Source organism: Neobacillus sp. FW104-15D2 (assembly GCF_058790155.1).
In genome coordinates, this window is record NZ_JBYTCJ010000020.1 from 55724 (window position 1) to 105828 (window position 50105).

General features: G+C 39.5%; 56 protein-coding genes (1 of these 56 cut by a window edge). 52 read left to right on the forward strand and 4 right to left on the reverse strand.

The window, feature by feature from the left end:
- The 5 genes from AC3WR0_RS16140 to AC3WR0_RS16160 all read left to right on the forward strand — a co-directional run.
- Nucleotides 1-923, forward strand: the 3' portion of a protein-coding gene (locus tag AC3WR0_RS16140) for a YpbB family protein (protein ID WP_492553267.1). 133 nt of this gene lie to the left of the window's left edge; 923 of the gene's 1056 nt are visible here — the last part of the coding sequence; its start codon lies off the left edge, out of view; the stop codon is at nucleotides 921-923.
- Nucleotides 923-2437 carry a RecQ family ATP-dependent DNA helicase gene (locus tag AC3WR0_RS16145; RefSeq protein WP_492553268.1) on the forward strand — a complete coding sequence of 505 codons (1515 nt, stop codon included), beginning with the start codon at nucleotides 923-925 and terminating at the stop codon, nucleotides 2435-2437. The genes AC3WR0_RS16140 and AC3WR0_RS16145 overlap by 1 nt, the downstream gene beginning before the upstream one ends.
- Complete coding sequence (locus tag AC3WR0_RS16150) at nucleotides 2434-3042, forward strand: CPBP family intramembrane glutamic endopeptidase (RefSeq protein ID WP_492553269.1); 609 nt, start codon at nucleotides 2434-2436, stop codon at nucleotides 3040-3042. The genes AC3WR0_RS16145 and AC3WR0_RS16150 overlap by 4 nt, the downstream gene beginning before the upstream one ends.
- Nucleotides 3035-3757, forward strand: coding sequence for a LysM peptidoglycan-binding domain-containing protein (locus AC3WR0_RS16155; RefSeq protein WP_492553270.1), 723 nt, complete (start codon nucleotides 3035-3037; stop codon nucleotides 3755-3757). Before AC3WR0_RS16150 ends, AC3WR0_RS16155 begins: the two co-directional genes overlap by 8 nt.
- A gap of 131 nt (nucleotides 3758-3888) precedes the next feature.
- Nucleotides 3889-4347, forward strand: coding sequence for a YpbF family protein (locus tag AC3WR0_RS16160; protein WP_492553271.1), 459 nt, complete (start codon nucleotides 3889-3891; stop codon nucleotides 4345-4347).
- A gap of 36 nt (nucleotides 4348-4383) precedes the next feature.
- Here the strand turns inward: AC3WR0_RS16160 and AC3WR0_RS16165 are convergent, their stop codons facing one another.
- The 3 genes from AC3WR0_RS16165 to AC3WR0_RS16175 are packed head-to-tail and all read right to left on the reverse strand — an operon-like array spanning nucleotide 4384 to nucleotide 5464.
- Nucleotides 4384-4953: a manganese catalase family protein gene (locus AC3WR0_RS16165; RefSeq protein WP_492553272.1), complete on the reverse strand. Its 570-nt coding sequence runs from the start codon at nucleotides 4951-4953 to the stop codon at nucleotides 4384-4386.
- A 23-nt stretch (nucleotides 4954-4976) separates the two neighbouring features.
- Complete coding sequence (locus AC3WR0_RS16170) at nucleotides 4977-5237, reverse strand: spore coat protein CotJB (RefSeq protein ID WP_492553273.1); 261 nt, start codon at nucleotides 5235-5237, stop codon at nucleotides 4977-4979.
- A complete protein-coding gene (locus AC3WR0_RS16175; RefSeq protein ID WP_027323791.1) occupies nucleotides 5234-5464 on the reverse strand; it encodes a spore coat associated protein CotJA in 231 nt (76 codons plus the stop codon). The genes AC3WR0_RS16170 and AC3WR0_RS16175 overlap by 4 nt, the downstream gene beginning before the upstream one ends.
- 149 nt (nucleotides 5465-5613) lie before the next feature.
- Here AC3WR0_RS16175 and AC3WR0_RS16180 point away from each other — a divergent pair, with 149 nt between their 5' ends.
- From AC3WR0_RS16180 to fni, 17 genes are all read left to right on the forward strand, one after another.
- Nucleotides 5614-6246, forward strand: a complete 633-nt coding sequence (locus tag AC3WR0_RS16180; RefSeq protein WP_492553274.1) for a CBS domain-containing protein — start codon at nucleotides 5614-5616, stop codon at nucleotides 6244-6246.
- Nucleotides 6247-6298: 52 nt separating this feature from the next.
- Entirely contained in the window at nucleotides 6299-6664 is a 366-nt protein-coding gene (locus tag AC3WR0_RS16185) for a hypothetical protein (RefSeq protein ID WP_492553275.1), read from the forward strand.
- A gap of 28 nt (nucleotides 6665-6692) precedes the next feature.
- Nucleotides 6693-7463: a metallophosphoesterase gene (locus tag AC3WR0_RS16190; RefSeq protein ID WP_492553276.1), complete on the forward strand. Its 771-nt coding sequence runs from the start codon at nucleotides 6693-6695 to the stop codon at nucleotides 7461-7463.
- A 492-nt stretch (nucleotides 7464-7955) separates the two neighbouring features.
- A complete protein-coding gene (locus AC3WR0_RS16195) occupies nucleotides 7956-8861 on the forward strand; it encodes a MerR family transcriptional regulator (RefSeq protein ID WP_492553277.1) in 906 nt (301 codons plus the stop codon).
- 68 nt (nucleotides 8862-8929) lie between these two features.
- Entirely contained in the window at nucleotides 8930-9508 is a 579-nt protein-coding gene (locus tag AC3WR0_RS16200; protein WP_492553278.1) for a genetic competence negative regulator, read from the forward strand.
- Nucleotides 9509-9761: 253 nt separating this feature from the next.
- Nucleotides 9762-11039 (forward strand): Glu/Leu/Phe/Val family dehydrogenase, encoded by a 1278-nt coding sequence (locus tag AC3WR0_RS16205; RefSeq protein ID WP_492553279.1) that lies wholly within the window; start codon nucleotides 9762-9764, stop codon nucleotides 11037-11039.
- Between the two features lie 271 nt (nucleotides 11040-11310).
- Nucleotides 11311-12282 (forward strand): YpdA family putative bacillithiol disulfide reductase, encoded by a 972-nt coding sequence (locus AC3WR0_RS16210; protein ID WP_492553280.1) that lies wholly within the window; start codon nucleotides 11311-11313, stop codon nucleotides 12280-12282.
- 89 nt (nucleotides 12283-12371) lie between these two features.
- Nucleotides 12372-13328: an asparaginase gene (locus AC3WR0_RS16215; RefSeq protein ID WP_492553281.1), complete on the forward strand. Its 957-nt coding sequence runs from the start codon at nucleotides 12372-12374 to the stop codon at nucleotides 13326-13328.
- Between the two features lie 161 nt (nucleotides 13329-13489).
- The gene (gene prsW, locus AC3WR0_RS16220; RefSeq protein ID WP_492553282.1) at nucleotides 13490-14182 is read left to right on the forward strand and encodes a glutamic-type intramembrane protease PrsW; all 693 of its coding nucleotides are present in this window, start codon (nucleotides 13490-13492) and stop codon (nucleotides 14180-14182) included.
- A gap of 109 nt (nucleotides 14183-14291) precedes the next feature.
- On the forward strand, nucleotides 14292-15017 hold the full coding sequence (gene sleB, locus AC3WR0_RS16225) for a spore cortex-lytic enzyme (RefSeq protein WP_492553316.1): 726 nt from the start codon (nucleotides 14292-14294) through the stop codon (nucleotides 15015-15017).
- Between the two features lie 14 nt (nucleotides 15018-15031).
- Nucleotides 15032-16369: a germination protein YpeB gene (gene ypeB, locus AC3WR0_RS16230; protein ID WP_492553283.1), complete on the forward strand. Its 1338-nt coding sequence runs from the start codon at nucleotides 15032-15034 to the stop codon at nucleotides 16367-16369.
- Between the two features lie 89 nt (nucleotides 16370-16458).
- The gene (locus tag AC3WR0_RS16235) at nucleotides 16459-17121 is read left to right on the forward strand and encodes a flagellar brake protein (RefSeq protein WP_492553284.1); all 663 of its coding nucleotides are present in this window, start codon (nucleotides 16459-16461) and stop codon (nucleotides 17119-17121) included.
- A gap of 68 nt (nucleotides 17122-17189) precedes the next feature.
- Nucleotides 17190-17381, forward strand: coding sequence for a DUF5359 family protein (locus tag AC3WR0_RS16240; protein WP_027323804.1), 192 nt, complete (start codon nucleotides 17190-17192; stop codon nucleotides 17379-17381).
- A gap of 356 nt (nucleotides 17382-17737) precedes the next feature.
- Entirely contained in the window at nucleotides 17738-18412 is a 675-nt protein-coding gene (gene cmk / locus AC3WR0_RS16245; RefSeq protein WP_492553285.1) for a (d)CMP kinase, read from the forward strand.
- Between the two features lie 2 nt (nucleotides 18413-18414).
- Nucleotides 18415-19008, forward strand: coding sequence for a lysophospholipid acyltransferase family protein (locus tag AC3WR0_RS16250; protein WP_492553286.1), 594 nt, complete (start codon nucleotides 18415-18417; stop codon nucleotides 19006-19008).
- A 152-nt stretch (nucleotides 19009-19160) separates the two neighbouring features.
- A complete protein-coding gene (gene rpsA / locus AC3WR0_RS16255) occupies nucleotides 19161-20300 on the forward strand; it encodes a 30S ribosomal protein S1 (protein ID WP_492553287.1) in 1140 nt (379 codons plus the stop codon).
- 12 nt (nucleotides 20301-20312) lie between these two features.
- On the forward strand, nucleotides 20313-21374 hold the full coding sequence (gene fni / locus AC3WR0_RS16260) for a type 2 isopentenyl-diphosphate Delta-isomerase (protein WP_492553288.1): 1062 nt from the start codon (nucleotides 20313-20315) through the stop codon (nucleotides 21372-21374).
- Between the two features lie 94 nt (nucleotides 21375-21468).
- Here the strand turns inward: fni and AC3WR0_RS16265 are convergent, their stop codons facing one another.
- Nucleotides 21469-21615, reverse strand: a complete 147-nt coding sequence (locus tag AC3WR0_RS16265) for a YpzI family protein (RefSeq protein WP_492553289.1) — start codon at nucleotides 21613-21615, stop codon at nucleotides 21469-21471.
- 107 nt (nucleotides 21616-21722) lie between these two features.
- On the opposite strand from AC3WR0_RS16265, the gene AC3WR0_RS16270 reads away from it, so the two are divergent.
- From AC3WR0_RS16270 to AC3WR0_RS16415, 30 genes are all read left to right on the forward strand, one after another.
- Complete coding sequence (locus AC3WR0_RS16270) at nucleotides 21723-22337, forward strand: YphA family membrane protein (protein ID WP_492553290.1); 615 nt, start codon at nucleotides 21723-21725, stop codon at nucleotides 22335-22337.
- Nucleotides 22338-22527: 190 nt separating this feature from the next.
- A complete protein-coding gene (gene der / locus AC3WR0_RS16275) occupies nucleotides 22528-23838 on the forward strand; it encodes a ribosome biogenesis GTPase Der (RefSeq protein WP_027323810.1) in 1311 nt (436 codons plus the stop codon).
- Nucleotides 23839-23863: 25 nt separating this feature from the next.
- Nucleotides 23864-24919, forward strand: a complete 1056-nt coding sequence (locus tag AC3WR0_RS16280; protein ID WP_492553291.1) for an NAD(P)H-dependent glycerol-3-phosphate dehydrogenase — start codon at nucleotides 23864-23866, stop codon at nucleotides 24917-24919.
- 335 nt (nucleotides 24920-25254) lie between these two features.
- On the forward strand, nucleotides 25255-25440 hold the full coding sequence (locus AC3WR0_RS16285) for a DUF2768 domain-containing protein (protein ID WP_027323812.1): 186 nt from the start codon (nucleotides 25255-25257) through the stop codon (nucleotides 25438-25440).
- Nucleotides 25441-25472: 32 nt separating this feature from the next.
- Nucleotides 25473-26195 carry a YphF family lipoprotein gene (locus AC3WR0_RS16290; RefSeq protein WP_492553292.1) on the forward strand — a complete coding sequence of 241 codons (723 nt, stop codon included), beginning with the start codon at nucleotides 25473-25475 and terminating at the stop codon, nucleotides 26193-26195.
- 322 nt (nucleotides 26196-26517) lie between these two features.
- Complete coding sequence (gene spoIVA, locus AC3WR0_RS16295) at nucleotides 26518-27996, forward strand: stage IV sporulation protein A (protein WP_027323814.1); 1479 nt, start codon at nucleotides 26518-26520, stop codon at nucleotides 27994-27996.
- Between the two features lie 846 nt (nucleotides 27997-28842).
- A complete protein-coding gene (locus AC3WR0_RS16300) occupies nucleotides 28843-29115 on the forward strand; it encodes an HU family DNA-binding protein (RefSeq protein ID WP_027323815.1) in 273 nt (90 codons plus the stop codon).
- 184 nt (nucleotides 29116-29299) lie between these two features.
- Nucleotides 29300-29863, forward strand: a complete 564-nt coding sequence (folE, locus tag AC3WR0_RS16305) for a GTP cyclohydrolase I FolE (RefSeq protein ID WP_492553293.1) — start codon at nucleotides 29300-29302, stop codon at nucleotides 29861-29863.
- A gap of 117 nt (nucleotides 29864-29980) precedes the next feature.
- Nucleotides 29981-30217 carry a trp RNA-binding attenuation protein MtrB gene (mtrB, locus tag AC3WR0_RS16310; RefSeq protein ID WP_027323817.1) on the forward strand — a complete coding sequence of 79 codons (237 nt, stop codon included), beginning with the start codon at nucleotides 29981-29983 and terminating at the stop codon, nucleotides 30215-30217.
- 360 nt (nucleotides 30218-30577) lie between these two features.
- Entirely contained in the window at nucleotides 30578-31417 is an 840-nt protein-coding gene (locus AC3WR0_RS16315) for a heptaprenyl diphosphate synthase component 1 (RefSeq protein ID WP_492553294.1), read from the forward strand.
- Nucleotides 31418-31422: 5 nt separating this feature from the next.
- Nucleotides 31423-32127 carry a demethylmenaquinone methyltransferase gene (locus AC3WR0_RS16320; RefSeq protein WP_492553295.1) on the forward strand — a complete coding sequence of 235 codons (705 nt, stop codon included), beginning with the start codon at nucleotides 31423-31425 and terminating at the stop codon, nucleotides 32125-32127.
- A gap of 41 nt (nucleotides 32128-32168) precedes the next feature.
- Entirely contained in the window at nucleotides 32169-33131 is a 963-nt protein-coding gene (gene hepT / locus AC3WR0_RS16325; protein WP_492553296.1) for a heptaprenyl diphosphate synthase component II, read from the forward strand.
- Between the two features lie 96 nt (nucleotides 33132-33227).
- Nucleotides 33228-33674 carry a nucleoside-diphosphate kinase gene (gene ndk / locus AC3WR0_RS16330; RefSeq protein ID WP_492553297.1) on the forward strand — a complete coding sequence of 149 codons (447 nt, stop codon included), beginning with the start codon at nucleotides 33228-33230 and terminating at the stop codon, nucleotides 33672-33674.
- 112 nt (nucleotides 33675-33786) lie between these two features.
- A complete protein-coding gene (locus tag AC3WR0_RS16335) occupies nucleotides 33787-34560 on the forward strand; it encodes a CheR family methyltransferase (RefSeq protein ID WP_492553298.1) in 774 nt (257 codons plus the stop codon).
- Nucleotides 34561-34723: 163 nt separating this feature from the next.
- On the forward strand, nucleotides 34724-35899 hold the full coding sequence (aroC, locus tag AC3WR0_RS16340) for a chorismate synthase (RefSeq protein WP_492553299.1): 1176 nt from the start codon (nucleotides 34724-34726) through the stop codon (nucleotides 35897-35899).
- On the forward strand, nucleotides 35899-36975 hold the full coding sequence (gene aroB / locus AC3WR0_RS16345; RefSeq protein WP_492553300.1) for a 3-dehydroquinate synthase: 1077 nt from the start codon (nucleotides 35899-35901) through the stop codon (nucleotides 36973-36975). The genes aroC and aroB overlap by 1 nt, the downstream gene beginning before the upstream one ends.
- Nucleotides 36976-36985: 10 nt before the next feature.
- Nucleotides 36986-37354, forward strand: coding sequence for a chorismate mutase (gene aroH, locus AC3WR0_RS16350; RefSeq protein WP_492553301.1), 369 nt, complete (start codon nucleotides 36986-36988; stop codon nucleotides 37352-37354).
- A gap of 80 nt (nucleotides 37355-37434) precedes the next feature.
- Nucleotides 37435-38532, forward strand: a complete 1098-nt coding sequence (gene hisC, locus AC3WR0_RS16355) for a histidinol-phosphate transaminase (RefSeq protein WP_492553302.1) — start codon at nucleotides 37435-37437, stop codon at nucleotides 38530-38532.
- Between the two features lie 52 nt (nucleotides 38533-38584).
- The gene (locus AC3WR0_RS16360; RefSeq protein WP_492553303.1) at nucleotides 38585-39691 is read left to right on the forward strand and encodes a prephenate dehydrogenase; all 1107 of its coding nucleotides are present in this window, start codon (nucleotides 38585-38587) and stop codon (nucleotides 39689-39691) included.
- Nucleotides 39692-39718: 27 nt separating this feature from the next.
- Nucleotides 39719-41008 carry a 3-phosphoshikimate 1-carboxyvinyltransferase gene (gene aroA / locus AC3WR0_RS16365; RefSeq protein ID WP_492553304.1) on the forward strand — a complete coding sequence of 430 codons (1290 nt, stop codon included), beginning with the start codon at nucleotides 39719-39721 and terminating at the stop codon, nucleotides 41006-41008.
- A gap of 706 nt (nucleotides 41009-41714) precedes the next feature.
- On the forward strand, nucleotides 41715-42614 hold the full coding sequence (locus AC3WR0_RS16370; protein ID WP_492553305.1) for a hypothetical protein: 900 nt from the start codon (nucleotides 41715-41717) through the stop codon (nucleotides 42612-42614).
- A 26-nt stretch (nucleotides 42615-42640) separates the two neighbouring features.
- Nucleotides 42641-43900 (forward strand): tetratricopeptide repeat protein, encoded by a 1260-nt coding sequence (locus tag AC3WR0_RS16375; protein ID WP_492553306.1) that lies wholly within the window; start codon nucleotides 42641-42643, stop codon nucleotides 43898-43900.
- A 40-nt stretch (nucleotides 43901-43940) separates the two neighbouring features.
- Nucleotides 43941-44507 (forward strand): ReoY family proteolytic degradation factor, encoded by a 567-nt coding sequence (locus tag AC3WR0_RS16380; RefSeq protein ID WP_492553307.1) that lies wholly within the window; start codon nucleotides 43941-43943, stop codon nucleotides 44505-44507.
- A gap of 554 nt (nucleotides 44508-45061) precedes the next feature.
- Nucleotides 45062-45526 (forward strand): YpiF family protein, encoded by a 465-nt coding sequence (locus AC3WR0_RS16385; protein ID WP_492553308.1) that lies wholly within the window; start codon nucleotides 45062-45064, stop codon nucleotides 45524-45526.
- Between the two features lie 140 nt (nucleotides 45527-45666).
- Nucleotides 45667-46173: a Rieske (2Fe-2S) protein gene (locus AC3WR0_RS16390; protein ID WP_492553309.1), complete on the forward strand. Its 507-nt coding sequence runs from the start codon at nucleotides 45667-45669 to the stop codon at nucleotides 46171-46173.
- A 3-nt stretch (nucleotides 46174-46176) separates the two neighbouring features.
- Nucleotides 46177-46851 (forward strand): menaquinol-cytochrome c reductase cytochrome b subunit, encoded by a 675-nt coding sequence (gene qcrB / locus AC3WR0_RS16395; RefSeq protein WP_027323834.1) that lies wholly within the window; start codon nucleotides 46177-46179, stop codon nucleotides 46849-46851.
- 59 nt (nucleotides 46852-46910) lie between these two features.
- The gene (locus AC3WR0_RS16400) at nucleotides 46911-47681 is read left to right on the forward strand and encodes a c-type cytochrome (protein WP_492553310.1); all 771 of its coding nucleotides are present in this window, start codon (nucleotides 46911-46913) and stop codon (nucleotides 47679-47681) included.
- Nucleotides 47682-47811: 130 nt separating this feature from the next.
- Nucleotides 47812-48405, forward strand: coding sequence for a lipoprotein heptaprenylglyceryl N-acetyltransferase LhaT (gene lhaT, locus AC3WR0_RS16405; RefSeq protein WP_027323836.1), 594 nt, complete (start codon nucleotides 47812-47814; stop codon nucleotides 48403-48405).
- A 66-nt stretch (nucleotides 48406-48471) separates the two neighbouring features.
- Nucleotides 48472-49266 (forward strand): sporulation protein YpjB, encoded by a 795-nt coding sequence (gene ypjB / locus AC3WR0_RS16410; protein WP_492553311.1) that lies wholly within the window; start codon nucleotides 48472-48474, stop codon nucleotides 49264-49266.
- A gap of 57 nt (nucleotides 49267-49323) precedes the next feature.
- Entirely contained in the window at nucleotides 49324-50001 is a 678-nt protein-coding gene (locus tag AC3WR0_RS16415) for a zinc metallopeptidase (RefSeq protein WP_492553312.1), read from the forward strand.
- Nucleotides 50002-50105 lie beyond the last annotated feature (104 nt).

Consider the following 50105-nt stretch of genomic DNA (forward strand, 5'->3'; position numbering starts at 1 on the left):
TAACCAAATTTTTTGGTGTCTTTATGACTTTAACAAGAAGTTCATTAGAAGAGGCAGTCCACTCCATGTTTCAACAAGGTTATATTCTGCAATCAGAATTAGAGCCTCAGCATTATACACTGACTGAAAAAGGAAATGCCTTTCTTGAATTGCTGCTTAAGAAACGGCCCATGCCTATCTATCTAGAGGGTTTAAAATACCAACCTTTAACACAACTGGTGTGGGAGAGAATATCCTTACTTGTCCAGGTTGTCTCCAATCTTGTGTATCAGGAAAACAAATACATTCCTATACAGAAGGGAAAAGAAACCCATCAATGGCTTAAACATGTTTTAAGAAAGCATAGTATGGACAGAGCCGAAATTGGAAAAAAGCTCTTTATTGAACTTACTTCCTGTCTTGAAAAAGGAGAAGGCCTGAATCCATTAGTACTTAGCTTAAGACTTACCGGCCACCAGATTATTGGCCTAACCTCCATGCAGGCTGCGGATGAATTAAAAATGGAAAGAACGGACTATCATATAGAGTTTTTAAACCTGCTTCATTTTTTAATACAGGACCTGGAGAAAAATCCTGAAGGTTATTCCATCCTTACAGATCTCTTAATGGAAACGGATCCTTCTCTTGCTCTGACATTGTCTTCACGTAAAACTTTTGAGCTTTTGCAAAGGGGAATCCCTCTTGAAAAAATACCATCAATTAGAAGGCTGAAAAAAAGTACTATTGAAGACCATATTGTTGAAATCGCGTTAAATGTAAAGGATTTTTCGATTCATTCTTTTGTAAAGAAGGAAGTCCAGGGTGAAATAATGGATGCTGCGAAATCATCTCCTACGCGGCAGCTTAAAACGATTAGGGAATGTGTTCCGCAGGCCAATTACTTTGAAATTCGGCTTGTCCTTGCGAAATTAGGTGAACAGTAATGGAATTAGAGAAATTATTATATCAATACTTTGGCTATTCAAATTTTAAACCTGGCCAGAAAGAAGTTATTACCTCTATATTGGAGAAAAAACATACTCTTGCCATGCTTCCTACCGGAACTGGAAAGTCACTTTGCTATCAGTTTCCAGGATATCTGCTTGAGGGAGCAGTTTTGATCATTTCTCCGCTGCTTTCATTAATGCAGGACCAGGTTGACCAAATGATGAAAATGGGAGAAAAACGAGTTATTGCTCTTAATTCCTTTTTATCTCAGGAAGAAAAAAGAGATGCCATGAATCATTTGGATCGGTATAAGTTTATCTTTATCTCCCCTGAAATGGTTAATTCAGATTGGGTTGTTAACAGACTGCAGGATATAACGGTTTCACTATTTGCTGTAGATGAAGCCCACTGTATTTCTCAGTGGGGCTATGATTTTAGGCCGGATTATTTAAAGCTCGGGGAGCTTAGACAAAAATTAGGAAACCCGCTTACTCTTGCCTTAACGGCAACTGCTACAGAAAAGGTACGTGAAGATATTCTTAACTCCCTCGGACTGATTAATGCAAATCGAGTAATTACAACGGTCGATCGCCCTAATATTGCATTAGTTGTGGAAAAGTGGAACCGCTATAATGAAAAATTTGATAGGCTTTTTCAATTGGCCCAAGAGCTCCAGCCTCCAGGAATTATTTATTTCTCCAGTAAGAAGGTTGCCGACCAAACGGCATCCTTTTTAAGGGGAAAAGGTGTTGGAAGAGTTATGGCCTATCATGGCGGTATGGAACAGGAACAGCGTATTTTAGTTCAGCAGCAATTTTTGAATGGGCAGCTTGATATTATCTGTGCGACAAGTGCTTTTGGCATGGGTGTAAATAAGGATAATGTAAGGTATGTTGTTCATTTTCATATGCCGCTTCAGCTGGAATCCTATCTACAGGAGGTAGGAAGAGCAGGCAGGGATAAAGATCCCAGTGTGGCCATCCTTTTATATGTACCGGGAGATGAACAGCTTCCTTTCCAGCTTGCGGAGGGCGAATTACCTTCAGTCACCCAGCTGGATTGGTTTTTTTCTTGCTTAATATCAAACCCCGACTTCTTGAAGGAAAATGGCAGAATTGCATCGGAATTAAGAAGGATGGGAGGCTTTACAGAGGTACAATGGCGTTTAGTAGAAGACTTCCTTTTTGTACATTTAATTGAAGGTATCCCCCTGGAATTAATTTTAGATAAAATGAAGAGATTTGTTGAAGAACGGCTGGCTTCAAAACATACCAATATCTTCAAAATGAAAAATTGGATTGACTCTGCTGAATGCCGGAGGCTGAACATCCTTCATTATTTTAATGAAAATGGTGACACTCAAATCACTCCATCCCAATGCTGTGATATTTGCGGTGTAAATTTGCAAAACTATGAATCCCGGGTACCGCAAGCGGGGGAAAAAGAGGAGTATCTTATGTGGAAAGGCTATTTGAAGAAATTATTGATTAATGAGAGTGCTCCAGAATGAAAAATAGGCAAAAGGAACTGGTTTCTCAATTGAGTGACAAAGAACTCTTATTTCACCTTTACCTTACTCAAATAGTACTATTAACGATAACAATTGTTTTAGGTATTATTATGTATGATGACTTTTCTTTTTTGAAAAATATGAACTGGCAAGACACAAAAATTCTTTGGGTCGGCGCTGGATGTGGAATTGCTGTTGTTTTACTGGATACCTTACTAATGAGGCTCTTGCCCGAATCACTGTATGATGATGGCGGTCTTAATGAAAGGATATTCCGCAATAGGAATGTCTTTCATACAGCCTTAATTGCAGCAGTAGTGGCCATAAGTGAGGAACTTCTATTTAGAGGAGTTATCCAAACTAAAACAGGTCTTATAATTGCAAGTTTTATCTTTGCTCTTATTCATTACCGGTATTTATTCAATTGGTTTTTATTTATAAATATTGTAACTTTGAGCTTTTTTATTGGTTTTATTTACGTATGGACCGGCAATCTGGCCGTAACCATTGTAATGCATTTTACAATCGATTTTCTGCTCGGACTGCAGATAAAATTTAAGAATTACTCCCGTAATACAGAACAGGAAGGGTTGCAAAATGAGTAAAGAAGATCCTTATCGTGACCAGGCTGAGCGCCTAAGGCAAAGAATAGAAAAAATAAAGGTAACACCGGCAGTAAAAGAAACGCTTCCTCCCAGAGGGGAGCTCCACCGCAGCAAGAAGAAGAAAACGAAATTGAAGCTAAAATATCCGGTAATTAGATTGCTTGTCCTGTTTTTTATACTTCTTCCGGTAACGATTTTTAGTGCTTATTCCTATATAAACGGAAAAGACTTTTCTGTTCATCGTAAAGTATCCGGTGGAGATGGTGGGTATGATACGGTAAGCATTGTAAACCATAAGCCAGAAAAGAGCAGCAGCAATAAAGCAAACACTGCTGAAAGCCAAAAGGCAGATGAATCAGAGTTGGATGCTGCTGATAACAATAAAGTAGTGACTATTCCTAATTCACCTCCTGATTTATCCGGTACCAAAGATACGGATAAAAACAGTACTCCTGCAGAGGAGCCCGGTAAAAAACAGCCAGTTCAGCAAATTGCTGCCGTACCACCAGCCGAGAAAAAACAGGAGACAACGCAAACGCCACAACCGACTGGAAAAATAGTCTATCATACGGTTCAGCCTAAAGAGACCATTTTCCGGATTGCCATGAAATACTATAATTCACAAGCAGGTATCAATATTATTAAAGAGGCTAACCATATTCAAAATAATGAAATCGAAACCGGCCAAGTTCTTAAAATTCCATTAAACAATTAAAGCTGACTTACTTAGGTCAGCTTTTTCAATTGATAATTTATTTATTCGTTTTATTTTTAGTTCGATTTCCATTCCATGAATAATTTATAGGACAAGTTCATACATATGTAGGAGGAATGGAGGGGGTTAAGATGAGATCTTCAATTCTTCAGCTGGATAACAGAACAGATATGGCGACAAAACAGATGCTGGAAAATGTTGTGAAAAGAAAAGACAAATTTGAACGCTTTAAATTTCGCCATCTTATTTCGGTTTGGGTAACCATAGGAATGGCTACTTTTTATTTTGGTTATTTATATTATACGGTGGGAGTTAACTACTCTTATTCTTTTGCTGCAATGTTTTCGGCTTTTGTAAATGATTCGAATAACTTATTTTTCCTTACAATATGTGTTGGATTGTATGGTTTAATGAATCTATTAAGGGAAAAACGGGAAAAGTTTGAGAAAGAATATCATGCCTTAAGATGTGAGATTGTTGAGCGAAGCAAAGATTTATGGAAAAAAGAGGATGAATGGGCGAACCGGCATCTGGTGTTTGATATGATGAAAAAAGAATATGATATTAATCTTTTCCATGAGAATAAATAAAAAGCAGCTGCGGCTGCTTTTTATTATTGAAATATATTAGTAAATCACTTTGCGATCTCTATCATCTTTGAGAATCTCAACAGCCTCTCTAAATCTTTGTGAGTGGACAATTTCCCTTTCTCTAAGAAAACGTAGCCCGTCATTTAGATCAGGATCGTCACTCATGTTAATAATCCATTGGTAAGTTGCTCTGGCTTTTTCCTCTGCCGCAATATCTTCATACAAATCGGCAATCGGGTCACCTTTGGCTTGAATATATGTGGCTGTCCACGGAACTCCGGCTGCATTATGATAAAAAAGCGCTTTGTCATGGTCTGCATAATGGCCGTCAAGCCCTGCTGCTTTCATTTGGTCTGGGGTAGCATCTTTTGTTAATTTATAAACCATGGTTGCGATCATTTCTAGATGAGCAAATTCCTCGGTACCTATATCATTGAGAAGACCAATGACCTTACCTGGAATAGTGTATCTTTGGTTTAAGTACCTTAAAGCAGCTGCCAATTCCCCGTCGGCTCCGCCATATTGTTCAATTAAAAACTTGGCCAGCATTGGGTTGCAGCTGCTGACTCTTACTGGATATTGAAGTTTCTTTTCGTAAACCCACATATAGTTTTATCCCTCCCTGTTTCCTACACTTCCCATGGCCATGGAGAATCAGACCAGTTCCATGGATAGGCAGAGTAACTGTTGCCATATTGCAAAAGCGGGCCAAATTGGCTTTCAAACAACTTTTTAAGACGTTTTCTCTCTTTTGCAAATTGATTGAACTGCTGAATGCTCTGCTGGTCTCCTGGATGTGTATCCAAATACAGGGTTAGCTCGACTAAAACAAAATCAACAGCTTGCAGCTGTTCCATTAATTGATAATATTCTGCAGGAACCTGAGTCACGACTGACCGCCTCCTTTAGCCAGTTCGTGGGGACTGAAGTAGGGATCAAAAAATGGTTTCCATAGTGTTCCTGCCCTTAAGGCCTCTGCAGGAGTAAATTGTTCAAGATTTAATGGCTGAAATCCCATATACAAATGAGGTGGGGTTGAATAAGTTTTAGTTTGAATTGGGGGACAAGGATCAAAAGGGCTTATATAAGGATTGTATGCTTTGTGATGTGGATTCATTGATGGACCTCCTTTTTGTCAATATCGTTTCATTTTATGAGATATAACTTTTTTTATAACTGAAATTTATGAAACCGAAAAGGGATTTTTAAAGATACGTTGAAATATACATATGAAGTTATGATTTTCAAAATTCTGAGGTGATGGATATGTTCGTAAAAAGCATTATGATTCCGAAGTTTAACTGTGTAACGATCCAACAGGGTGAAAATTTAAAGTCAGCCCTGGAAAAACTTGAAGAGCATCAAATAGACGGAATTCCGGTTCTTGATGGAGATCTTTATCTCGGAGTCGTGACTCGCTACCGAATATACTTGAACTTCTTTCAATCAGGAATGGAACGCGAAGAATTTCTTGAAAAAACATTAGTAAAGAACATTGCCACCAATCAGGATAAATACCTCGAAGGCAATGAACTATTTGAAACCACTCTTATGGAGTTGAAAAGTTTCCCGCTATTAGCAGTTGTTGATGCGCAAAGAAAATTTTTGGGAGTGGTAACCAGATTTGACGTTATGGCGCAGTTTGAGAGTGCATTTGGCGTTAATCGTCCAGGGATAAGAATTGCTTTTACCTCTGTTGAAACAGAAGGACGAATTGCAAGGCTCGCTGAAATTGCCCATCAGTTCCATGAACATATCATTTCACTAGTAACTTTTGATGAAACTGATAAACTTGTTCGCAGGATTGTCTTAAAGGTGGAGAAAAAGGAAAATGTAGAAAAATTTGTGAAGAAACTCGAAGAGCATGGTTTTCGCATTTTGGACATTCACGAAGACTAATCTTATGAAATAAAAATCATCCCTCTCATACACTTTTATGGGAGGGATTTTTATGTTGAGAATCTTAGTTAGAATTTTAGCGGGTATGCTGTTGGGTTATCTTTATATAAAATGGGTCCCCATACAAAATCCCTTTATAGCAGCAGATTTCTTTATGGGCTTGGTCGTGGATCCAGTAAGATTTTTTACAGCTGCCCTAGCCTTTACTGCTGGATTTGTCATTTATGGGAGCATAATTAAGGAAGCAATCGGTAGAGCCGGCTTAGTCATTAGGCGGCTGTCATCATTTAAAACTGGGGACCTTATATTTCTGTGTATTATTTTTAGCTTGACCTTTCTCTATTATATTGGGCCGGTTCAGGCCTTGGTCTTTTTCTGTTTTATTGCGATTTATGTTATGATTTCCCTATATTTTTAGAAAAAAATATATAAGGGGATAATTTTGTATGATTATATTAACGGCTCTTTTAATAGTCGCAATAGGAATGGCGGGACTTTTGCTATATATGCTTAAAGAAGCTTTCTCCAATAATGTCGAGGTTCATAATTTGGCATTTTCAAAATTCCCGAAAACTCTCGGTGGAATTTCGATTTTTTTTATATCTGATATTCATAGGCGGACAATTTCAGATAAAGTGCTTTCAAAAGTAGGGAAGGCAGATATCGTGATAATTGGTGGAGACCTCACTGAAAAGGGCGTGCCTTTTGATAGAGTAAATAACAATATTCGAAAACTAAGGGAGGCTGGACCTGTCTATTTTGTTTGGGGAAATAACGATTACGAAGTAGATTATCATCTGCTGGATGCCAGCCTTTTGGAGAACAATGTTAAAATTTTGGATAATACCGCAGTGACTTTTGAATCGAATGAAGGGGAGAAGTTGTCCCTGCTTGGAATTGATGATATCGCCAAGAAGAGGGACCGGCTGGACCTAGCCCTAAGTGATGCAGATCCAGACAGCTTCAAAATCCTTGTCAGCCATAATCCTCAGATAATAGGGAGATTAGTGCCAGAGCATAACATAAGTTTAATATTAAGCGGACATACTCATGGAGGCCAAATCCATATACTAGGCTACAGCCCTTACAAAAGAGGCGGAATAAAAAAGGTCGGAAATAGCACAATTCTGATCAGCAATGGCTATGGAACCACTTCTTTGCCCTTAAGACTTGGTGCACCTGCTCAATGCCACCTCATTACTATTACAGGGAAATAAACCGATCTGCATACTGCACATCAAAGTCTTACGTACAACAAACAAGTTCGATATAATATGAATATAAATTTTCAAGCATTCAACGAGTTTTCTTAACTTATAGAAAAGTGTTTTCTAAAAAAAGGTCGGCTTAGTGCAGTAAGCTAACCGGGTTTTATGTTCATAAATTCTGACCGAATAAGAGCGAGTCCTGATTTGCCATCACCTTAAGGCTCGGCTATCGCTGCATTTTCTTTAGATTATCAGTATTTATATCCATAAGTTCTGAACGCACAGATCGTCAGCTTTGCTTCACACAAAGGAAAAGCGCTCGCAATTTCCCAGGAAGTCCTTAGTCAGGCGAAAGGTACAGGACAAGGAAGATTCTTCAGCTTAATCATCGCACGAAGGAAAAGCGCAGCTTTTTCGAGGACATGGCTACCTTAGCCTTTCTTCAAAAGGCCATACGTCGCTGAACGGGCGCTTGCGCTTTTCTAATACGGAGGAGAACAAATGGCAAGTGAGGAAGGAAAATATAATATAAAGGCAGTTTCCGTTAAACTGGGAATACAGCCAGGCACTCTTCGTGCATGGGAAAGACGGTATCAAATGATAGCGCCAATCCGCAACGAGGCAGGCCATAGGTTATATACCGAAAAACATCTAGAAATCTTAAAATGGCTTGTAGATAAGGTTAATCAGGGATTCGCGATTAGCCAGGCTGTTGCATTATTAGAGAAAAATCAAATGAAAACTGAATTGACCAAGCCAATAGAAAACGAATTTTCATCCCGTTTTGATGAATTGCTTGATGCTCTTATCCATTTTGATGAAATGAGAGCCCAAGATATTATTAATCAATATTTATCACTTTTTACTACTGATAAAGTTGTCATAGAGATTCTTGGAAGCATTCTTGTTAAATTGGGTGATTTATGGGAAGAGGGAAAAATAAATAGTGCGCATGAACATTATGCATCAGCAATCATACGATCCAGAATTGGCATGATTTTGCACAGTTTTCCTCTAAATTCAATGCTTCCAAAAGTGGTTGCTGTTTGCACTCCAGGGGAATGGCATGAAATGGGTTTATTGATTTTTACGCTCTTTCTGAGGCGAAGAGGATTTGATGTTATTTATCTTGGCCCCTCAGTGGCTGAAAATGATATTGAGGCTGTTTTAGAGGCAGCAAATCCTAAATTTTTATTCATGTCCTGTACTTTAAGAGAAAACATTAAAGCAGCTGCCCAATTGGCAGAACATCTCTCATCCAAATATCCCTTCTTGACTATTGGGCTGGGCGGAAGTGCAATTGATTCGCTTAAACAGCCACAAAGAAACGTAGTTGAGCCTTTTCTTGTCGGCCGGACAAGTGAAGAGTGGGAAGAATGGCTGGTGGAAAAAATAGGTGAAGTGTAGACAATTCACCATCGACCTGCATTGACATAGACTAAAACAAGAGTAATGTCATGGCAGGAGGCAAAATCATGCGTTTGGAGCGCTTAACAGCCAATAAAATAAAAATTTCATTATCCTCTGATGATTTGTTTGAGAGGGGACTGTCCAAAGAAGATATATGGAAAGATTCGATTAAATGGCACCAGCTTTTTCATGATATGCTCGAAGAGGCAAGCGAAGAGTTTGATGTAGATTTTGAAGGTTCTGTCGGTGTTGAAATTTTTTCGCTTCAGGCACAGGGAATGGTCATGATCATTACCGTTGATGACGCCTCTGATGAAGAAATCCTATATGATGGTTTTATTGAAATGCAGGTAAGGCTGGAAGGCTGTGACGATCTCCTTTTCATCTTTCAAGCATTTGAGGATGTAATTGGCCTGTGCAAAAGCCTGGATATTGCAGGAATCAGCGGCGGCAATTTGTATTCAATTAATAATAAGTATTTTTATCATCTTCAGAAAAAAGAGGATGAAGATCTGGAAAAAGCAGCTGCCATATTAGCGGAATATGGAGATGCTTCCATTGTAAGTCCTCATTGGCTGGAGGAATACGGAAAACTAATAGTTAAAAACACTGCGGTAGAAACTATTCTTCAGTATTTTAAGTAGCACTGTCTATTAAAATATTGAAAAGGGGTCTGCCGCCTCTTTATGCATTCTTATATACATTAATGCATGGTTAACGAAACCCTTTTTGTGGTAATAAGTATACGGATTTTTCCGGTCTGATAGCGTTTACATTTTGTTGCCCGATATCGTGTTTTTGCCTGTTTTTGTTCTTGCATAAATCACTTAAAGGTGTATACTATGTCATGAAAGCGGACAACATTCGTAAAAGTGAAGATCTTTAGGAGGTTTACAAATGGTAGCCGAGAAAGGTAATGAACATGCTAGCCATGAAGAAAAACATGATGTATTGAAATCAACTCAAACTGTTATCCATAAAGCTTTGGATAAATTGGGTTATCCAGAAGAAGTTTATGAATTATTAAAAGAGCCACTAAGGCTATTGACTGTTAAAATTCCTGTCAGAATGGATGACGGATCTATAAAAATATTTACTGGCTACCGAGCCCAGCATAACGATGCTGTAGGACCAACAAAAGGTGGAATCCGTTTCCACCCGAATGTTACAGAAAGAGAAGTAAAAGCACTTTCTATTTGGATGAGCTTAAAGTGTGGTATTGTTGACCTTCCCTATGGCGGAGGAAAGGGCGGAATTGTTTGTGACCCACGTAATATGTCATTTCGCGAGCTCGAAAGACTTAGCCGGGGATATGTACGTGCCATAAGCCAAATTGTTGGACCCACTAAGGATATTCCCGCACCGGATGTGTTTACCAACTCTCAAATTATGGCTTGGATGATGGATGAATACAGCAGAATAGACGAATTCAATTCTCCTGGCTTTATTACTGGAAAACCTCTTGTTTTGGGTGGTTCTCATGGTCGTGAATCAGCTACAGCAAAAGGCGTTACCATTTGTATCCGTGAAGCAGCAAAGAAAAAAGGAATGGAATTAGAAGGGGCAAGAGTTGTTGTCCAGGGCTTTGGTAATGCAGGAAGCTATCTAGCAAAATTTATGCATGATGCTGGAGCTAAAGTTGTGGGTATTTCTGATGCCTATGGTGCTTTATATGATCCGAATGGTCTGGATATTGACTATTTACTTGATCGTCGTGACAGCTTTGGAACTGTAACAAAGTTGTTCAATAACACAATTACCAACAAAGAGCTATTGGAGCTTGACTGCGATATTCTCGTTCCTGCTGCTATTGAAAATCAAATCACCGAGGAAAACGCACATAACATTCGAGCAAGTATCGTTGTTGAAGCAGCGAATGGTCCTACTACTCTCGAAGCTACTGAAATATTAACAGATCGTGGAATCCTTCTTGTACCTGATGTTTTAGCTTCTGCCGGAGGAGTAACTGTTTCTTATTTTGAATGGGTACAGAACAACCAGGGCTACTACTGGACTGAAGAAGAAGTAGAAGAAAAGTTGGAAAAGGTTATGGTAAAATCCTTCAAGAGCATTTACGATACAGCCCAGACAAGAAGAGTGGATATGAGACTTGCTGCCTATATGGTGGGTGTCCGAAAAATGGCCGAAGCCAGCCGGTTCAGAGGGTGGATCTAAAAGAATCAAAGCTTACTATGAACATATATTAAGCTTTTTACAGACACCTTCGTTGCATAAGCCATTAACATTGAAACATCTTTGAAAATCTCCTATCATTAGACGGTAGGGGATTTTTACATTGGCTCAGCAAAAAAAAATAAGTAAGCAGTGCCCTAGAGGGAAAACTAACATCCAAGTTTAACAAAGCCAAAAAAATAAAAAGTTAAAGTTATAAGAGCCTTACATTTAAAAATTATTAATAATGAATAGTATGGAGTGTGACCAAAAAATGCAACAGGAAGATGTTATTATAATTGGTGGCGGTCCATGCGGGATGGCTGCTGCAATTTCTTTAAAAGAAGCAGGGAAAAATCCGCTTATCATAGAAAAGGGAAATATCGTAAATGCAATCTACCACTATCCCACACATCAAACATTTTTTAGTACCAGTGAAAAGTTGGAGATTGGTGATGTCCCTTTTGTTACTGAAACATATAAACCAAAACGTAATCAGGCACTGGTTTACTATCGGGAAGTAGCTAAACGGAAAAGCTTACGTGTTAATGCTTTTGAAAAGGTCCTGTCTGTTGAAAAGGAAGAAAATCATTTTAAAATTGAAACGGACAAGACAACCTATTATTCAGCTTATGTCGTTATTGCAACTGGCTATTATGATCATCCAAATTTCATGGGGATTCCTGGTGAAAGCCTATCAAAGGTTTCCCACTATTTTAAAGAAGCCCATCCATACTTTGATAAAGATGTTTGCGTAATTGGCGGAAAGAACTCCAGTATTGATGCTGCAATTGAACTTGATAAAGCCGGTGCAAGAGTAACTGTGCTATATCGGGGAAGCGAATATTCCTCTAGCATAAAACCGTGGATATTGCCCGAGTTTATTTCTCTGGTTAATAGTGGAAATGTAGTAATGGAGTTTGAATCCCATGTTGAAGAGATTTTGGAGAATAAAGTAATATATACAAAGCAGGGCGAAACAAAAGAAATCAAAAATGATTTTGTATTTGCCATGACTGGTTATCATCCTGATCACACTTTCCTGAAGGCAATGGGTGTAGGCATTGATGGGGAAACTGGAAGGCCTGTTCATAACCCGGAAACGATGGAAACGAATGTGAAGGGGATTTTTATTGCAGGGGTTATAGCAGCAGGTAACAATGCAAATGAAATCTTTATTGAAAATGGAAGATTTCACGGAGGGCAAATAGCAATTGCTATAAAAGCCAGCGAGGATGCTATATAGGATTGGAAATTCTTTTTACCGTTGCACCTTAAATAGATTTGATATAATAATGCTGTCTTAGATGCAGATTAAAAAGCCGGAGGAAAATGATGAAGAAGGTAGTTATATTAACAACTGGCGGAACCATTGCGAGCAGGCCGAATAAAGATTCCGGAAAGCTGGCATCGGGTGCCTTAACAGGGGAAGAATTAGTCTCTCTTTGTCAGTTGCCCGAAGATATTGAGGTAATCGTAGAATCTGCCCTTCAAAAAGCAAGTATTCACATTACATTTGATGACCTAGTAGTATTGAAAAATAAAATTGAAGGTTATTTTCAAGATGAAACTGTTTCAGGAGTAGTGGTAACACATGGAACCGATACTTTGGAAGAAACGGCATATTTTCTTGATTTAACAATAAAAGATGATAGACCAGTTGTTGTAACAGGATCGCAAAGGTCTCCAGAAGAGCTGGGAAGCGATGTATTTATCAATCTTCGCCATGCCATCTATTCAGCCTGTTCTGAGGATTTAAGCGGTGCTGGTACAGTTGTAGTATTTAATGAACGGATCTTTGCAGCGCGTTATGTAAAAAAAGAACATGCCTCCAATATCCAGGGATTTAACGCTTTCGGATTTGGCTATCTGGGTATTATCGACAATGATCAAGTACAGATATTTCAAAAGCCCTTAAAAAGGGAGCATTTTGAAGTGAAAACTCCGTTTCCAGTTGTTGATATTATAAAATGTTACATTAATGCGGACGGCAAATTTATCAAAGCGGCCAGGGAAAGCGGTGCAAAAGGAATTGTTCTTGAAGGTGTAGGCCGCGGACAGGTTGCCCCGGAGATGATGGATGAGATTGAGCATGCCATCAAAGAAGGGATTAAAATAGTGATCACCACAAGTGCAGAGGAAGGCGCTGTTTATCCTACCTATGATTACAAAGGCAGTGCGTATGATTTATATAACAAAGGCGCCATTCTGGGAAGCGACAATGACTCGAAAAAAGCCAGAATAAAACTTGCTGTTGTATTGGCAAGCGGTCTGGATAAAATTGCTTTTTAAAGACAACTTCAGGGTCAATGGTTGAAACTTTCGATATTAATTACTAACTTTTCATGATAAGATTTAAGAAAAGCAAAATGTGCTTTTATAAAGCAGGAGTGCGAAGGACTAGAAGGTTATACCTTCTTTTCTATTAATAAAGCTAGAAAAGAGGACGATACATGCTGGGGATATTTTCTGCCGGTATTGCACCGGGTTTGGCCTTGTTAAGTTACTTTTATTTAAAAGATGAATATGACGCCGAGCCGGTTTCTGTTGTTTTCAGAACTTTTCTTTATGGTGCTTTGCTCGTCTTCCCAATAATGTTTATTCAGCATGTCCTTGATACGGAAAATATTATTCAGTCAGAATGGATTCATGCCTTTCTTAATTCTGGCTTTTTAGAAGAATTTTTTAAATGGTTTATTTTATTTTATGCAGTGTATCAGCATGTTGCCTTTGATGAACCTTTTGATGGAATTGTATATGGTGCAGCTGTTTCTCTTGGGTTTGCGACATCAGAAAATATTTTCTATCTTGTTGCAAACGGAGTAGAACATGCCATAGGCAGAGCTCTGCTCCCGGTTTCCAGTCATGCGTTATTTGGTGTCATTATGGGATTTTATTTAGGCAAAGGAAAATTCACAGAAGGCTCGAAAGCAAAATGGATTATTCTCTCTTTGGGTTTGCCAATACTTCTTCATGGTTTTTATGATTATATCTTGATATCTCAGGAAAACTGGTTGATGGCTATTTTCCCTTTTATGATATTCCTTTGGTGGCTTGGTCTGAAAAAAGTAAAAATGGCTAAAGTATTAAGCGCAAAGCATTTTAAAAAACAATACAGAATACAAAAAAGAACTCTCCATTCCTGATGGAGAGTTTTTTCGTGCGAATAAAATCCCTATGTTTACAAAAAATAGGTTTACTAATAAAAGATTTACATCCGGGGGTTTGAAATCCATGAAAAAGAAAAAATACCAGATGAAACGACGTTTAATCATCCTGCTCTGCTTTTTAACCTTAATGCCGCTCTCGGCAACAAACACCTTTGCTTTCACCGGTCAGGTGATTCAGCGGGGAGCTGTTGGTGATGATGTTATTGAGCTTCAATCCCGTCTTGGGTACCTTGGTTTTTTCCGTGGAAAAATTGATGGGGTCTTTGGCTGGAGCACTTATTGGGCCCTTAGGAATTTTCAAGACAAGTTTGGGCTTCCGGTTGATGGGTTTGCAGGAGCAACAACCAAGGTGAAGTTAGTTAAAGCTTCGAAATATAATTATACAGGAGGGAAAACGGCGGCAAAAAAGGTATCCAGGCCTAGAAAAACTACAGCAGCCATCACACCGAATGGGTTCTCACAAAATGAGATTCAGCTTATGGCCAATGCGGTACATGGTGAATCGAGGGGGGAGCCGTACACAGGCCAGGTAGCTGTGGCAGCCGTTATTCTCAATAGGGTAGAAAGTTCCAATTTTCCTAATACAGTATCCGGGGTTATTTTTGAACCTGGGGCATTTACTGCAGTTGCGGATGGTCAAATATGGCTTACACCTAATGCAACCTCCAAAAAAGCAGTGCTGGATGCTATCAATGGCTGGGATCCGACAGGAAGTGCCCTTTATTATTTTAATCCTGCAACTGCTACCAGTTCATGGATTTGGGGAAGACCACAAATTAAGAAAATTGGAAAACACATATTCTGTAAATAAAGGGGTGAACGAATTTGTTTAGAGGAATATTGATTGCATTTTTAACATTGGGTGCAGTAGGACTGGGATTTTGGGGGTATCAGGAGCACAGGGAGAAGAATGCTGTTCTGATTAACGCAGAAAATAGCTATCAGAGGGCTTTTCATGATCTCTCATATCAGGTGGATTTGCTCCATGACAAAATTGGAACTACACTCGCCATGAATTCGCGAAGTTCCCTTTCTCCAGCCCTGGCGGAGGTCTGGAGAATTACCTCACAGGCACATAGTGATGTTGGACAGCTTCCGCTTTCGCTATTGCCATTTAATAAAACAGAAGAGTTTCTATCCAATATCGGAAACTTTAGCTATAAGACCGCAGTCCGCGATTTGGATAAAGAACCTTTATCACAAAAGGAGTATGAGACACTTAAAGTACTTTATAAGCAATCTGGTGATATTCAGGGGGAACTTAGGAAAACTCAAAATTTGGTTCTTAAAAACAACCTGCGGTGGATGGATGTTGAGCTTGCCCTGGCATCCGGAAGAGAAAAAACTGATAATACGATAATAGATGGTTTTAAAACCGTTGAAAAAACTGTTTCAGGATACGATGAAACCGATTTCGGCCCCACTTTTACAAATTTGCAAAAAAAAGATGAAAATTTTAAAAAGCTAAAAGGCCGGAAAATTTCCTCCCGTGAGGCAGCTGCGAAAGCAAGAAAATTTATGAATTTTGATGGGGATGCTAGACTGAAGGTAACAGATAACGGAAATGGCTCTGATTATGGTTTTTACAGTGTGTCACTAAAGAACAGAAAATCTGGGCAGGAAGCCAGTATGGATATCACTAAGAGAGGCGGATATCCAATCTGGTTTATCACCTCACGAGCTGTGAAAAAGCAAAAATTAAGCTTAAACGAAGCTGGAATCAAGGCAGCTGCGTTTTTAAAGAATAATGGCTATAAAAATATGGAGGTTTTTGAAAGCAGCCAATATGACAACGTGGGAGTATTTGATTTTGTCACTTCCCAAAATAATATTAGAATTTATCCAGAATCAATAAAGCTTAAAATAGCTTTGGATGATGGAAGTATCATTGGTTTATCTGCAGAGGATTACCTGAAAAGCCATCAGGACCGAAAACTTTCCTCACCTGTCCTATCAAAGGAAGACGCAAGGAAAAAGGTGAATCCCAAGCTTAAAGTGATGGAAGAAAGGCTTGCGGTCATTGTGAACGATTTAAATGAGGAAGTTCTATGCTATGAACTGCTGGGAACACTAGGAAATGACAGTTACAGGATATTTGTAAATGCAAAAACAGGTGTTGAAGAACAAGTAGAGAAATTAAAAAATGCGGAATCAGTTCTTTAGGAAAAGCAAGATTTGCTTTTCCTTTTTCTTTTAATAGGTATAATAAAATTACAAGGTTTTCCTTATATAGAAAAAGGAAGGTTTTTTAAGTGATACAAATTGGAGATGTGTTGACACTCGAGCCTCGGGAGAATGAAAAATTCGAAAGATATAAATGTAAGGTTGTGGATATAAGGGGAAACGATATTTTGATCGACTACCCGATTAGTCTAAAAAGTAACCGGAGCGTTTTTCTACTCGATGGTTCACAGCTAAAGGCAACGTTTGTAGGACCAGACGGTTCCTCAGTATATTTATTTGAGACAGAAATAAAAGGAAAATTAAAGCAAAATATTCCTATGCTTATCCTTTCCTATCCAGGTACAGACCACTTAATAAAAATTCAGAGAAGACAGTTTGTAAGGGTTGAGGCTGCTATTGATGCTGCATTACACCCTTTAAACGATGAATTTATCCCCTTGACTGCACTCACAGATGATATAAGTGCAGGAGGAGCAGCTGTTCTTGTTCCTGAGTCTTTAGAAGTGAAACAAGGGCTGAACCTGATGGTCTGGCTTGTCGTTCCGTTCCAAAATGGAGAATATCATTATATGAAACTGCCAAGCAGAATCATTAGGGTAATTCCCCATAACGAAATCAGAAAAAAACTATCAATTCAGTTTTCTGATATTTCCAGCCATGAGAGACAAATTCTTTTACGCCTCTGTTTTGAAAAACAGCTGGGAATGAAGAAAAAAGGGCTTACGACATAAAAACAGAATAATTTCAACTTCACCTTCCAATACTAAATATAAAACGTAAATAAGGGCAGGTGGGGAGCTTGAAAAGGGTTGAGAGAATCCTAATTAAGCTTGTAGTTATTCAACTGTTTTTTCTCCTATTTTTTCAGCTTGTTTTTCACCGTTTCGGAGTATTTCCGGAAATAAATCCATTAACAAGATATGAAGGGGTCAGCGGAACTACATATACGGAGATTTTAGAAGTAATAAGCCAAAAAAATTCAGGAAAGTAGCCAGCAGGCATAAGCCTGCTTCTTTTTTATGCAAAAGGTTCTGTTAAAGGTTGTTGAGTAGAAAAACGGCTAGCAGGGCCTATTCAGCGAGGCTTTGCTTTGCTACAAGATAAGCTTCGCAGGCTTACGGAGACCCCACAGACCCTCACAGACACCCGTCGTACAACTCACAGGAGTCTCGGGAACCGCTCGAGGAGAGCGTTTTGAGCGCAAATTAATTAGCAATTCAGCAACGCAAAAATGAAATTAGTCTTTTTGAAAGATGCTTATAATTTAAAATACTAAAATAAAAGAGCAATTAATTTAATTATGGTAAAATAAAAGGAAGACAACTAGTGTAGGTTTCAGGAGGATTTATGGAAAAGAAAATATCTATCGCAATTGATGGACCAGCTGCTGCAGGAAAAAGTACGGTAGCTAAAATAGTAGCAGAGAAATTAACATATGTATACATTGACACAGGTGCCATGTACCGTGCATTAACCTATAAAGCTGTCCAGCATAATCTGGATTTGGAAGATCAAGAGGCACTTTATCACACCCTTTTAAATTCAGAAATTCGGCTTATTCCATCAGATAATGGCCAGCTGGTTTATTTGGACGGAAATGATGTTACATTAGAAATTCGTTCTCCCGAAGTTACAAACTCTGTTTCAATTGTTTCTATGCACAAAGATGTGAGAGTAGAAATGGTTCGCCGGCAGCAGCAATTTGCCGTGGATGGCGGTGTAGTAATGGATGGACGTGATATCGGCACCCATGTTCTCCCAAATGCCGAAGTAAAGATTTTTATGCTGGCAAGTGTGGAAGAACGAGCAGAACGCAGGCATACCGAGAATATACAAAAAGGCATTCCCTCCAATCTTGAGAAGTTAAAGGAGGAAATTGCCTACCGGGATAAGCTTGATTCCGAGCGGGAGGTTGCACCTTTACGAAAAGCAGAAGACGCAATCGTTATTGACACAACTTCAATGGAAATTATGGATGTTGTACAAAAAATTATGGATCTTGTGGGTGAAAGGATCGGTTAAGCATGACATTTTACACATTTGCCAGGTCAGTGGTAAAGTCGATTTTAAAGCCAATGTACCGAATAGAGATTCTTGGAAAAGAGCGGATGCCACAAAGTGGCGGAGTGCTGCTTTGCAGTAATCATATTGATAACTTTGATCCTTTGGTGGTAGGAGTTACCGCTCCAAGGCCGGTAAGTTTTATGGCTAAAGAGGAATTGTTTAAGATGCCTGTTTTGGGAAATATTGTGAGAAAATGTAACGCTTTCCCAGTAAAAAGGGGAATGAGTGACAGGGAAGCATTAAGAAAAGGTTTGTCTGTTTTAAAGGATGGAAATGTTTTAGGATTGTTTCCAGAGGGAACAAGAAGCAAGACAGGAGAACTCGGAAAAGGATTGGCAGGTGCAGGTTTTTTTGCGCTGAGATCCAATGCCGCCGTTTTGCCTTGTGCTGTAATTGGTCCTTATAAAACTTTTGGCAGGCTGACAGTGGTTTACGGTAATCCTATTAACATGGATGAATTGCGGGATAGAAAAGCTTCAGCCGAAGAAGTAACCGATATTATTATGCTGGAAATCAGAAAGCTTATAGATGAACAAAGACAGGTTTCCGCTTGACAAAATTAGCTATTTGTAAGAAGTTATTAAAAAGAACTGTTTTTTGAATATTCTTAGTTTCTATCATTCTCAGGTTAATATGCGGTGAATGTCAGGCATTCGCCACATGATATATAATTTATGTGCAGTCAATGGATTAAGGAGGAGTACATATGACAGAGGATATGAATCAATTCGAAGTGAACAATTTTGAAGTAGGCGACAGAGTAACTGGACAAGTTACTAAGGTGGAAGAAAAACAAGTTTTGGTCGCTGTTCCAGCTAGTAAGCTGGATGGAATTATCCCTATTAGTGAGCTTTCCAGCCTTCATGTTGAGAAGGCTTCCGATGCGGTTGCGGAGGGTGATGAACTGGAGCTAGAAGTATTAAAGGTGGAAGAAGAAGCACTTATTCTATCCAAAAGAAAAGTAGATGCCGAAAAGGCATGGGATAAACTGGAAGATAAATTCAAGAGCGGGGAAGTATTTCAAGCAGAGGTTAAAGATGTCGTAAAAGGCGGCCTCGTAGTAGATCTCGGCGTCCGTGGATTTGTTCCTGCTTCCCTTGTTGAATCTTTCTTTGTTGAAGACTTTTCTGATTATAAAGGAAAGCAGCTTTCTTTTAAGATTGTTGAACTTGATAAAGAAAAAAATCGTCTGATTCTTTCCCACCGTGCGGTTGTGGAAGAGGAAAAAGGAAAACAGAAACTGAACATTCTTGATTCCCTGCAGCCAGGACAGGTTTTGGAAGGTACAGTCCAACGAATTACAGACTTTGGAGCATTTGTGGACATTGGCGGGATTGACGGACTTGTACACATTTCTCAATTATCATATGAACATGTTGAAAAGCCATCTGATGTTGTGGCAGAAGGCCAAAAGGTTCAAGTAAAGGTGTTAAATGTAGACAGGGATAATGAAAGAATCTCTTTATCCATTAAAGAAACCCTGCCTGGACCGTGGGAAAGCATTTCTGATAAAGCACCAAAAGGAAGCACACTAGACGGAACTGTTAAAAGACTAGTATCCTATGGTGCATTTGTTGAAGTTTTCCCTGGAGTGGAAGGATTAGTCCATATTTCACAAATTGCACATAAACATATCGGAACACCACATGAAGTACTAAAAGAAGGACAGGAAGTCAAAGTAAAGGTTTTGGATGTAAATGAGAAAGACCAGCGTTTATCATTAAGCATCAAGGAACTTCTTGAAAAAGAGTATGATGATAACTTTGACTATGAACTTCCAGAAGAAACAAAAGGTTTCCAGCTTGGAGAAATGATTGGAGACAAACTTAAGAATCTGAAAAAATAATGGTGATCATCTTTGTCCAGATCAAAACGTAAATGGGATCATATCCGCTTCGCCCTTGAAGAGGGAGAAGAAAAATCCTCTGTCATGGAGGATATACAATATATCCATAATAGTTTACCTGATTCCAGAGTAGACAGTGTACGATTGGATCACTCAATTGGCGGACTTTATTTAAGTTCGCCAATTTTTATCAATGCGATGACAGGCGGCGGCGGTGAAAAGACGTATACGATTAATCGAGACCTTGCTGCAGCTGCAGCTGCAAAAGGCCTTGCAATGGCTGTAGGCTCTCAAATGGCAGCGCTCAGGGATAAAACGGAAAGAAAGACATATGAAGTAGTCCGTGAACAAAACCCTAACGGAATAATCTTAGCAAATCTCGGCAGCGAAGCATCCCCTGAACACGCAAAAGCAGCCATTGATATGATTGGTGCCGATGCTATTCAAATCCACTTAAATGTCATCCAGGAGCTGACTATGCCGGAGGGAGACAGGGATTTTACAGGTGCACTAGGGAGAATAGAGAGGATAGTAAACAAGGTAAATGTTCCTGTAATCATTAAAGAAACAGGCTTTGGAATAAGCCTCGAATCCGTAAGGCTTATTGAAGAAGCTGGCGTTTCGGCTATTGATATTGGCGGATACGGAGGAACAAACTTTGCCAGGATTGAAAATAAACGGAGGGAAAAACCACTTCCTTTTTTTAATCAATGGGGTAATCCCACTGCTGTTTCTATTATTGAGGCATCGAAAACATCCAAAAACCTCTCGATTATCGGTTCTGGCGGAATTCGCTCCAGCCTGGATATTGCAAAAGGGATTTCAATAGGAGCCGATGCGGTAGGAATGGCAGGTCCTTTCCTAAAAGTTCTCCTTAACCACGGTTTTGAAGTACTTCAGGAGTATATTGATTCCTTGCATGAGGATCTAACACTTATCATGACTGCCTTAGGGGCTCATACAATAAAAGAACTCCAACAGGTGCCATTAATTGTTTTAGGGAATACTCATCACTGGCTTGACCAAAGAGGATTTAACACTAAAGAATTTAGCCAGCGAAAGATTATAAGATAACAAAGAGGCAGTCCCGGATGGGGCTGCCTTTATCCGTAACTGTGTTTAAAGCTTTAATCCCTAGTTCTTTTCAATCGCTACTCCGATTATGTGTTTATAAGTCATATTTGGAGTCGTTTAGAGAACGTGCTTCTTCGGGACTTTGCAATTTGGTTGAACCGGGATAATGCAAAGCCTGGTCACGGTCTGACTCTACTCTTTTACTCGCTCTTAACTTTTTTTCCTGTCGATCCTTACCCAAATGAACACACCTCCTCTTTTTAAGATGGTTTATCGCTAAAAGATTATGCGGGGAGTATGAAGAACATATTTCCATCCCATAATGGAAATAATGGGAGGTGTGGAAAGTTGGACGGGTTGATGTTTTATTTTACATCCTGGTCGCTGTGGATTTATATTACTTTTATTATGAGAAAGGAAAATCCCTACCGCTTAAAATTGGCTGCAGGTATACTCATGACCATTATTTTAGCGGGGTTTCACGTGCCAATACGAGGTATTGGTATTGATATACAAGCAGGAGCGCTTTTTTCTCTTATTTTTTCATACAGTTTTTTAATGGGTGAAAAGAAACGAAGCATTTTTTATTTTTTAATTTGCTCCTATATCGTAACTCTTGGTTATGCCACCTTTCATATAGTAGAAGTATTTGATCCTGTTTTGGTAATTGTTAAAGAAAACTGGATGATTGCAGTACTAAGTACTTATTTAATTCTGTTGCTTCAGGGCACATTAAAGGGAAGAATCATTCTCCTTATAAGCGGAACGATGCAGGGAGAAATCCTATACGCCTTAATAGTAGAAAGGTATCCCTTTCCATATCAGGCAGGTTCATTCGCCTACCTTGACGTTTGTGCTTTGACGGCTGCTTTATTAATTGGCTGGAGCTGTCTTGAAAATGCCCGTTTGTATTTTGATACCTACTTTACGTACAATGAGAAGGACAAACAAAAGACATCCTAAGCGAAATCGAAGGAGCTTTTATATGTTTTCATTGCTACTGCTATTTAATATTTGATAAGATAATTAAAGTTAGCCCTTCTAAAGAATAAGAAGGGTTTCTTTTTCATTAATGATTTGATTGCTTTTATTTGTTAAAAATAACCCAAACCTTTAATAAATGAAAATAGCAATACTTGAAAGGGTGAATGTTATGGTAAAACCTGTCATAGCTATTGTAGGTAGGCCGAATGTAGGAAAATCAACAATATTTAACAGGATTGTTGGAGAAAGAATTTCAATTGTGGAAGATATCCCTGGTGTTACCCGGGACAGGATCTATAGTTCAGGTGAATGGCTTACACATGATTTTAATATCATTGATACAGGTGGAATTGATATAGGTGATGAACCATTTTTAGATCAAATTCGTCAGCAGGCTGAAATTGCAATCGATGAGGCGGATGTTATTATTTTCCTTACGAATGGACGGGAAGGTGTTACATCTGCAGACGAAGAGGTTGCAAAAATTTTGTATAAATCCCAAAAGCCTGTAGTTCTTGCTGTAAATAAAATTGATAATCCTGAAATGAAGGATCAAATTTATGACTTTTACGCACTTGGTTTTGGAGAGCCGTTTCCAATTTCCGGTTCACACGGAATAGGATTGGGTGATCTTCTGGATGAAGCTGCTAAGCACTTTCCAAAAAACAAACAGGGAGATTATGATGAGGATGTAATCAAATTTAGTTTAATTGGACGTCCGAACGTGGGAAAATCTTCATTAGTTAATGCCCTGTTAGGTGAAGAAAGGGTAATCGTAAGCAATATTGCTGGAACAACAAGGGATGCGGTTGATACTCCTTATACTTATAACGACCAGGAATACGTGATTATTGATACAGCCGGAATGAGGAAAAAGGGAAAAGTATATGAAAGCACGGAGAAATATAGTGTATTGAGGGCATTAAGAGCGATTGAACGTTCTGATGTTGTTCTTGTTGTTATTGATGGCGAGGAAGGCATCCTGGAACAGGATAAGAAAATTGCTGGCTATGCTCATGAAGCAGGGCGTGCAATTGTTATTGTGGTAAATAAATGGGATGCCGTTGAAAAAGACGAGAAGACCATGAAAGAATTTGAGCAAAATATCAGGGAACACTTTCAGTTTCTTTCTTATGCTCCTATTACTTTTCTATCTGCAAAAACAAAAAAACGTATTCATACCCTGCTCCCAATGATAAATATGGCAAGCGAAAATCATGCTATGCGCGTTCAAACCAATATCTTAAATGATGTAATTATGGATGCGGTAGCAATGAATCCGACGCCAACAGACAAAGGCAGAAGGCTTAAAATCTATTATGTAACTCAGGTAGCGATAAAGCCGCCAACCTTTGTTGTATTTGTTAATGAACCAGAACTATTGCATTTCTCCTATGAACGGTTCCTTGAAAATAGGATTAGAGATGCATTTGGATTTGAAGGGACGCCGATCAAATTATATGCTAGAGAGAGAAAATAAAATTTAAAAGGGGTTGTGAATCTAAATGCAGCAAAAAACCCAATCAATCGCAGTTATTGGTGCAGGCAGCTGGGGAACTGCGCTGGCAATGGTGCTGGCAGACAATGGCCATATGGTTAGGCTTTGGAGTCATAATGAAAGCCAGGTTCAAGAAATTAACCGCAGCCACACCAATCATAGATACTTGCCAGAAATAACAATGCCTGATTCGATTCTCGGGTATGCTTCATTGAAGGATGCGATGGAACAGATAGATACCGTTATTCTTGCTGTTCCTACAAAAGCAATCCGGGAGGTTCTCGAAAAATTAAGTATTGCTGCGGATCAGCCTTTAACCATTGTTCATGTATCAAAGGGAATCGAACCGGATTCCCTTATGCGGATATCGGAAATGATAGCTCAAGTTATGCCTTCTCCATTACTAAAGGATATTGTCGTACTGTCCGGTCCAAGCCATGCTGAGGAAGTCAGCCTGCGCCACCCAACTACTGTTACCGCTTCATCTGAAAATTTGGAAGCTGCTGAAAAGGTACAGGATTTGTTTATTAACAATAACTTTAGGGTTTATACCAATCCTGATGTTATTGGCGTAGAAATTGGCGGCGCATTAAAAAACATTATTGCTCTGGCCGCAGGGATAACGGATGGGCTGGGATATGGTGATAATGCAAAAGCAGCGCTCATTACCAGGGGATTGGCTGAAATTGCCCGGCTCGGGACAAAAATGGGCGCTAATCCGCTTACTTTTTCGGGATTGACTGGTATTGGCGATTTAATTGTCACTTGTACAAGCATTCACTCCCGTAACTGGAGGGCAGGAAACTTACTTGGTAAAGGCCAATCGCTGCAAGAGGTACTGGATAATATGGGAATGGTAGTTGAAGGAGTTAGAACTACCAAGGCTGCTTATCAGCTTGCACAAAAGTATGAAGTGGACATGCCAATTACCAATGCACTTTATGGAGTTCTATTCGAAGGGAAAAACCCGAAAGATGGGGTGGACGTTTTAATGGGACGTACTAGAACTAAGGAAATGGAAGACCTAACCAATATAATTGGTGAACGCCTAAACGAAGACTAAATAATTTTGCATATTTAAAAGATTTTTCAAGTCAATTGGGCATTTGAGGATGCGTTTTTCATGCGTTCTGCATACAATGCCACGAAGCAAACTGGTAAAATGGAACGTTTGAATGGGTAAATTAGTCTCAGGCCTGCAAAGGGAACTCGCCCCTCCCTCTTGCAGGCTTTTTTTAATTTTACTTGAAATGTTCTTTTGAGATAACACTTCATCTTCGAAAAATTATGCTATAAGAGCTTAAAAAGCAGTTTTCGCTAGAATGCTCTTTTTTTTTTCTTTTTCCTGACATTGTTTCCTGTGATATAATAACTCTCGGAAAAAAGGGGGAGTTTCTATTGTCACCAGCCATGTTAAAAATGTGGGTATCCTTTGCCGGTATGGCATTCATGTTTCTTGCTATTATCTTAATACTTTTCAGCAGACATAAATTAAAAGGAACTGTTCGAATCATTACTGCCATCGTTGCCTATGCTTTTATGATTTTATCGGGTATCATCATGTTCGTAACCATTTTTGCCTGATTTAGGCATACATACAGTTAAAGGATGATTTTATGAAAAAGAGTTATCTTGCCATTGCTTTTGCCTTAATTCTAATGCTATTATCGGGCTGTGCTTATCCTCAGGAGGAACTTGCCAAAAATCAAACACCCTATCAGGATCAGCTGAAAGCGGTCCAAACGGCAGTAGATTCATACCGTAAAGACAATGGGGGAATGCTGCCGATTGTAACAAAGGACGTTAACACACCTCTTTACCAGCGCTATCCTGTGGATTTTAAAAAGATTTCACCCAGGTATATAGCAGATCCTCCGGGAAATGCTTTTGAAAATGGCGGTGTTTTTCAATATGTTCTCGTAAACGAAGAGACTAAGCCTGAGGTTAAACTATTCGACCTGAGAGTCGCGGATACGATACGGGAGCTTAGACTGAAGATTAAGATGGACGGGTACCCGCCATTTAAAAAAGTAATCGCATCTGATGTCTATTCTCTTGATTATAAAAAGATGGGCTATAAACAGCCTCCTATGGCTTTAAGCCCCTTTACCCAAAAGAAACTGCCGATGGTTATTTCCGGGGAAGGGGAAATTTATATCGATTATAGAAATGATTTAAAGGCAGCCATAAAAAACATTGGTTTATCAGGATATAAACCTGGAGATGATATACGGCCGCTTCTTGTGAATAACTCCATGTTCGTGCCTGCATATTCGGTGCCTTATACATTTGATGCTGTCACAAAAGAGCCTGTTTTTTTGGAGAAAAAGAATAAATAGAGTCAGCCTATGTGGATTTAGTCATAACCCTTTTCCTATGAAATATATTGTAGGAGAAGGGTTTTTTTTATGGGAAATACAGAGGCTGCTGCATTGCAGAGCTAATATCATAGATTTCCTGCTGTTTTCTTATAACCCTTATTTCATAAAAGTGCAGACATAAATATAATTTCAGAAGTTCCGGCAATTTTTCGTTAAGGGGGTAAAAAATTTAAAAAATCAGGCATAACCACATAGGACAACATCATAAACATATACTGTCCAAAAATACCTAAAAAGGATAATTTTATCCCACTAACTCTATGATCGGGAGGGGACTCACTTGGAAAAGGTAGATATTTTTAAAGATATTGCCGAGAGAACAGGCGGTGATATTTATTTAGGGGTTGTAGGGGCGGTCCGAACAGGAAAGTCCACATTTATTAAAAAGTTCATGGAGCTGGTTGTTTTACCGAATATAGCCAATGAATCAGACAGATCCCGTGCTCTGGATGAGCTTCCTCAGAGTGCTGCAGGAAAAACAATCATGACCACAGAACCAAAATTTGTTCCAAACCAGGCTGCAAGTGTACATGTTGGAGAGGGCCTAGAAGTAAATATCAGGCTCGTTGATTGTGTCGGCTATACTGTTCCCGGGGCTAAGGGCTATGAAGATGAAAATGGGCCTAGAATGATTACGACACCATGGTATGAGGAGCCAATCCCTTTCCATGAAGCAGCTGAGATAGGCACAAGGAAGGTTATCCAGGAGCATTCAACTATTGGAGTAGTTATTACTACTGATGGAAGCATTGGTGAAATTCCTAGGGGCAGCTACCTTGAGGCAGAAGAAAGAGTCATCGAAGAACTGAAAGAAGTTGGAAAGCCATTTATTATGGTTGTGAATAGCGCTCAGCCATACCATCCTAGTACGGAATCCTTAAGAGCAAGCCTGGCAGAGAAGTATGATATTCCAGTATTGGCAATGAGTGTGGAAAGTATGAAAGAATCTGATGTCCTAAGTGTGATGAGGGAAGCTCTCTATGAATTCCCAGTGCTTGAGGTTAATGTTAATCTTCCAAGCTGGGTAATGGTCCTCAAAGAAAACCACTGGCTGCGTTCCAGCTATCAGGAAGCGGTTAAAGAGACAGTAAAGGATATTAAGAGACTGCGAGATGTAGACAGAGTTGTTCAGCATTTTAGTGACTTTGAATACATTGAAAGGGCAGGGCTAGCTGGCATGGAAATGGGGCAGGGTGTGGCAGAAATTGACCTATATGCACCTGATGAGCTGTACGATGATATACTCAAAGAAATTGTTGGAGTTGAAATTAGAGGTAAGGATCACTTGCTGGAATTGATGCAGGATTTTGCCCACGCTAAAGCCGAATACGATCATATCTCTGATGCTCTGAAAATGGTTAAACAAACGGGATATGGCATTGCTTCTCCGACCTTAACGGACATGAGCCTTGAAGAGCCTGAAATTATCCGCCAGGGCGCAAGATTTGGCGTACGGCTAAGAGCTGTAGCTCCTTCCATTCATATGATTAAGGTAGATGTGGAATCGGAATTCGCCCCGATTATTGGAACTGAGAAACAAAGTGAGGAACTTGTTCGATACCTAATGCAGGACTTTGAAGATGACCCGCTGTCAATTTGGAATTCGGATATTTTTGGACGCAGCTTAAGTTCGATTGTAAGAGAAGGCATTCAAGCAAAGCTAAGTTTAATGCCAGAGAATGCAAGATATAAATTAAAAGAGACACTTGAAAGAATCATTAATGAAGGATCAGGCGGATTAATTGCCATCATTCTATAATCATGGGGCTCCCTTTGGGGGTCTTTTTGTTTTTGGACGTGTTAAAGATGATTTTCACTATGTTGATTAGAGAGGAAGTACGAGACTCTTTATGCTTTCGCAAAATTTCGTGCGATGTAAATTCCTAGATGTTTTCCTTGTGCTATCGCCTTTCCTTCGTACCTCGGCGATTTCAAGGGTTCTATTCAATGTCCTGGGGGAAAAGCAGGCCTGGGAGCCCCAGCAGGCTCAAAGCGCCGAGGAGAAGGAAGGACTGAAGCGACCTAGAGGGCTATGTGCTGAGATTTCCATTAGCTTTTCTGTCCGAATCATGGCTTCATTCGGACTAGCTGTTTGATAGGCTCCTGGCTCGCCCGCGGAAAGCGAGCGCCGTTAGCGAAAATCAACATGCAAGTTTGTCAGAGCATCTATTTTATTATCTATGAAAACTTATTACTACAAAATTCGACAAATCTTTAGTATCCAGAGAGATAAAAAAACTTGGGGGGTATTCGGCATTAAAACTGGAACAATGGCCATAGAATAGGCTTTTAGAAGTCGAAAAAAGCGTAAAAACCAGTAAAAATTCCTTCTGGATGAAAACATTCCCATTATTTTATGAATTATTCTTGATATGAGGATTTTTATGTGATAATCTTTTAACAGAATTAGCAATAGCAGCAAAAAGCCTTTATTTTATTGGGTTTTTTGCAAAAAATTGATTGAATTCTTTAATGTGTTGCTTTAATATTAGCACTGTCAACAAAATATGCGTATTGACGTATAGAATTGGCGAAATTTGTTTAGAAATGTAGATAAGTAATCTTATTTACAATTTTTTATACATTTTGGGAGGAGGTGAATAGCATGAACAAGACAGAACTAATTAACGCAGTTGCTGAAGCTGGTGAACTTTCTAAAAAGGATGCTACTAAAGCAGTTGATGCTGTTTTCGATGCAATCTTAAATGCACTTAAAAATGGTGATAAAGTTTCTCTAATCGGATTTGGTAACTTTGAAGTTCGTGAGCGCTCCGCTCGTAAGGGTCGCAACCCACAAACTGGCGATGAAATTGAAATCGCTGCAAGCAAAGTTCCTGCTTTCAAACCAGGTAAAGCGCTTAAAGATGCTGTAAAATAATTACATAAACATATATGCTTTGAGCGAATGCTTAAGCGAAAAGACCGCGGATCAGTTCTGCGGCCTTTTTGCTTTTAACGGGAGTATGGTTAAAATTCTATAATTTTGCATGGAATCATGGATATGCTAATATGGATTTGAACTTAATAGATAAAACGTTATACATACATTAGGAGGAAGCACCATGACAAACGTCAATCGTGCCCAAATAGAAGAAGCAGTTCGTTTAATTCTAGAGGCAATCGGAGAAGACCCAAACCGTGAAGGTTTGCTTGATACGCCAAAGCGTGTGGCGAAAATGTATGAGGAAGTATTTAGTGGCTTAAACGAAGATCCTAAGACACACTTTGAAACAATTTTTGGGGAAGACCATGAGGAACTAGTCCTTGTTAAAGATATACCTTTCTATTCGATGTGTGAACATCATCTTGTACCTTTTTTTGGTAAAGCCCATGTTGCTTACATTCCAAGAAACGGCAGGGTAACCGGTTTAAGTAAACTTGCCAGGGCGGTTGAGGCTGTTGCAAAAAGACCTCAGCTTCAGGAAAGAATCACTAGCACAATAGCAAACAGTATAATGGAAAAGCTTGAGCCTCACGGCGTAATGGTAGTGGTTGAAGCAGAGCATATGTGCATGACTATGCGTGGGGTAAAAAAACCCGGCTCTATGACGGTCACTTCCGCAGTCCGAGGAACTTTTGTTGATAATGCTATTGCCCGTTCTGAAGTATTATCTTTAATAAAATAATGGTTTTGTAAAAAGCTTTGTTAGTTTGCCGGAAACGCTACTTGGAACGAAAATCAACAACCAAGTTTAACAGCAATTAATAATTAAAATAACAAAAGTAATTGTGAGGGATTAAAAATGGCAAAAGCGGATGCCCAGAATTCCGATTATATCGTTATTAAGGCTATTGAAGATGGAGTCAACGTCATTGGCCTTACAAGAGGAACAGATACGAAATTCCATCACTCTGAAAAGCTTGATAAAGGAGAAGTTATGATTGCGCAATTTACGGATCATACCTCCGCTATTAAAATCAGAGGCCATGCTCAGATATTAACATCCCTTGGCGAAATTGAAAGTGAATTGAAGAAATAGCTAATTCAGAACGGTATACCAGCCGTTCTGTTTATTTTAGAGAATAATATTATAACGAAATCCTGCTGCCTGAGCTAATAACATTTAAAATTAACTTTATATAAAGCTGGCCTATATAAATGTGAAAGTCCATTCGGTTTATCGGTTTAGACAAAATATGGGAATACATCCACTGCTACAGAGCGCATTTATTATTAATTTTGTGAAAGCTGTTTATTAAAACGTCTTTTATGATATAATTGTGTCTGCTTGTTTATCTATAGTATTGATTAGAAAATGTTAAAAACAACCCATGTTTTTCGGGTATACGGGTAATATATAAACATATGGAATATACATCCATACTATTTGGGAGTAAGGGTGATCAAATTGCGAGATATACGGACAAAACTGACAGCTTTTAAAGAGCAGCTTGAGCAAAAGGTGTTTCACCCTTACTTGCTCAATTACATACAAACTCCCATGGTGGATGAAGATAAACTTTTACTCTTAATTTCTATAATGGACCAGCTAGGATTGTCCGGAAAAGAAATGAAGAATTATGCATTGCCAACGATGCTTGTCCAAATTGCTCTTGATACTCATGAAAACGTTTCGAACCAGGATGCTTCTGAACAGGACGATACACAATTACAGTCTCGCCAGCTTACAGTTCTCGCAGGAGACTATTACAGCGGACTTTATTATGCACTTCTTGCTGAAATAAATGACGTACTTATGATTAGGGCACTATCAAAAGGGATTAAGGAAATTAATGAGCATAAGATGTCTGTTTATCACAAGGATTTTGAAGGAATTGAAAAATTAATGGCCAGCATTAGAACAATTGAAGGTTCTCTTATTTGCCGCCTTTCAGATTATTTTCATGCCGGAGGCTGGGGAGAGCTGGCTGCCGACCTTCTCTTTGTAAAACGGCTTATAAATGAAAAAGCACAATACCTTCATGCCGGTACATCTATTTTATTTGATGCTTTAAAGAAAACTGCATTTCCCAAAAATGAACTCAAATCTAAGGACATTTCAAAAGAGCAGCAGTCTTATCTTCTTTTGGTTTGTGATAAATATATAGAATATACAAAAGGCGTAATTGAAAAAGGGATGAAACAGGTTCCTTACCTGAATGAAGTACTGGAACAAAGAATTGCTGACATTCTTGGTCAGCATCAGCCCCATGCAAAAACATTCGTGGAAGAAGGTTAATCTAGATGCAGCAAAGTAAAGAAGAACGGGTTCATAATGTTTTTGAGAAAATCTATGATAACTACGATAAAATGAACTCCGTAATCAGCTTTAAGCAGCACATAAGATGGCGGAAAGATACAATGAAAAAGATGAACGTTCAGCCAGGCTCAAAAGCACTTGATGTATGCTGCGGCACTGCTGACTGGACCATTGCTCTTGCTGATGCTGTAGGACCTTCCGGTGAAGTCACCGGCCTTGATTTCAGCCAGAACATGCTGAAAATTGGGCAGGAAAAAGTAGACCAGCTTCATCTGAAACAGGTTAATCTTGTACACGGCAATGCAATGGAGCTGCCTTTTGCTGACAATACATTTGATTATGCTACAATTGGATTTGGTTTGAGGAATGTACCGGATTATATGCAGGTCCTAAAGGAAATGCATCGTGTTATAAAACCGGGGGGGCTGGCAGTGTGCCTTGAAACCTCACAGCCTACGATAATTGGCTTCAGGCAGCTTTACTATTTTTATTTTAGATTTATTATGCCGGTATTTGGGAAGCTCTTTGCTAAAAGTTATAATGAATATTCATGGCTTCAGGAGTCCGCAAGAGATTTCCCCGGGATGAAAGAGCTTGCCGGAATGTTCGAAAAAGCCGGTTTTAAGAAGGTAATGTTTAAGCCCTATAGCGGGGGAGTAGCAGCCGTTCATATTGGTAAGAAGAACTGAAAATAGGGCGGTTAGAAGGATAAAAAGCTGGGTGAATACAAATGAAATTAAAAATGATGTATTCATTTTTGAATTCGGATATTAACATTATAGAGAAGACCTTGGAGGAAACGATTCAGCCAGATTCGTTATTGCTTAAGCAGGCCTCCTTACATACACTTCAGGCCGGCGGAAAAAGGATACGGCCTGTATTTGTATTGCTGTCAGGAAAGTTTGGCGATTATGACATTAATATAATGAAAAACGTTGCCGTAGCCCTTGAATTAATCCATATGGCGTCATTAGTTCATGATGATGTAATAGACGATGCTGACCTGAGAAGGGGGAAGCCTACCGTTAAATCAAAATGGGATAACCGTACTGCCATGTACACAGGCGATTATATTTTTGCCCTATCCCTTGAATTAATGACTGAAATCAAGAACCCCATAGCCCATCAAATTCTTGCAAATACCATTGTGGAGGTTTGTATTGGGGAAATTCAGCAAATTAGGGAAAAGTATCAATATAATCAAAACCTTCGTGATTATTTGCGGAGAATTAAAAGAAAAACGGCACTTTTGATTGCGGTAAGCTGCCAATTGGGCGCAATAGCTGCGGGTGTGGAGGAATCAATTCATAAGAAGCTCTACCGTTTTGGTTATTATGTGGGGATGTCATTTCAAATTACAGACGATGTTCTTGATTTTACAGGAACAGAAAAGGAACTGGGCAAACCTGCAGGAAGTGATCTTTTACAGGGAAATATAACTCTTCCAGCACTTTTTGCTATGCAAAATCCTAAGTACCGTGCTGAAATTGAAAAAGTAAACGAACATTCAGAACCATCCCATATGGAGAGTATAATCTCGTTGATCAAGCAATCAGGGGCAATTGAGGAATCACTTGAAATCAGTGATCGATATCTGGATAAAGCATTAGCTATTCTGGATGAACTTCCTCCAAATAAAGTAAAGAAAACACTTAAGGATATTGCCAAGTTTATTGGCAGACGGAAATTTTAAGAAGGTTGCTAAATTTTCAAAACAATGTTAATATTTTCGTGGATTGTCCATTCAAAGGATAACCGATATCATACATATGGTTTAGGAGTGGAGTACATGGAAAAAACATTTTTAATGGTTAAACCAGACGGAGTTCAAAGAAACCTGATTGGTGAAATCGTTTCCCGTTTTGAAAGAAAGGGCTTTCAATTAGCCGGTGGCAAATTAATGAGCATTCCTAGAGAATTGGCAGAGGAACATTACGGTGAGCATAAAGAACGTCCATTCTTTGGTGAACTAGTTGATTTTATTACTTCCGGACCAGTTTTCGCAATGGTTTGGCAGGGTGAAAATGTAATTGCTACTGCTCGCCAAATGATGGGGTCCACAAATCCAAAGGATGCTGCACCTGGAACAATTCGTGGTGAGTTCGGCATTACTGTCGGAAAAAACGTCATCCATGGATCTGATTCACCTGCAAGTGCTGAACGTGAAATTGGTTTATTCTTTAAAGAGGAAGAGCTTGTTGAGTATACGAAATTAGTAAACGAGTGGGTATACTAATTTAGCTGAAAAAAGGTACTTGTATTCTATACGGGTGCCTTTTTTCATTTGGCGGGGCTATACTTATGGTATATTCCGTTATCCCAGAAAGACTGCACAAGGAGCTTCAATCATGAGTCAGGATTATCAACAATTTGTTGGAAATATTAAAAGAAAAACAGGGGTTGACCTTTCACTTTATAAAGAAGCACAAATGAAAAGAAGGTTAACCTCTCTGTATGAGAAAAAAGGCTTTTCAAATTTTCGTGAATTTTTTTCCGAATTAAATAGAAATAATGAACTCTTAAATGAATTTCTGGACAGAATGACTATCAATGTATCAGAATTTTACCGTAATTATAAGAGATGGGAAGTCCTTGAAACAAAAATCCTTCCAAAGATTCTCGAAAGGAACAAACAGCCAAAAATATGGAGTGCTGCATGTTCGACTGGAGAAGAACCATATACACTTGCGATGATTATGAGGAAGTTTCTTCCTTTAAAAGATATTCAAATTATGGCAACTGATTTGGATACTAATGCAATTGCCCGGGCAAAGCTTGGCATCTACCCTGAGAGATCTTTAAATGAAGTGCCTGATCCGATTAAAAACTTATATTTCACAAAGGAAAATGAATATTTTTATGTGAAGGATGAAATAAAACGAACTGTAACCTTTAAAAAACAAAATTTATTGGCTGACTCATTTGGAGGTCCATTTGATTTAATTGTTTGCCGCAATGTCCTCATTTATTTTACTGAAGAAGCAAAAGACGGGCTTTACCATAAGTTCAGCTCAGCATTAAAGAAAGACGGAATTTTTTTTGTGGGAAGTACAGAACAGATATTTAATCCTAATATTTATAATTTCGAAACCGAAGATACGTTTTTTTACAAAAAAAAATAAAAATATTGAGGGAGCCAGCAGACAGCTGCTCCCTTTTTGGATTAATACGGTATGAAAGTATAAAATAAAAAGGCACCTAAAAATTTTTACTTTTTACTATAATTATCCGTTTTCGTATGTTATATTGAATAAAATAATTTAGCGCGTTGAAGGGGGAAAGAGAATGAGATATTTAACAGCTGGAGAGTCACATGGACCACAGCTTACCGTAATTATTGAGGGACTTCCGGCAGGAATGCCGCTTACAGCAGAGGATATAAATACAGAATTGGCCAGAAGGCAAAAAGGCTATGGACGTGGCAGAAGAATGCAGATCGAAAAAGACCAGGCGGAGATTCTTTCTGGTGTCCGTAATGGTTATACGTTAGGCTCTCCCGTAACCCTGGTTGTAAAAAACAACGATTGGAAACACTGGGTCAATATTATGGGAGCAGAGCCATTGGAAGACGGCATGGAGGACGAAATCAAGAGAAAAATATCAAGGCCGCGGCCGGGACATGCTGATTTAAATGGTGCCATTAAATATGGGCACAGGGATATGAGAAATGTTCTTGAACGTTCTTCAGCCAGAGAAACAACGGTAAGAGTCGCAGCAGGAGCAGTGGCTAAAAAGCTTTTATCGTTACTTGGCGTTGAACTAGCCTGCCATGTAACTGAAATTGGCGGAATACAGTCTAAATACAATCTTGCAGATCATACGCTCGGAGAAATGAAGGAAATAACTGAAGCCTCACCTGTTAGATGTCTTGATTTTGAAGCTGGTAATGAAATGATGAATAAAATAGATGAAGCGAAGAACAATGGTGATTCCATTGGCGGGATCGTTGAAGTGATGGCTGAAGGAATGCCTATTGGTGTTGGAAGTTATGTACATTATGACAAAAAACTTGATTCAAGGCTTGCTGGTGCTGTTGTAAGCATTAATGCTTTCAAGGGAGTAGAATTTGGAATTGGCTTCGAGGCAGCAAGAAAGCCAGGAAGTGAAGTACATGATGAAATTATTTGGAACAAGGATAACGGCTATACAAGGAAAACAAACCGTCTGGGCGGGTTTGAGGGCGGAATGACTAATGGCATGCCAATCATTGTAAAAGGGGTAATGAAGCCTATTCCAACACTTTATAAGCCACTTCAAAGTGTGGATATTGAAACAAAAGAACCGTTTGCTGCAAGTATTGAACGTTCTGACAGCTGTGCGGTTCCTGCAGCCGCTGTGGTAATGGAAAATGTGGTTGCTTGGGAACTGGCAAGTGCTCTTACAGACCAATTTTACAGTGACAGGCTTGAATCGCTTGCTGAGGAAATTCGCAGACAGCGGGAATATGCGAGGGAGTTTTAATGGAAAGCATATCCATTGAAACCCAGTCAAAATGCTATCATGTCTTCCTTGGAAGTGGAAGCGCAAATGAAATAGTCCCTTTTTTGCAGAAGGAACTGAAGGGCTTTAGCAAGGTTATGATTATTACAGACGAAACGGTAGGAGAAATCCATCTTTCGTTTTTATTAAATAAGATAAAACCCCTGACTCCTATTATTTTTCAGGCACCTTCCGGTGAAGCCTGCAAAACCTTTGAAGTCTACTATTCAGCTATAAGCGAAGCCTTAAAAAATAACCTGGACCGCAAGTCAGTTATTCTTGCCTTTGGGGGAGGAGCTGTGGGGGACCTTGCTGGATTTGTTGCAGCTACCTATATGAGAGGAATAGCTTTTATACAGATACCAACGACAATTCTCGCCCATGACAGTTCGGTAGGAGGCAAAGTAGCTGTTAACCATCCTCTTGGGAAAAATATGATTGGGGCTTTTTATCAGCCCGAAGCCGTTTTCTATGACCTGGATTTCCTTAAAACTCTTTCGCCAAAAGAAAAACGTTCGGGGTTTGCAGAGGTAATCAAGCATGCTCTTATTCAGGATAAGGAATTCTATCAATGGCTCCTATTCAACGTTAAGGATCTAAGCAGTCTAAAAGAAGAGGAGCTTGCTAATTGTCTTAAAAAGGGGATAAAAATTAAAGGCAGTATTGTTTCGCAGGATGAAAGGGAGAATGGGCTAAGGGCAGTCCTCAATTTTGGCCATACTCTTGGCCATGCGATTGAGTCCGAACTTGGATTTGGGAAGATCACTCATGGTGAGGCCGTAATGATTGGTATGGCCTTTGCCCTTGACATAAGTATGAAGCATATCAAAATGGATTTTAATCTGGCAGAGTTCCGAGCTTGGGCAGAAAAGTTAGGTTATCAATTAAAGGTCCCTGCGGAGTTAACTATAGAAGGACTTTTAAAAAAAATGCTCCATGATAAAAAGTCAGTTGAAGGCAAGGTTAATTTTATTCTGTTGGAGGATGTTGGCAAACCAGTAATTGTTCCTTTATCAGAGGAAGCATTGCGTGAGCAGCTTGTTGGATTTAAACAATAGGAGGTAGTTTATGATCAGAGGGTTGAGAGGTGCTATTACTGTCGCGAAAAATGAGGAAGCAGAAATTCATGCTGCCACCGAAAGGCTTTTAAGAAAAATGATTGATAATAATCAGATTTCTCCAGACCTGGTTGCATCCGTTTTTATTTCTGCAACACATGATCTGACCGCAGGATTCCCTGCGAGGGCTTTAAGGGAATTAAACGGGTGGAAATACGTTCCAGTTATGTGCATGCAGGAGATGGTTGTTCCTGAATCACTAAAAATGTGTGTTCGTGTGATGATGCATATCAATACTGAAAAAGGACAGGAGCAGCTTAAACATATTTATCTTGAAGGTGCCAAAGTACTGCGTCCGGATTTAAATGAAGAAGAATAAAAAAACATATTATGGTAGACTAAAAAAAACATTCCTTTAGTTCGTTAATGGAGGAAAGTAAATTTGATGAGGTGAAGAAAATGAGATGGAAAGAACAACTGCTTGATTTAACTCCTTACCAGCCAGGAAAGTCAATTGAAGAAACAAAAAGGGAATTTGGCCTTGAAAAAATCGTTAAACTGGCCTCAAATGAAAATCCTTTTGGCTGTTCAAAAAAAGTCCTATCTGCACTGAGAGAAAATCCCCCAAAGCCTGAAATTTATCCTGACGGCTATGCAACTGTTTTAAGGGAGACACTTTCCTCTTCAATGAATGTACAGCCAGACCAGCTCATTTTTGGAAATGGTTCGGATGAACTAATTCAAATTATTTCAAGAGCGCTTCTGCATCCCGGTGCTAATACTGTAATGGCAGCCCCTACATTCCCTCAATATAGGCACAATGCCGTTTTGGAAATGGCAGAGATAAGGGAAATCCCTTTAGTAAATGGAGAGCATGACTTGAAAGGCATGCTGGATGCTATAGATGAAAGAACCAATGTTGTATGGCTTTGCACTCCAAATAACCCTACGGGAACTTACATAAAAAATAATGAATTGGAAGCTTTCCTGGAAAAAGTACCACACGATACTCTTATTGTAATAGATGAGGCGTATGCAGAGTATGTGGAGGCTGAAGATTATCATAATACAGTTGACTTAGCAAATCGATACGAAAATCTGATTTTATTAAGAACCTTTTCAAAAATATACGGGCTGGCGAGCTTGAGAATTGGTTATGGTGTAGCCCATCCAACGATTATCAGCAGGCTTGAGCCGGCAAGGGAACCTTTTAATACCAGTTCATTCGCTCAGCTTGCGGCCAAAACAGCTGTGGATGACAAGGGGTTTTTAGAAGAGTGCAAGAAACAGAACAGAGAGGGGCTTAATTCTTTTTACCGTTTCTGTGATAAGCATGGTCTTGAATATTACCCATCTCAGGCTAACTTCATTTTAATCAACTTCAAACGTGACGGGGATGAAGTTTTTCAATATCTTCTATCAAGAGGTTATATAGTAAGATCAGGTAAAGCCCTTGGTTTCCCTACATGTGTAAGAGTAACTGTTGGATCTCAGGAACAAAACGAAGGCCTTCAAAGCCTTATACTCGATTATTTGCAGTCTGGAGTATTGAAATAATCTATTAAGATCCAATAGAAGAGGATATTTTTCGTTATAGGGCGGGGATTAAATGGAAGGCAGGATATTGATCATCGGATTAGGCCTTATTGGCGGTTCGCTTGCAATGTGTATTAAAAAAGCACATGAAGGCTGTCGGATCATTGGGTTCGATGTAAGAACAGAAGACGCCAAATTGGCCAAAACTCTGGGGATAATTGATGATTTTTGCATTCAATATGAGGAAGAAGCTCAGCAGGCAGATTTAATTATTATAGCAACTCCTGTTAGGGAATCTGAAAAAATTATCAAAACTCTCGCTTCCCTGCCGTTAAAACAAGGTGCAATCGTAACGGATACAGGAAGTACAAAGGGAAAGATAACGATAAGTGCAGCTGATTTATTGCAGCAGGGTATAACATTTATTGGAGGCCACCCGATGGCGGGTTCCCATAAAAGCGGGATAACAGCAGCAAAAGAAATTCTGTTTGAAAATGCGTTTTATTTACTTACGCCGGACGAGCAGATTTCCTTGGAAAAAGTGGAGCAGTTAAAAGAGTGGTTAAGAGGAACAAATGCTAAGTTTATAGAAATAAGCCCTGTCCATCATGACTATATAACAGGTATGGTAAGCCATTTTCCCCACCTGATTGCTGCTTCACTGGTACATCAGGCAGAAAAACTGTCAGAAACTCAAACTCTTATTCCACGCCTTGCGGCAGGTGGTTTCAGGGATATTACCCGCATTGCTTCGAGCAGTCCTGAAATGTGGAGGGATATTTTACTCCACAACCGTGACCATCTGCTGGATCTTTTACATGACTGGGAGAAAGAAATGGAAATTGTAAAACAAATGATTGCGGAAGAAAATGGGGAAGGCATATTTGACTATTTTAATGGTGCAAAGAGGTTTCGCGATGGTTTGCCTGCACGAGAAAAAGGAGCAATTCCGGCCTTTTATGATCTTTATGTGGATGTGCCTGACTATCCAGGGGTCATTTCTGAAATAACCGGGTTTCTTGCAAAGGAGAATATCAGTATAACTAATATTCGTATTATCGAAACCCGGGAAGAAATCTACGGTGTATTGGTAATCAGCTTTCAGACTGATGAGGACAGGCAAAAAGCAGCCAGCTGCATAGCCCATTATAGTAATTATGCCACTACCTATAGCTCATAAGGTAATCTGAAAATAAAGGAGATTTCAATGAAGACTAGGCTTTTAAAATCACATTCTGGGATTCTTGAGGGAACGGTTGCTATTCCAGGCGATAAATCTATTTCTCATCGTTCTGTGATGTTTGGGAGTATCTCACAAGGCGTCACAACAGTAACCAACTTTTTGCCCGGGGATGATTGCTTAAGCACCATCTCGTGTTTTCGTAAATTGGGTGTAAAAATAGAAGAGCACGCTTCAGGTGAACTAAGGATTTATGGCAGCGGATTTCAAGGACTTAATGAACCAAAAGAAGTTTTAAATGTTGGTAATTCAGGAACGACCATAAGACTTATGATGGGAATACTGGCGGGAAGGGACTTTTTTTCTGTACTTGAAGGAGATGAATCCATTGCCCGAAGGCCTATGACAAGAGTAGCCACTCCTTTAAGCCAGATGGGCGCAAAGATTGACTTCCGGAACGGAGGTTTCGCTCCCATCAGCGTTAGGGGTGGAGCTTTAAATTCTTTTGAGTATAAACTTCCTGTTGCCAGTGCTCAGGTGAAATCAGCAATATTATTTGCGGGTCTCCAAGCCGAGGGTGAAACTGTTATTACAGAACCTGAGGAAACAAGAGATCATACTGAACGAATGATTCGCCAATTTGGCGGAACAGTTGAAAAAGAAGGAAAGAATATTAAAGTTAAGGGTGGCCAAAACCTAAAAGGTACCTCAGTCCGGGTTCCAGGTGATATTTCGTCTGCAGCATTTTTTCTAGTAGCAGGAGCAATATCGGAAGGAAGTTCCATTACTCTTGAAAACGTGGGCTTGAACCCTACGCGATCTGGGATAGTTGATGTACTAAATGAGATGGGTGCGGATTTGCAAATCCTTTCAAAGGACCTTAAAGCGGCTGAACCAGTAGGAACCCTGTTAATACGTTCTTCTGGGCTGAAAGGAACCACTGTAGGCGGGGAAATGATTCCCCGGCTAATTGACGAAATCCCCATCATTGCCCTTCTTGCAACCCAGGCAGATGGTGTAACGGTTATTAAAGATGCAGGTGAACTTAAAGTAAAAGAAACTAACAGGATAGATACTGTGGTTGGAGAATTAAAAAAGATGGGCGCGAACATTGAAGCAACAGACGATGGAATGATCATACAGGGGCCAACAGCCTTACATGGAGCAAGTGTATCCAGCCATGGGGACCATCGGATTGGCATGATGCTTGCTGTTGCTTCTTTAATTTCTGAAGGTGAAACAATATTGGAGAATCCGGAGGCAATCTCAGTATCCTACCCGAAATTTTTTGAAGACATTGATCGGCTAAAAAAGTAAAACAGCTTCCCGCTGTTTTATTTTTTTGTTAATCAGGATTATTTATATAATTATGAACCCGAGACGGGACAGGATAAGGAAGGCTTCGGCAGCTATATCACTTCGGCAGCTATATCATTGCACGAAGGAAAGCATAGCTTAGCTTTTTCGAGGATGTACCGTTTTGAGAGTGAGAAGTCAAACTAGGGTATCCGCTAAAGGGGCTGGACGAATGTCAGTTCTAAGCTAAGAAGAATTTATAACCATAAATTCTTCTGAACTAGTGGAACTATGGCTCTGTTCTCACCTAAAGGCCCGCATTGGCCGAGTTTTTCTAAATTGTTAAGAAAGTAAAGTTTTACCTTTTAAATTGTCTAGTTCCAGCGCCCAGCGAGTTTTCATCTCTGAAAATCTTCCTTGAGTATCTTGCATCAAGTATGACCTTTAGGTGATACTTGGTGCAGCTAGTGTCCATCCCGCTTCTCCCTACGATAAGTCAACATCGAAAGGCTATACCTTTCGTGTATCCTTTATCTCAGTCGAAGTGGAGGCGCGCAGGACGCGTGTCAGAAAGGCGTTGCCACAGGAAGTGGCAATCTTAGCCTTTCTTCAAATGTCCATACGTCGCTGAACGGGCGCTTGCGCTTTTCTAATAATAAATTTCTGATGGCATAATTGAACAAATTCTACAATAGCCTGTCTTAAGAAGGTAAAAGGAGGGTTCGTTGTGCCTTATATTATTGAAAATGCAATTATTCGTAAAGAAAATAGGATTGTTGAAAATACGATGATGGTAAATGGAAGCCGTATTGTATCCCTTTTTCAATCTGCACAAAAATCTGCCTTAATGAAAATGGACGCGAGTCCTTATGTAATGACTCCAACATTTGCTGTCCTTGACACAGGCTTTGCTGAAACTGAATCTTATTTGGAATTAAAGGATTATTTCATTAATCACTTCCTATCTAAAGGCTGTACGATTCTTCTAACATATGTTAAAGTTACCTCCGAAAAAGAGATAGACGTACAACTAAAACTTCATAAAAACCTTTTGATAAACTCCCCGATCGATTATGTGATTGGCATCCGTATATCTATTAAACAGCTAACTGCTGCAATAATAAGAAAGTGTAAGAAAGATAAGCTCCCAGCCATTTTTATCGAAATAGGAGAAAAGGAGGATTTGGACAAGGTTCCATGGGGATGGATAAGAGAGGCTATGTTTCCATATAATTGCCCGCTCATTCCCGTACTAAATAAGGTTCCACCTAAAAAACGATCCTCCATCCTTTCAGAATGGCATGATAGAATGAAAGCAGAAAGAATTCCATCTCTCCCTCAAGAAATCTGTGATAACATTCCGCTATCCCTTTCTGTTTTAAATAAAATTGGCTTATTGCCTGAAAGGACAGGGCTCCTGCACGGCGGCGAATTAAGCTATAATTTGTATGAGAAGAATGAAAAAATCCTGAATGTTGATACAAAAGATTTATTTCTTTATCATAAAGAAAGGCTGCTTGTAACGGTTCATAAAGGCAAGGTTATCATGGCGGGCAAGGATGTTTTATATAAACCCGGTTATGGCGAACATATTAATGTTACTACGCCTTCCTATTTTTCTTATTAATATAGTTGATTGAGAGGATTTTTAAAATGGATAAAGTAGAAAGAATCATCCAGCTTCTAGAACAAGGCGATCATGAAACTGCCATGAAAGAATATAAAAAGGTATTAAAAAATGGCACTGCTGAAGAAAAATATGATTTGGCAGAGGAATTTTTTCAATACGGGTTTCTCAATGAAGCAAAAGCGCTTATTGAAGATCTTTTGAAAGGTTTTCCCGAGGAAGGCGAGCTTCTAGTTTTGCTGGCTGATATTCTCATTGAAGCAGGCAATGAAGAAGAGGCACTTCTTGTACTGGAGCGCATTTCCCAAAGTGACCCATCCTACCCGCAGGCACTTCTCCTAATGGCTGACCTTTACCAGCTGCAAGGACTTTATGAGGTTAGTGAACGGAAACTTTTAAACGCTAAGGAGATTCTGCCTGGTGAAGTTATAATCGATTTTGCTCTTGGAGAGTTATTCAAGGAACAGGGAGAAGTAGCTAAGGCAATAAAGGCCTATAAAAAGGTTCTGATGGAGCAAAATGAAGTAGCAGGGGTAGATGTTAACCAAAGAATAGCAGATATCCTAAGCTTATCTGGAGCGTTTGAAGATGCTCTCCCATATTATGAAAAAGCCTTGGAAGATAAGCTTGAAATAAACACACTTTTCGGTTTTGCCTTCACTGCTCTGCAGGCAGGCTATTATAGGATAGCAATCGAGAAATTCATTGAGTTGAAGGAGCTAGATCCGGAATACCATTCTCTGTACCTTCACCTGGCTAAGGCTTATGAGAGTGAAGAAGAACTGGAAAAAAGCCTTGATGCGATCAAAGATGGCATTAAACAGGACGAGTTTAGTAAGGAATTATATTTTTATGGCGGTAAGATATTGCTTAAGCTTGGCAGGGAAGAGGAAGCAGAAAATTTATTAAGAGAATCAATTGCTCTTGATCCCGGCTATACAGAAGCTATTCTTACACTTAATAAACTATTTCTTCATGAAGAAAGATTTGAGGATGTACTGGACCTTATTAAGGAAACAGAGGTCGAGGAAGCGGAAGAGCCGCAGATGTTATGGGATGCGGCAGTAGCTTATCACAAAATTGAAGAATTTTCACATGCATTAAACAAATATGAGTCTGCATATACTTTTCTAAAGAATAATGAAACTTTTCTTCAGGATTACGGATATTTTTTATTAGAGGAAGGAAAAAACACCAAAGCCGCCGAAATTTTTAAACAGCTGCTAAAAATTGATCCAACTAACGGGGAGTACCTCGAAATACTTGGACGCCTGACTGAAATGTAAACGGGATGTAAGAAAAAAGAACGCAGAGGAGGGAATCTTAATGGCAACCCCTGTTTCTGTCAACGAGAAAAAGGATTTTATTCGTTGGTTTTTAAACCATTATCAGCTAAAGAGAAGAGAATGTGTGTGGATATTAAACTATTTAATGAGCCACGATCAATTAATGGAAAGAGTCCATTTTGTAGAACACGCGCAGTACTGTCCCAAAGGGCTGATCATGTCCACCCATTGCGTTGACAAAGTTCCATTTCGTTTTTATAAAGAAAACGTGATGACCACCGACGCGGAAAAATCTTTCCATGACATTCGCCTTAATAGGGAGGAAGAAATTTACATTCAGCTTAATTTTCATGCCTCAAATAAGATTCACCAGTACGCCGCGGTTCTGGAGGAAAACCCATTCATCCCTGCCCATTTGCAGGAAAACGAGAAGGACGGCGAGCTTGCCGAACAATTTTTAAACAGCAGCATCGAAAGGTTTCAGCGGGAAAAAATTCTTCATCTAATTGATGAAGCTCTCGACAAGCAGGATAAAGAGATGTTTCGGTTGTTAACGGAACAATTAAATAGCATCAGAGACCACGTCAGTAATGGAAGCTTGCTTTAGGGCAGGCTTTTTGTTTTGGAAAAAAATCCTGTCTTTAATTGAAACATCAATCGTAATTACATATGATGCTGATTGTAAAAGAGTTTCGATATACCGGTTGTTGCTGATAAGTCTCAAACTCCAAATCCTAAGATTAGGTTTCTCAGACAAACCTATTGCTCATATAAAAGGATATGTCTTGTAATTGTGCTCGTGGTCAAATCTTTGTCACTTCTAAAAAGAATGTCCCTGAAAGCGCCTATCAGAGATAAAGCTCAGCCTTCTAAAAATAATTATCCTCTATGCCGCCTCTCGGGGCGAATCACAGACACTGCTAAAATGATTTGTCCTTTTGACTTTCGAGGAGCTAAACTCCGTGCAGATGCACTAGTAGGAGGTACGACGGTTCGTTTTCGCAAAGGGAGCAGATTCCCTGTCTTTTTTGTGAAATATTAATAGGTTAAGGAAGAAAAGCCAAATTAAGAGAGGTGTTACCTTAACTAATATAGTAATTTTTTGTGGTTTTTTGCTTTCATGGTAAGATAAAAGAAAGTTTAAATGCTGGAGTGAAGAAAATGAAATGGGTTCCCCTTGATATTGAAATGTACATAAATGCAAAGGAGTTTGTTGATACGGCAGTGGTCGCTCTGCATCCAGTCTCATTCGGAGATGAGATGAAGCAGTCTGCATCTATGCACGATTTTATCAGCTTGCTGACAAATCAATTAGAGAGGCAATTTACAGGCAGAATGGTTCTTTTTCCTGCTTATTCATATCTTAAAAAAGAAAGAATGGACAAGCCGCTTGAGGAACTGCTTGAATGGGAGAAAAGTTTAAAAGAAAACGAGTTTAAACATATATTTTATATAACCTCTGACAGCGATTGGAGGATGCATGAATCGTCCCTTACAGGGGCTGTATTATGGATGCCTCTCCTTCCCCTTGAAAGCATGGATGAATCACAAAAGGTCTCTTTAATTGGAAGCCAGGTAAAGCAGCTGCAGAATTTGTTCACCCAGAAATGGAGAGAAAATGAGTAAACTAAATTTTGAAGGGAACAATGCTATACTATTATATTGACCTTGCTTAAAGATTGATATATCATGAGTATGTCCTAGTTTTATATGTGTATAATTTATGTCCGATGGACTTCACTTCGTCAATAGAGGGGGGATAAAGCATGAGCAAGCATCGAGTTTCTAGACGCCAATTTTTGAGTTATACTCTGACTGGTGTAGGCGGTTTCATGGCTGCAGGTATGTTAATGCCTATGGTTCGTTTCGCCGTTGATCCAGTTTTACGGGCTGAAGAAGCCGGAAGTTTCACACCGACAAAGCAAAAAGTAGATGAATTGACATCAAAACCTGTACGCGTCGACTTTACCTTCAAGCAAAAAGATGCATGGTATGAGTCAGAAGTTACAAGCACTGCATGGGTTTACAAGGATGACAATGGGAAAATTATGGCCCTATCGCCTGTTTGTAAACACCTTGGATGTACTGTTGGCTGGAATACGAGCAAGGAGCACCCGAACCAATTTTTCTGCCCTTGCCATTATGGCCGTTATGAAAAGGACGGTACCAACATTCCTGGTACACCACCATTAGCACCACTAGATGTATATCCGTACAAAGAAAAAGGCGGCTACCTGTATTTAGGGCAGGCTAAACCACGGAAGGAGGCGTAATCGTTGTTAAACAAAATTTACGACTGGGTAGATGAACGTTTGGATATTACGCCTTTGTGGCGCGATATTGCAGACCATGAGGTACCGGAACATGTAAACCCGGCACACCATTTTTCTGCGTTTGTATACTGCTTCGGCGGTTTGACGTTCTTTGTAACTGTAATTCAAATTCTTTCTGGTATGTTCCTCACCATGTATTATGTACCGGATATTAAAAACGCCTGGCAGTCTGTCTATTACCTGCAAAACCAGGTAGCATTTGGACAAATCGTTCGCGGCATGCACCACTGGGGTGCGAGTTTAGTTTTGGTAATGATGTTTTTACATACATTACGCGTATTTTTCCAAGGAGCATATAAAAAACCTCGTGAGCTAAACTGGGTTGTCGGAGTACTTATTTTCTTCGTCATGATGGGTCTTGGTTTTACTGGTTACTTATTGCCTTGGGATATGAAAGCGTTATTTGCGACAAAAGTAGGTCTTCAAATTGCTGAAGCTACTCCGTTTATCGGTTCATATGTGAAAGTCCTGCTTGCCGGCCATGAACATATTGTCGGTGCGCAAACATTAACCCGTTTCTTTGCAATCCATGTATTCTTCCTTCCAGGAGTATTGCTTGGCCTGATGGGAGCACACTTCTTGATGATTCGCAAACAGGGTATTTCAGGACCGCTATAAAATATGGCGATATAGATAGACGGAAGTTTATCTATACATAAAAGGAGGGAGATTGCTCGATGCATCGCGGTAAAGGTATGAAGTTCGTAGGTGACTCTCGTGTATTGGCACCATCAGAACGTAAACCGAACATTCCGAAAGATTATTCGGAATACCCTGGTAAAACTGAAGCATTCTGGCCTAACTTCCTTTTGAAAGAATGGATGGTAGGTGCAGTTTTTCTAGTTGGATATTTATGTTTAACTATCGCACATCCGGCTCCGCTTGAAAGGATTGCGGATCCTACGGATACTGGTTATATTCCATTACCAGACTGGTATTTCTTATTTTTATACCAATTGTTAAAGTATTCTTATGCATCAGGTCCTTATACAATTATCGGAGCATTTATTATTCCAGGCCTGGCTTTTGGCGGATTACTGCTTGCGCCGTTTATTGACCGTTCAACAGAAAGACGCCCTATCCGACGTCCTGTTGCAACCGGTATGATGCTGTTAGCACTGGCAGCTGTTGTTTTCCTAACTTGGCAGTCAGTTGCAACTCATGACTGGGCTCAAGCGGAGCGCCAAGGTAAAATCACCTTTGGACCTAAAATTGATAAGAATGCAGAAGGCTACAAAATTGCTTCTACAAATGGCTGTCTTGGCTGTCATGGTAATGAACTAGGCGGCGGCATGGGTCCTAAATTGTTTGATACAGGCCTAAAACCTGAAGAAATTGCTCAAATAGCAAGACATGGTAAAGGCAAGATGCCTCCAGGTGTTTTTAAAGGAACAGATGCTCAGCTTAAAACACTTACCGAATTCATTTCTGGACTTAAGTCAAAATAAAACCATTAAAAAGCTGACGAGACTCGTCAGCTTTTTTTAAAACTTTACATATTTGCTTAGAAAACAAGGTAATGGAAAGACTTGAAATAGAAAATTTTAAGAAAATAGTCAAAAGAAAAGGGGACTAACATTGAAGTGGATTTATCCTTTATTGGCAAACAGAAGTTTTTTATGGCTTTTGCTTGTGGTTAACATAGCAGGGACTGCCTACGGCTATTACTGGTATGGCTGGCAGCTTGCAGATACGCCGGCAATTTTTCTTCCGTTTGTTCCTGACAGCCCAACTGCAAGCTTGTTTTTTGTTTTTGTCCTATTAGCCTTCTTATTGGGAAGAAATTGGCCTTTATTGGAGAGCTTGGCGATTGTTACTCTTTTTAAATATGGCATATGGGCGGTTGTCATGAACCTGCTCGTATATTTTGTTAATGGATATCTAGACCCAATAGGCTTGATGCTGATGATATCTCATGGTGCAATGGCCATACAGGGAGTCCTGTACGCACCTTTTTACAAAATTAAATGGTGGCATTTCTTTGCTGCGGCCATTTGGACATTACATAATGATATAATTGATTATGTTTTCTTTATGCTCCCGCGCTATCAAGATCTTGATAAATATATCCCTCAAATTGGCTATTTTACTTTTTGGCTGTCCATTGCCTCTTTAGGCGTGGCCTATTATTTCTGTTTGCGCCCTAAACACTTTAAATTAGACATCCATTGATTTAAAAAGTGGTCTTTACTTGTCCATCCCTGCATACATTTTAGTAGTATGAAAGGGGGGACAGGGATGAAGGTAAAATGGATGCTGATCATCGTTTTTGCTTTTTTTATATTGCCAATTGCAACAGCTGCAGAACAGCTGTCACCTTTAGAAAAACTAGATGAAATTTCAGACGAAGCCCTTCAAATGGTGAAGTCTCAAAGATATGATGATGCAAAAACAATACTAAACTATTTTTCAAGTGAATTTCCGCAAGTCTCACAAAAAGACAGACCTCTTACACTGGATGAATTAAGAATTATAACCATCTCACATGATGAAGCCCTTGAAGCCGCAGCAAGCCCCAGTATGAAGTATGAAGACCGTATGAATAAGGTAACGAAATTCCGCCTTGCAGTTGATGCACTTGCGAGCGGCCGTCATCCTCTCTGGGTTGAAATGGAAAAGCAGGTGTTGGGTGCTTTCCAGCAGGCTAAATCTGCAGCCTTTCAAAAAGATGCCATCTCATTTCATGATCAGTTTAATCGGTTCTTGTCCCTCTATGATGTTGTGTACCCTAGTATGAAAATTGATATTCCTGCAGAAGATATTCAAAGGCTGGATGCTAGAATAGATGCAATTGATCATTCTCTTCCAAAGGATATATTTGATTCAAAAGGGAAGCAGGAATTAGAGACAGCCCAAATGGATCTTGAAAATATTTTTTCCAAAATGGATGAAGACCAGGCTGATCCTTCGTTATGGTGGGTTATTATTTCAACCGGAAGTATTATCACCATGACATTATCATATGTAGGCTGGAGAAAATATAAAGGGGATAAAGAAGAGCGGAAAAACCACTCAAGAGAGCATAAAAATTGACTCTATTTGCGGCCGTCATTAAAATGTAATACAACCAGAGCTGATTGGGGGTCCCATATGTACTTAATTTATTTTGCGATAATTATCTTGGTCCCGCTTTGGGCCCAATTGAGAGTGAAAGGTGCTTTTGCCAAATACTCAAAGGTACAATCTTCTTCCTATAGAACAGGAGCCGAGGTTGCACAGACGATTTTAAATGCTAATGGAATTTATAATGTAAGTGTTCAACAGGGAAGCGGGTTCCTCAGCGACCACTATGACCCGAGGGCTAAAATGGTACGTCTGTCACCCGATATCTACCATGGCCGTTCACTTGCAGCAGCTGCTATAGCAGCTCACGAGGTTGGTCATGCCATACAGGACGCAAAGGGGTATGCTTTTTTACGTTTTAGGCATGCTCTCGTACCAGTTGCCAACTTAGGGTCTAACTTTTCATGGATACTGATCTTGATAGGTATTTTTGCACATTTATCAGGAATGATTTTATTAGGAATTATCTTTATGGCAGCAGCCGTATTATTTCAGATTATCACTCTGCCTGTTGAGTTTAACGCGTCAAATAGGGCGATGCAGCAGGTGGTATCGCTTGGCCTCGTTTCAGGAGGAGAAGAAAAGAAAACAAGAAAAGTTCTTAATGCAGCTGCATTAACATACGTCGCTGCAGCGGCCGTGGCAGTCCTTGAGTTGCTCAGACTAGTACTAATATATACAGGTATGAGCAGAAATAATGATTAAAACGCACTGAAAACAGTGCGTTTTTATTTGGTGTGCCAGGCATGGCAACTATCTAGGTGGTGAAAGTCCACTGTGGGGGTACACATCGACCAACCACTAAGGAA

What these genes read in the sequence shown, in the direction of transcription:
- AC3WR0_RS16300 (WP_027323815.1), top strand. Translation starts at nt 28,843, where the DNA reads ATGAACAAGACAGAACTAATTAACGCAGTTGCTGAAGCTGGTGAACTT.
- AC3WR0_RS16190 (WP_492553276.1), top strand. Translation starts at nt 6,693, where the DNA reads ATGATTATATTAACGGCTCTTTTAATAGTCGCAATAGGAATGGCGGGA.
- ndk (WP_492553297.1), top strand. Translation starts at nt 33,228, where the DNA reads ATGGAAAAAACATTTTTAATGGTTAAACCAGACGGAGTTCAAAGAAAC.
- AC3WR0_RS16165 (WP_492553272.1), bottom strand. Translation starts at nt 4,953, where the DNA reads ATGTGGGTTTACGAAAAGAAACTTCAATATCCAGTAAGAGTCAGCAGC.
- aroB (WP_492553300.1), top strand. Translation starts at nt 35,899, where the DNA reads ATGGAAAGCATATCCATTGAAACCCAGTCAAAATGCTATCATGTCTTC.
- AC3WR0_RS16205 (WP_492553279.1), top strand. Translation starts at nt 9,762, where the DNA reads ATGGTAGCCGAGAAAGGTAATGAACATGCTAGCCATGAAGAAAAACAT.
- AC3WR0_RS16385 (WP_492553308.1), top strand. Translation starts at nt 45,062, where the DNA reads ATGAAATGGGTTCCCCTTGATATTGAAATGTACATAAATGCAAAGGAG.
- hisC (WP_492553302.1), top strand. Translation starts at nt 37,435, where the DNA reads ATGAGATGGAAAGAACAACTGCTTGATTTAACTCCTTACCAGCCAGGA.
- AC3WR0_RS16250 (WP_492553286.1), top strand. Translation starts at nt 18,415, where the DNA reads ATGACATTTTACACATTTGCCAGGTCAGTGGTAAAGTCGATTTTAAAG.
- sleB (WP_492553316.1), top strand. Translation starts at nt 14,292, where the DNA reads ATGAAACGACGTTTAATCATCCTGCTCTGCTTTTTAACCTTAATGCCG.
- AC3WR0_RS16360 (WP_492553303.1), top strand. Translation starts at nt 38,585, where the DNA reads ATGGAAGGCAGGATATTGATCATCGGATTAGGCCTTATTGGCGGTTCG.
- der (WP_027323810.1), top strand. Translation starts at nt 22,528, where the DNA reads ATGGTAAAACCTGTCATAGCTATTGTAGGTAGGCCGAATGTAGGAAAA.
- AC3WR0_RS16400 (WP_492553310.1), top strand. Translation starts at nt 46,911, where the DNA reads ATGCATCGCGGTAAAGGTATGAAGTTCGTAGGTGACTCTCGTGTATTG.
- AC3WR0_RS16210 (WP_492553280.1), top strand. Translation starts at nt 11,311, where the DNA reads ATGCAACAGGAAGATGTTATTATAATTGGTGGCGGTCCATGCGGGATG.
- aroA (WP_492553304.1), top strand. Translation starts at nt 39,719, where the DNA reads ATGAAGACTAGGCTTTTAAAATCACATTCTGGGATTCTTGAGGGAACG.
- mtrB (WP_027323817.1), top strand. Translation starts at nt 29,981, where the DNA reads ATGGCAAAAGCGGATGCCCAGAATTCCGATTATATCGTTATTAAGGCT.
- aroH (WP_492553301.1), top strand. Translation starts at nt 36,986, where the DNA reads ATGATCAGAGGGTTGAGAGGTGCTATTACTGTCGCGAAAAATGAGGAA.
- AC3WR0_RS16390 (WP_492553309.1), top strand. Translation starts at nt 45,667, where the DNA reads ATGAGCAAGCATCGAGTTTCTAGACGCCAATTTTTGAGTTATACTCTG.
- AC3WR0_RS16180 (WP_492553274.1), top strand. Translation starts at nt 5,614, where the DNA reads ATGTTCGTAAAAAGCATTATGATTCCGAAGTTTAACTGTGTAACGATC.
- AC3WR0_RS16375 (WP_492553306.1), top strand. Translation starts at nt 42,641, where the DNA reads ATGGATAAAGTAGAAAGAATCATCCAGCTTCTAGAACAAGGCGATCAT.
- AC3WR0_RS16175 (WP_027323791.1), bottom strand. Translation starts at nt 5,464, where the DNA reads ATGAATCCACATCACAAAGCATACAATCCTTATATAAGCCCTTTTGAT.
- AC3WR0_RS16145 (WP_492553268.1), top strand. Translation starts at nt 923, where the DNA reads ATGGAATTAGAGAAATTATTATATCAATACTTTGGCTATTCAAATTTT.
- ypjB (WP_492553311.1), top strand. Translation starts at nt 48,472, where the DNA reads ATGAAGGTAAAATGGATGCTGATCATCGTTTTTGCTTTTTTTATATTG.
- rpsA (WP_492553287.1), top strand. Translation starts at nt 19,161, where the DNA reads ATGACAGAGGATATGAATCAATTCGAAGTGAACAATTTTGAAGTAGGC.
- AC3WR0_RS16200 (WP_492553278.1), top strand. Translation starts at nt 8,930, where the DNA reads ATGCGTTTGGAGCGCTTAACAGCCAATAAAATAAAAATTTCATTATCC.
- AC3WR0_RS16155 (WP_492553270.1), top strand. Translation starts at nt 3,035, where the DNA reads ATGAGTAAAGAAGATCCTTATCGTGACCAGGCTGAGCGCCTAAGGCAA.
- AC3WR0_RS16290 (WP_492553292.1), top strand. Translation starts at nt 25,473, where the DNA reads ATGAAAAAGAGTTATCTTGCCATTGCTTTTGCCTTAATTCTAATGCTA.
- AC3WR0_RS16195 (WP_492553277.1), top strand. Translation starts at nt 7,956, where the DNA reads ATGGCAAGTGAGGAAGGAAAATATAATATAAAGGCAGTTTCCGTTAAA.
- AC3WR0_RS16280 (WP_492553291.1), top strand. Translation starts at nt 23,864, where the DNA reads ATGCAGCAAAAAACCCAATCAATCGCAGTTATTGGTGCAGGCAGCTGG.
- cmk (WP_492553285.1), top strand. Translation starts at nt 17,738, where the DNA reads ATGGAAAAGAAAATATCTATCGCAATTGATGGACCAGCTGCTGCAGGA.
- folE (WP_492553293.1), top strand. Translation starts at nt 29,300, where the DNA reads ATGACAAACGTCAATCGTGCCCAAATAGAAGAAGCAGTTCGTTTAATT.
- AC3WR0_RS16150 (WP_492553269.1), top strand. Translation starts at nt 2,434, where the DNA reads ATGAAAAATAGGCAAAAGGAACTGGTTTCTCAATTGAGTGACAAAGAA.
- AC3WR0_RS16380 (WP_492553307.1), top strand. Translation starts at nt 43,941, where the DNA reads ATGGCAACCCCTGTTTCTGTCAACGAGAAAAAGGATTTTATTCGTTGG.
- hepT (WP_492553296.1), top strand. Translation starts at nt 32,169, where the DNA reads ATGAAATTAAAAATGATGTATTCATTTTTGAATTCGGATATTAACATT.
- AC3WR0_RS16320 (WP_492553295.1), top strand. Translation starts at nt 31,423, where the DNA reads ATGCAGCAAAGTAAAGAAGAACGGGTTCATAATGTTTTTGAGAAAATC.
- AC3WR0_RS16415 (WP_492553312.1), top strand. Translation starts at nt 49,324, where the DNA reads ATGTACTTAATTTATTTTGCGATAATTATCTTGGTCCCGCTTTGGGCC.
- AC3WR0_RS16215 (WP_492553281.1), top strand. Translation starts at nt 12,372, where the DNA reads ATGAAGAAGGTAGTTATATTAACAACTGGCGGAACCATTGCGAGCAGG.
- AC3WR0_RS16160 (WP_492553271.1), top strand. Translation starts at nt 3,889, where the DNA reads ATGAGATCTTCAATTCTTCAGCTGGATAACAGAACAGATATGGCGACA.
- AC3WR0_RS16185 (WP_492553275.1), top strand. Translation starts at nt 6,299, where the DNA reads ATGTTGAGAATCTTAGTTAGAATTTTAGCGGGTATGCTGTTGGGTTAT.
- prsW (WP_492553282.1), top strand. Translation starts at nt 13,490, where the DNA reads ATGCTGGGGATATTTTCTGCCGGTATTGCACCGGGTTTGGCCTTGTTA.
- aroC (WP_492553299.1), top strand. Translation starts at nt 34,724, where the DNA reads ATGAGATATTTAACAGCTGGAGAGTCACATGGACCACAGCTTACCGTA.
- AC3WR0_RS16335 (WP_492553298.1), top strand. Translation starts at nt 33,787, where the DNA reads ATGAGTCAGGATTATCAACAATTTGTTGGAAATATTAAAAGAAAAACA.